This window comes from Paenibacillus sp. TC-CSREp1, assembly GCF_050171015.1.
Classification (GTDB): domain Bacteria; phylum Bacillota; class Bacilli; order Paenibacillales; family Paenibacillaceae; genus Paenibacillus; species Paenibacillus silvae.
This window is the reverse complement of the sequence record NZ_JBNOKM010000029.1, coordinates 1-57,671: the sequence shown is the minus strand read 5'-3', so window position 1 is coordinate 57,671 and position 57,671 is coordinate 1. Positions and strand designations below refer to the sequence as shown.

The 57,671-nt window shown below is 48.2% G+C and carries 46 protein-coding genes, 1 pseudogene and 1 riboswitch (1 of these 48 running past the window's edge); of the genes and pseudogenes, 17 read left to right on the top strand and 30 right to left on the bottom strand.

Features of this window, described 5'->3' with window-relative positions; genetic code table 11:
- Both ACQSGY_RS28485 and ACQSGY_RS28480 read right to left on the bottom strand, forming a co-directional pair.
- Positions 1 to 492, bottom strand: the 5' portion of a protein-coding gene (locus ACQSGY_RS28485) for an NCS2 family permease (protein ID WP_184191018.1). 885 nt of this gene lie to the left of the window's left edge; the window shows 492 of its 1,377 coding nt (coding positions 1-492); the start codon lies at positions 490 to 492; the stop codon falls past the left edge of the window.
- 179 nt (positions 493 to 671) lie between these two features.
- Positions 672 to 772, bottom strand: a riboswitch (purine riboswitch).
- Positions 773 to 1,247: 475 nt separating this feature from the next.
- On the bottom strand, positions 1,248 to 1,481 hold the full coding sequence (locus ACQSGY_RS28480; protein ID WP_427181913.1) for a hypothetical protein: 234 nt from the start codon (positions 1,479 to 1,481) through the stop codon (positions 1,248 to 1,250).
- Positions 1,482 to 1,794: 313 nt separating this feature from the next.
- On the opposite strand from ACQSGY_RS28480, the gene ACQSGY_RS28475 reads away from it, so the two are divergent.
- Positions 1,795 to 3,048 carry a hypothetical protein gene (locus tag ACQSGY_RS28475; protein ID WP_427181911.1) on the top strand — a complete coding sequence of 418 codons (1,254 nt, stop codon included), beginning with the start codon at positions 1,795 to 1,797 and terminating at the stop codon, positions 3,046 to 3,048.
- 201 nt (positions 3,049 to 3,249) lie between these two features.
- Here the strand turns inward: ACQSGY_RS28475 and guaA are convergent, their stop codons facing one another.
- From guaA to ACQSGY_RS28450, 5 genes are all read right to left on the bottom strand, one after another.
- On the bottom strand, positions 3,250 to 4,788 hold the full coding sequence (gene guaA, locus ACQSGY_RS28470) for a glutamine-hydrolyzing GMP synthase (protein ID WP_427181910.1): 1,539 nt from the start codon (positions 4,786 to 4,788) through the stop codon (positions 3,250 to 3,252).
- Between the two features lie 1,341 nt (positions 4,789 to 6,129).
- Complete coding sequence (locus ACQSGY_RS28465) at positions 6,130 to 9,042, bottom strand: transglutaminase TgpA family protein (RefSeq protein WP_427181920.1); 2,913 nt, start codon at positions 9,040 to 9,042, stop codon at positions 6,130 to 6,132.
- Positions 9,029 to 10,522, bottom strand: a complete 1,494-nt coding sequence (locus ACQSGY_RS28460) for a DUF58 domain-containing protein (protein ID WP_427181908.1) — start codon at positions 10,520 to 10,522, stop codon at positions 9,029 to 9,031. Before ACQSGY_RS28460 ends, ACQSGY_RS28465 begins: the two co-directional genes overlap by 14 nt.
- Positions 10,519 to 11,511, bottom strand: a complete 993-nt coding sequence (locus ACQSGY_RS28455) for an AAA family ATPase (RefSeq protein ID WP_427181906.1) — start codon at positions 11,509 to 11,511, stop codon at positions 10,519 to 10,521. Before ACQSGY_RS28455 ends, ACQSGY_RS28460 begins: the two co-directional genes overlap by 4 nt.
- Positions 11,512 to 11,614: 103 nt before the next feature.
- Positions 11,615 to 12,913 (bottom strand): polysaccharide deacetylase family protein, encoded by a 1,299-nt coding sequence (locus ACQSGY_RS28450; RefSeq protein ID WP_427181905.1) that lies wholly within the window; start codon positions 12,911 to 12,913, stop codon positions 11,615 to 11,617.
- A gap of 308 nt (positions 12,914 to 13,221) precedes the next feature.
- Here ACQSGY_RS28450 and ACQSGY_RS28445 point away from each other — a divergent pair, with 308 nt between their 5' ends.
- The 6 genes from ACQSGY_RS28445 (at position 13,222) to ACQSGY_RS28420 (ending at position 19,245) form a co-directional block, all read left to right on the top strand.
- The gene (locus tag ACQSGY_RS28445; RefSeq protein ID WP_253299488.1) at positions 13,222 to 13,824 is read left to right on the top strand and encodes a DedA family protein; all 603 of its coding nucleotides are present in this window, start codon (positions 13,222 to 13,224) and stop codon (positions 13,822 to 13,824) included.
- A 167-nt stretch (positions 13,825 to 13,991) separates the two neighbouring features.
- A complete protein-coding gene (locus ACQSGY_RS28440; protein ID WP_427181903.1) occupies positions 13,992 to 15,506 on the top strand; it encodes a spore germination protein in 1,515 nt (504 codons plus the stop codon).
- A gap of 20 nt (positions 15,507 to 15,526) precedes the next feature.
- Complete coding sequence (locus ACQSGY_RS28435) at positions 15,527 to 16,732, top strand: Ger(x)C family spore germination protein (protein WP_427181901.1); 1,206 nt, start codon at positions 15,527 to 15,529, stop codon at positions 16,730 to 16,732.
- Between the two features lie 4 nt (positions 16,733 to 16,736).
- Entirely contained in the window at positions 16,737 to 16,973 is a 237-nt protein-coding gene (locus tag ACQSGY_RS28430) for a hypothetical protein (protein WP_216519951.1), read from the top strand.
- 17 nt (positions 16,974 to 16,990) lie between these two features.
- Positions 16,991 to 18,094 (top strand): GerAB/ArcD/ProY family transporter, encoded by a 1,104-nt coding sequence (locus ACQSGY_RS28425; RefSeq protein ID WP_427181899.1) that lies wholly within the window; start codon positions 16,991 to 16,993, stop codon positions 18,092 to 18,094.
- A gap of 26 nt (positions 18,095 to 18,120) precedes the next feature.
- Positions 18,121 to 19,245, top strand: a complete 1,125-nt coding sequence (locus tag ACQSGY_RS28420) for a GerAB/ArcD/ProY family transporter (RefSeq protein WP_427181897.1) — start codon at positions 18,121 to 18,123, stop codon at positions 19,243 to 19,245.
- A gap of 64 nt (positions 19,246 to 19,309) precedes the next feature.
- On the opposite strand, the gene bcp is transcribed toward ACQSGY_RS28420, so the two are convergent.
- The 4 genes from bcp to ACQSGY_RS28400 form a co-directional block, all read right to left on the bottom strand.
- On the bottom strand, positions 19,310 to 19,780 hold the full coding sequence (bcp, locus tag ACQSGY_RS28415) for a thioredoxin-dependent thiol peroxidase (RefSeq protein ID WP_427181896.1): 471 nt from the start codon (positions 19,778 to 19,780) through the stop codon (positions 19,310 to 19,312).
- 109 nt (positions 19,781 to 19,889) lie between these two features.
- Positions 19,890 to 20,675, bottom strand: coding sequence for an ABC transporter permease (locus ACQSGY_RS28410; protein WP_427181894.1), 786 nt, complete (start codon positions 20,673 to 20,675; stop codon positions 19,890 to 19,892).
- A gap of 4 nt (positions 20,676 to 20,679) precedes the next feature.
- Positions 20,680 to 21,474 carry an ABC transporter permease gene (locus tag ACQSGY_RS28405; RefSeq protein WP_289375807.1) on the bottom strand — a complete coding sequence of 265 codons (795 nt, stop codon included), beginning with the start codon at positions 21,472 to 21,474 and terminating at the stop codon, positions 20,680 to 20,682.
- A gap of 1 nt (position 21,475) precedes the next feature.
- Positions 21,476 to 22,522, bottom strand: coding sequence for an ABC transporter ATP-binding protein (locus ACQSGY_RS28400; protein ID WP_427181892.1), 1,047 nt, complete (start codon positions 22,520 to 22,522; stop codon positions 21,476 to 21,478).
- Between the two features lie 240 nt (positions 22,523 to 22,762).
- Between ACQSGY_RS28400 and ACQSGY_RS28395 the strand changes: the two genes are divergently transcribed.
- The 3 genes and pseudogenes from ACQSGY_RS28395 to ACQSGY_RS28385 form a co-directional block, all read left to right on the top strand.
- Positions 22,763 to 23,803, top strand: a complete 1,041-nt coding sequence (locus ACQSGY_RS28395) for an LCP family protein (protein WP_427181891.1) — start codon at positions 22,763 to 22,765, stop codon at positions 23,801 to 23,803.
- A gap of 322 nt (positions 23,804 to 24,125) precedes the next feature.
- Complete coding sequence (locus tag ACQSGY_RS28390) at positions 24,126 to 25,442, top strand: glutamate-1-semialdehyde 2,1-aminomutase (protein ID WP_427181890.1); 1,317 nt, start codon at positions 24,126 to 24,128, stop codon at positions 25,440 to 25,442.
- A 54-nt stretch (positions 25,443 to 25,496) separates the two neighbouring features.
- Positions 25,497 to 25,619, top strand: a pseudogene (locus ACQSGY_RS28385) (IS256 family transposase); the annotation flags it as partial.
- Positions 25,620 to 26,164: 545 nt separating this feature from the next.
- Here the strand turns inward: ACQSGY_RS28385 and ACQSGY_RS28380 are convergent.
- The gene (locus tag ACQSGY_RS28380; RefSeq protein ID WP_427181889.1) at positions 26,165 to 26,398 is read right to left on the bottom strand and encodes a helix-turn-helix domain-containing protein; all 234 of its coding nucleotides are present in this window, start codon (positions 26,396 to 26,398) and stop codon (positions 26,165 to 26,167) included.
- The gene (locus ACQSGY_RS28375) at positions 26,350 to 26,682 is read right to left on the bottom strand and encodes a sigma factor-like helix-turn-helix DNA-binding protein (protein ID WP_427181888.1); all 333 of its coding nucleotides are present in this window, start codon (positions 26,680 to 26,682) and stop codon (positions 26,350 to 26,352) included. Before ACQSGY_RS28375 ends, ACQSGY_RS28380 begins: the two co-directional genes overlap by 49 nt.
- A 745-nt stretch (positions 26,683 to 27,427) precedes the next feature.
- Between ACQSGY_RS28375 and ACQSGY_RS28370 the strand changes: the two genes are divergently transcribed.
- The gene (locus tag ACQSGY_RS28370; RefSeq protein WP_427181887.1) at positions 27,428 to 27,904 is read left to right on the top strand and encodes a L,D-transpeptidase; all 477 of its coding nucleotides are present in this window, start codon (positions 27,428 to 27,430) and stop codon (positions 27,902 to 27,904) included.
- Positions 27,905 to 27,954: 50 nt separating this feature from the next.
- On the opposite strand, the gene ACQSGY_RS28365 is transcribed toward ACQSGY_RS28370, so the two are convergent.
- Positions 27,955 to 28,764, bottom strand: coding sequence for a hypothetical protein (locus tag ACQSGY_RS28365; RefSeq protein WP_427181886.1), 810 nt, complete (start codon positions 28,762 to 28,764; stop codon positions 27,955 to 27,957).
- 477 nt (positions 28,765 to 29,241) lie between these two features.
- The gene (locus tag ACQSGY_RS28360) at positions 29,242 to 30,657 is read right to left on the bottom strand and encodes a PLP-dependent aminotransferase family protein (RefSeq protein ID WP_427181885.1); all 1,416 of its coding nucleotides are present in this window, start codon (positions 30,655 to 30,657) and stop codon (positions 29,242 to 29,244) included.
- Between the two features lie 175 nt (positions 30,658 to 30,832).
- Between ACQSGY_RS28360 and ACQSGY_RS28355 the strand changes: the two genes are divergently transcribed.
- The 4 genes from ACQSGY_RS28355 (at position 30,833) to ACQSGY_RS28340 (ending at position 35,634) form a co-directional block, all read left to right on the top strand.
- Positions 30,833 to 31,768, top strand: coding sequence for a DMT family transporter (locus ACQSGY_RS28355; RefSeq protein ID WP_427181884.1), 936 nt, complete (start codon positions 30,833 to 30,835; stop codon positions 31,766 to 31,768).
- A gap of 152 nt (positions 31,769 to 31,920) precedes the next feature.
- Positions 31,921 to 33,030: a GerAB/ArcD/ProY family transporter gene (locus ACQSGY_RS28350; protein WP_427181883.1), complete on the top strand. Its 1,110-nt coding sequence runs from the start codon at positions 31,921 to 31,923 to the stop codon at positions 33,028 to 33,030.
- Positions 33,011 to 34,480, top strand: a complete 1,470-nt coding sequence (locus ACQSGY_RS28345) for a spore germination protein (protein ID WP_426334033.1) — start codon at positions 33,011 to 33,013, stop codon at positions 34,478 to 34,480. Before ACQSGY_RS28350 ends, ACQSGY_RS28345 begins: the two co-directional genes overlap by 20 nt.
- Entirely contained in the window at positions 34,477 to 35,634 is a 1,158-nt protein-coding gene (locus tag ACQSGY_RS28340) for a Ger(x)C family spore germination protein (RefSeq protein ID WP_427181881.1), read from the top strand. The genes ACQSGY_RS28345 and ACQSGY_RS28340 overlap by 4 nt, the downstream gene beginning before the upstream one ends.
- Positions 35,635 to 35,784: 150 nt before the next feature.
- Here ACQSGY_RS28340 and ACQSGY_RS28335 read toward each other — a convergent pair whose 3' ends face one another.
- Entirely contained in the window at positions 35,785 to 36,183 is a 399-nt protein-coding gene (locus ACQSGY_RS28335; protein ID WP_188594670.1) for a sensory rhodopsin transducer, read from the bottom strand.
- 29 nt (positions 36,184 to 36,212) lie between these two features.
- Between ACQSGY_RS28335 and ACQSGY_RS28330 the strand changes: the two genes are divergently transcribed.
- Positions 36,213 to 36,371, top strand: a complete 159-nt coding sequence (locus ACQSGY_RS28330; protein WP_427181880.1) for a hypothetical protein — start codon at positions 36,213 to 36,215, stop codon at positions 36,369 to 36,371.
- A 1,095-nt stretch (positions 36,372 to 37,466) separates the two neighbouring features.
- Here ACQSGY_RS28330 and ACQSGY_RS28325 read toward each other — a convergent pair.
- From ACQSGY_RS28325 to ACQSGY_RS28265, 13 genes are all read right to left on the bottom strand, one after another.
- Positions 37,467 to 38,657 (bottom strand): rhamnogalacturonan acetylesterase, encoded by a 1,191-nt coding sequence (locus tag ACQSGY_RS28325; RefSeq protein WP_427181918.1) that lies wholly within the window; start codon positions 38,655 to 38,657, stop codon positions 37,467 to 37,469.
- Positions 38,658 to 39,010: 353 nt separating this feature from the next.
- On the bottom strand, positions 39,011 to 39,850 hold the full coding sequence (locus ACQSGY_RS28320) for a carbohydrate ABC transporter permease (RefSeq protein ID WP_427181878.1): 840 nt from the start codon (positions 39,848 to 39,850) through the stop codon (positions 39,011 to 39,013).
- Between the two features lie 2 nt (positions 39,851 to 39,852).
- Positions 39,853 to 40,755, bottom strand: coding sequence for a carbohydrate ABC transporter permease (locus ACQSGY_RS28315; protein WP_145406310.1), 903 nt, complete (start codon positions 40,753 to 40,755; stop codon positions 39,853 to 39,855).
- A gap of 164 nt (positions 40,756 to 40,919) precedes the next feature.
- Positions 40,920 to 42,209, bottom strand: a complete 1,290-nt coding sequence (locus ACQSGY_RS28310) for an ABC transporter substrate-binding protein (protein ID WP_111272119.1) — start codon at positions 42,207 to 42,209, stop codon at positions 40,920 to 40,922.
- A 233-nt stretch (positions 42,210 to 42,442) separates the two neighbouring features.
- Positions 42,443 to 43,996: a response regulator transcription factor gene (locus ACQSGY_RS28305; protein ID WP_427181876.1), complete on the bottom strand. Its 1,554-nt coding sequence runs from the start codon at positions 43,994 to 43,996 to the stop codon at positions 42,443 to 42,445.
- Positions 43,971 to 45,758, bottom strand: a complete 1,788-nt coding sequence (locus ACQSGY_RS28300) for a cache domain-containing sensor histidine kinase (RefSeq protein WP_427181874.1) — start codon at positions 45,756 to 45,758, stop codon at positions 43,971 to 43,973. The genes ACQSGY_RS28305 and ACQSGY_RS28300 overlap by 26 nt, the downstream gene beginning before the upstream one ends.
- Before the next feature lie 1,666 nt (positions 45,759 to 47,424).
- Complete coding sequence (locus tag ACQSGY_RS28295) at positions 47,425 to 48,750, bottom strand: stalk domain-containing protein (protein ID WP_427181873.1); 1,326 nt, start codon at positions 48,748 to 48,750, stop codon at positions 47,425 to 47,427.
- A gap of 207 nt (positions 48,751 to 48,957) precedes the next feature.
- Positions 48,958 to 49,224: a hypothetical protein gene (locus ACQSGY_RS28290; protein ID WP_427181872.1), complete on the bottom strand. Its 267-nt coding sequence runs from the start codon at positions 49,222 to 49,224 to the stop codon at positions 48,958 to 48,960.
- Between the two features lie 23 nt (positions 49,225 to 49,247).
- Entirely contained in the window at positions 49,248 to 50,111 is an 864-nt protein-coding gene (locus ACQSGY_RS28285; protein ID WP_427181916.1) for an inositol monophosphatase family protein, read from the bottom strand.
- Positions 50,112 to 50,219: 108 nt separating this feature from the next.
- Positions 50,220 to 51,221: a UV DNA damage repair endonuclease UvsE gene (gene uvsE / locus ACQSGY_RS28280; protein ID WP_216519889.1), complete on the bottom strand. Its 1,002-nt coding sequence runs from the start codon at positions 51,219 to 51,221 to the stop codon at positions 50,220 to 50,222.
- Between the two features lie 163 nt (positions 51,222 to 51,384).
- Entirely contained in the window at positions 51,385 to 51,708 is a 324-nt protein-coding gene (locus ACQSGY_RS28275) for a hypothetical protein (RefSeq protein ID WP_110899160.1), read from the bottom strand.
- A gap of 59 nt (positions 51,709 to 51,767) precedes the next feature.
- Positions 51,768 to 52,868, bottom strand: coding sequence for a D-alanine--D-alanine ligase (locus ACQSGY_RS28270; protein ID WP_427181871.1), 1,101 nt, complete (start codon positions 52,866 to 52,868; stop codon positions 51,768 to 51,770).
- A gap of 138 nt (positions 52,869 to 53,006) precedes the next feature.
- Complete coding sequence (locus ACQSGY_RS28265) at positions 53,007 to 54,026, bottom strand: amidase domain-containing protein (RefSeq protein WP_427181915.1); 1,020 nt, start codon at positions 54,024 to 54,026, stop codon at positions 53,007 to 53,009.
- Between the two features lie 449 nt (positions 54,027 to 54,475).
- Here ACQSGY_RS28265 and acnA point away from each other — a divergent pair, with 449 nt between their 5' ends.
- Positions 54,476 to 57,190, top strand: coding sequence for an aconitate hydratase AcnA (acnA, locus tag ACQSGY_RS28260; protein ID WP_427181869.1), 2,715 nt, complete (start codon positions 54,476 to 54,478; stop codon positions 57,188 to 57,190).
- Here acnA and ACQSGY_RS28255 read toward each other — a convergent pair.
- Positions 57,187 to 57,558, bottom strand: coding sequence for a hypothetical protein (locus tag ACQSGY_RS28255; protein WP_427181868.1), 372 nt, complete (start codon positions 57,556 to 57,558; stop codon positions 57,187 to 57,189). The genes acnA and ACQSGY_RS28255 overlap by 4 nt on opposite strands.
- Between the last annotated feature and the right edge of the window lie 113 nt (positions 57,559 to 57,671).

Here is a 57,671-nt window from a genome sequence, read left to right as displayed (position 1 = left end):
AGGTGCCACATTCACCGTTACCGCCACCAAATTGGCGAGCTTGAAGCCGATGATGGTAATAAACAGACCGATACCTACGGTTATCGCCATTTTAATGGATTGCGGAACTGCAACGAGCAGCATTTGACGAACTCGAGTTACTGTCAGAATAATAAATACGATACCGGAAAGGAATACAGCACCGAGTGCCGCCTGCCAGCTAATCGCACCATTAGAACTCAGAACCACGGTCATAAAGTATGCATTCAATCCCATTCCCGGAGCGAGTGCGATCGGAACGTTTACGAACAACCCCATAATAATAGTCATTAATCCGGCACCAACGGCTGTTGCAAAGAATACGGCATTGTCGGACATACCCGCTCCAGCTGAACCCAGGAACAATGTGTTTACAAAAAGAATGTAAGCCATTGTCATAAAGGTGGTCAGACCCGCAACAATCTCCGTTCTAACATTTGTTCCGTTTTCTTTGAGTTTAAAGAAACGATCCATAATTCACTAACTCCTCCTTAGAGATGTTGAAGCTATATTGAAAAACGACAAATGACCCTGAGAAGTATTTTCCCCAGAGTTCAGCTTGACCAGAAGCAGGCACATTGCCTGTGAACCAAGAACAAAAAAATTCTAATGTGCGCGGGTGATGTTCCACCGCAGTCATGTAGAATTCATTTGCTTAGCCTGCTCCTCTTCGTAGCCAGATCATTAGGGTGATCTCGTAGAGACTCCCGGGCCATATCCCCAGGATTATACGAATTAGTATGCGCTATTTGTTTGTTTCCCATCACCATTTTAGGAGTGGGCTTCTATTTTGTCAACGATAAAAACGAATGTTATATTCCAAACCTCCAAACAACGTTCGTATTATTTAACAAATCAAACCATTTCAGCGATTTACCGCCCAGATAAATATGCAATTGATAACGATTTCAAAATCAGATATGTTCATATTTTCAAAGCAAGTATTACTTGAGAAAAAATAAAAAAGCCACCTGTTCATCATGTTTAAAACACGATGGAGGCAGCCAGTGATTTATTTTTATTTATTAGAAAAATATACTTATCATTAGTTGCCGCAACGAAACACTCTTAGGTATTTCAAATCCCATGCGACATGTTTCACGGCCTGTTCGAGTGTGTTAGGGCCCATTCTAGTTTGCACCTTCATCCAGGAAGGAACACATCGGTCTAACTCGAACAGCTATATGTTTACTTCATGTCCTGAGATCAAAACTGTTCTTGATCTGTTCTCATGCTTGTACTTGTAGTTGTTCCCGATCCATTTCCAAATTCGCATTTGAAGGCAGCGCTTGCGTACTGCTCCGATTGGAAGAAACGTCCGCAGCATCCGCGCTTACTAATGAGACATCCTCTGCTCCTGAAGCCAGGTCCTGCAATCCCGAACCGCATCCAGACAGCATTACGATTAGAAATGCACTTCCAATGCCCATTTTCCATTTGCTCATATAATCGTTTTTCCGCATACGTACAATCTCCCTTCAGTTATAGCAATTTGTTCGAAAGTACTCTCCTTCATGTATTATCATATATCGTTATGTTAGCTGCTTGTTCTGAAAAAAAGATGAAATAAGCATTAATAAACCATAAAATACAATAGAATTGTACAACCTCACTCAGTTTACTAATACGAAAGAGAATATAATCTAAATAAAGTCTGGTAACTTTTTTAATAATAAATCAATGCTTAGACACCGTTCAGTCCTACGCTGCGCTTCATTTTATCTCATCTCATTCCGATATATTAAGGGAGAAATCACTTATACTGGAGGTTATGAAATGTTTTTTTCAAAAAAGATAATCTTGGGGGTTCTTGGATTCATCCTTGCAATGGGAGGCATAGCGAACGTTACATCCGCTGCTGAATCAAAAGGATTATCCGTAACCCTGACAGGCAATACTACCTTAGTTCCTGGTGATGTCGAGTGGGTAGATGTTGCAATCTCTAACAGCCTGGATACTCCTAAAGTTAAATCGGCAACTATCGTTTTGAGCTATGATGAAAACATGTTTACACTAAAGGAAGAAGATGAAGAAGACGGATTACTCCGTTTTGATGAAAAATTGAAAAAATACATATGGAGAGACGATACTTTTTACATTCCAACTCGTCAGTATGACAGCAAAGACTATACCATTCAAAATCCCTATCCCGAGGATCTTGTCCCAAATGATGGAAGAAGGGAGGTTGTACTTTCAATTACAGCCAATGATGGTCATTTTCTGGATTCGGCAACAGGCGATCCATTTGTATCCTTCACGCTTATGACCAAGGAAAGCAGTTTGAATACCCAATCTTCTATTCAAGTTCTTACGGATAGAACGGTATTGACTGATCTTGAGGGGAATGCAGTTACAGATTATAAAACTGTGGCCGCAGATGTGTCGGTTGCTATACCAAAAGAAATCTTTATTGTAGAGGGAATCTCGCGACCAAACTTCTTGCCGTTCATCTTCTCCGTTAATGCGGGACAAGAATTGAATGCTCTGGCTTATTTTGAGAATGGAGATGTAGCCTACATAACAGATCTCGCAGCATGGGAGTCAAGTAATCCCGCTGTGTTAAAACCACATGGAACCGGCAATGTTCAAGCTGTCGGCCTCGGTACAGCGAGCTTAAAAGTCACTTATGGTTCTGTCACTGGTGAACATGAAGTTAAAGTGGTGACCGCCGCCACTGCAGCCAAATTAAACGAGGAACATGGTCCCTATGCTTCAATTATTAGATCAGATGTCAAACCGGAAAAAATCAAAATTATCATTAATGACAAATTAACGCACACCGGCCTTCTCTACAATGGAACAGTATATATTCCAATTCGTTCTGTGAGTGAAGCATTCCATGTTTTTATAGGATATGACCCTGTTAAAAAATTGCCTGTTCTCTTTGGGAGCCCGATTACACAATCCAGAAATTTTGCAGGCACAGCTTATGTTGAAGCCAAAGACCTTCCTTCATTACTAGGTGCAAAAATAGTCAAGTGGGATAATAAGAATAAAACATTATATATCGAGTACAATCCAAAGAAGTAAACTGTAGAATAACAGATTTTAAATAAAAGATATCTATGTAAGCTCCCTTCGATTTGCATCTGTGATGCAGACGAGAGGGAGTTTTTTGGCCCTGCATTTTGTGAAGTATCTACGTGCTGTAAACATAAAAATGCCGAAAATCTTGGATTACCAAGACCTTCGGCATTTAATAATATTAAGTTTTAACGTCTTGTAATAAACCTATTCCCACTCGATCGTTGCTGGTGGTTTGGAGGTTACGTCATAGACGATACGGTTTACGTTGTCTACTTCGTTAACGATACGTACGGAAATTTTCTCCAATACATCCCAAGGGATACGTGCCCAGTCGGCCGTCATACCATCAATGGAAGTCACGGCGCGAATACCTACAGTGTAGGAATACGTACGCGCGTCACCCATTACGCCAACACTCTTCATGTTAGGCAGGGCGGTGAAGTATTGCCAAATTTCGCGGTCCAGACCGGCTTTGGCGATTTCTTCACGCAGGATGTAGTCGGAATCACGAACGATTTTCAGCTTCTCTTCCGTTACTTCGCCAAGTACACGAATCGCGAGACCCGGACCAGGGAAAGGCTGACGGTGTACGATTTCATCCGGCAGGCCGCATTCCGTACCTACTTTACGCACTTCGTCCTTGAACAATGTGTTCAACGGTTCGATCAGCTTGAAGTTCATGTCTTCTGGCAGACCGCCCACGTTATGGTGGGATTTGATCGTCTGTGCTGTAGCTGTACCACTCTCTACGATATCTGTGTACAGCGTACCTTGTGCCAGGAATTCGAAATCATCGAACTGCTTGGACTCTTCATCAAATACGTAAATAAACTCGTTACCGATAATTTTACGTTTTTGCTCTGGATCATCCACGCCAGCAAGTTTGGACATGAAGCGTTCTTTCGCGTCGATTTTAACAACCTTCATATCGAATTTGCCAACAAACGTCTCCATAACACTCTCTGCTTCGCCTTTACGCAGCAGACCGTGGTCGATAAACATACATGTCAGCTGATCCCCGATTGCTTTGTGCAGCAATGCCGCAACAACGGAGGAATCCACACCGCCGCTGAGTGCACACAGCACTTTGCCGTCGCCCACTTTTTCACGGATATCTTTAATCGTATCTTCAATAAATGTTTCCATCGTCCAGTTGCCTTCGCAACCGCAGATTTCAAACAGGAAGTTACGAATCATATCGTTACCACGAACAGAGTGACGTACTTCCGGGTGGAACTGAACTGCATACAATTTGCGCTCGTCATTGCTCATTGCAGCGATTGGCGCACTTTCCGTGCCTGCATCCAGTTTGAAGCCCGGAGGCAATGTAACAACGTGGTCACCATGACTCATCCATACCGTATGTTCGCCTTCAATGCCTTTAGCCAGTGCTGCACCTTCAGCAAACGCCAGATCGGCTTTACCATATTCACGCTTCTCGGAGCGCTCTACTTTACCGTCAAGCTGCTGAGCCATCAGCTGCATTCCATAACAAATGCCGAAGATTGGCAAGCCCAGGTCATAAACACCCGGATCAACGTGTGGTGCATTTTCAGCATATACGCTGGATGGGCCGCCGGAGAATACAATTCCTTTTGGTGCAAGTTCCGCAATTTTCTCCGCTGGTGTGTTATACGGCAAAAGCTCGCTGTATACGCCAAGATCCCGAATTCTTCTGGCGATTAACTGGTTGTATTGGCCCCCGAAGTCAAGGACAACCACAATTTCATTCTGCTTATTCATTACCGTGCCTCCCTCAATTAATGAAACTAATTATACGCAACGACAAAACCTACCGTCAAGGAAAGACGAAACTCCATTTTTCGGGCAAGGAACGAGCAGATGTGACATGGGACGACAAGCCTTGATAATCCCCGAGCCCCGTGTATGAGCTGCAAATATGTTCAATTGACTCTGCACATCTGCTCTGTCTCTTATGTCCTTTGATCCCAATCAATTTGTTCTCTGACTTTCATCTTGATATTCCCTTTGAACATCCGTCTCGATATCCCTGTTACATATCGTCCTTACATCCCTCTTATAATCCGATAAAAGAACCGATCTCATCCGTCGGATGCACAAAAACAAAGTGATACGTACAACCTCCAGGATGGATGTGACAAACAAATCATGCGAAGGAGCTTCGCAAAGTAACAAGGCAAGCTGCTTTTGCTTCCAAGGCAGTTGTGTAACTAGTGGTTCACTTCCCTTGTCATGAAGCCATGCATCATTTGCTGAGAACTGCGCCGGTGTAGCAAACATGCACTGAGTGCTTCCTCTCGCATGCAGTGTAACGAGCTTTAGTTCCAAACCATAAGAAACGGAGAAAGTATTTAAGACGCCAGTCCAGGCTGCCATCTATACCACGCTAACGTTTAACACGCTAACGATCCCAAACAACCTTATTTCGCCCTTTTGACGGGGTTTGAAAATCTAACGAATCGTAGAAACGCTATTTAAACGAAAACTCTCCATTTTTGGCGAAAAACACGGCATTTCAAGTAAATAAGGTTTCTGGGAATCGTTACGTCTGCAGCATGTCCAAAAAGAGCTAAATAGCGTCACCAGGAATCGTTAGCCGTAATGAGGCCCAAACTCTTGAACCTTTCCTTCACAAGCTCTACCCACTCGTTAAAATTCAACATATGTTCCAACTTTGTGTGCCATCCTTCCCCTGCAGGCTGTAAACGTATGAGGCCCCTTCTCTATCAGACATGTTAGAAAGGTGTGGTTTGGGTTTGGGTTTGGGTTTGGGTTTGGGTTTGGGTTTGGGTTTGGGTTTGGGTTTGGGGTCGGGTTTGGGTTTGGGGTCGGGGTCGGGGTCGGGGTCGGGGTCGGGGCAGCCTGTATCGGTGAGATGTTGTAAAAGCCGCGGAGGCTGGAGACATTGGAAAGATTCAACTAACGAGCGCATTCCTTGTATGCCGTTGATCGTATTAGGGCGGGGGTTGAGACTCTATGGCACTTCATGCTTTATATGTTGAAAAGGGTCCCTTCTCACCCTTCGGGCAAGCGGGACCCATTGCTCTGCCAGCGCTGATTTGTACGCTGGCAACGGGTTGTTGCGGGACGCTGGCACAAGGATTAGCGCTGGCGTCCGGGGTTGCGCCGGGTCAGGCGAAGCGCCCGGCGCAGGAAGTCGAGACTGTCCGCGCGAAGCGGACGGTCAGGGCCATACAGCAGCCGCTCCCAGTCGGCTGCAAAGCGCGCGATGTCCGCGCCGTCCGTGCCCGCGGCCACGGCGGGTGACGCTGCGTATTCCCGCAGCGTCATGCCCGGCGGCCGTGGGCCGTATCGGCGCGCAAGCGCGTGCCAGACTGGAGCGGCAGCCTGCAGCAGCCGCTCGCGGTCCGGGAAGCTGCTGCGCGGCCATGCCAGCAGCAGCCTGAGCCGCAGCGCAGGGCGAAGCCGCCTCGCGCTGGCCCATGCAGCGGCGCACAGCATCGCCGCTGCGGCTATTGCCGCGGCAGGCCATGGCGCCGCGGCCAATCCCCGTGCGCGCGCAGCCAGCCACGCGCCCGCACGGTCCATTCCGCTGCCTGCATCTGGCAGCGGGGACCCATCGCCGGGCTGCAGCCCGGCGGAAGCAGCAGCGCTGGCATCACCTGCCTGCGCTGCATCAAACCCCGGCGTAGCCTCAAAAGGCATCCAGCCCACGCCGGGAAAATACACCTCCACCCAGGAATGCGCATCAGCCTGGGTGACAATGACACGCCCGGGGACCTGCGGGTCCGCTTGTCCGGGGGCGTAACCTTTCACCCAGCGTGCCGGAATGCCTTCGGCACGCAGCAGCACAACCATGGCGGTAGAGAAATGGTTACAATATCCCGCCCGGGTTACAAACAGAAAATCATCAACAAAATCCCTGCCTCGCGGCGGCATCCGGGTATCCAGCGAGTAACGGGCATTCGCTTGCAAATAGCTGCGTACAGCTTGTACAGCGTCGTACCGCGTTTCACTCGTACCCATAATCTCGGCAGCCAGGTCCTTAACACGCTGCGGAAGCGTATCCGGCAGCTGCAAATCCTTTCTGCGGATGGAAGCCGGATCGACCAAATTCCCTTTGTTTCCTCCACTTCCCTCCTGTACGCCTAAGCCACCATTCTTCTTATCCGAGCCAGTGCTGCTTGTATCAGCGAGTACAATATCCATCTTCTCGTTCAAACCAGCATGCTGCTGTTCTTCCCCACTACCATCCCATTTCTCTGAACCAACACGTTTTGTATCATCATTCCTATTTTGCTTCTCATTCAAGCCCACGCTGCTTGTATCAGCAAGTTCAATACCCATGTTCTCATTCAAACCAGCATGCTGCTGTTCTTCCCCACTGTCGTTCCATTTCTCTGAACCAACACGTTTGGCCTCATCATAATCAATACGTTGCTCCTGATGCATACTGGCAGTCTGCTGTTCTTTCGCACCAACAGTCTTATTACTGCTTACGCCAACGTGCTTTTCATCCCCGCTAACGTGAAACTCGTTCAATCCAGTACTCTTCGTCCTGTCCGAACCAGCATTCTTCATTCCGTGCATACCTGCGCTCTGCCGAAGCACGTCTGGTGTTACATCCGGCACCATCACATCGACGGTGTAGTGCTGTACACGCGCCTGCCGATCCCCACTGCCCGCAAGCCACAAGGTACCTGTATCTTCACTCGACAGCAGTCGTTTCTCGTTCTTGCCGTTAAGCGCGTTGCCATCTTGAAAAGACAAGCTTACTGGCAAACCTCCCGCAAACAGCGGATTAGGTGCTCGCCATTCCCTTTCCATCGTGATGATCTGACGAACCCGCTTCCAGTAAGGGTGCTCCTCCCATCCATCCGAACGCAGCATTCCCGAGGAGTCTGCATAGTGGAATCGCTGCTCCACATCACTCCATGCACTTCCGTTGTAATACGAGCGAGTTTCCCCGCGCCAATACGTAGGTACAGGGGTGCTTGCGGTAAACACCGGCTCATTCCCCTGTACCAGCGGAGCACCCATCGGTGCATCGACCGTGCTGTAGCCCGTCATACTCAAGGAGGCAGGTATACTTCCCGAAGGTGTATATCCTGCCCATTTAGCCAAACGTTCGACCGTGTCCATGACAGAGATATGCCCCGCAGGCGACACAACATTCATACGTGCCGGAAGCATGGATATCAGGACCATACAAGCAGTGGCTCCTAATGACACAGCAATCCAAGCCATACGTACCCTTCTTCGCATTGGACGAGAATTGTTCTTTTCACTTCTCGCCATCTTCCGATGTGTTCTTCGATGAACAGCCCCATGTATATCCTGCGCTTCCCTTACTGCTGCATCTCGCACCGCCGCTTCATGACCTGTCCCTTCAGAAAGCCGCAACAGATACAGCAGACCTTGAATGAACAAGAGCCAGCATACAGAACGCACCACCGAGCCATACGCATCATATCCGACCAGACTTTCCAGCAGAATAAGATAGACTAATGTGCCTGTACCAAATAATGAAATGCTGCGACGGAGCAAAACAAGGTACTGCACCGAAGCAAGCAGCATACTCCAGCCGCACAGCATAAACAAACCTCTCGTTTCACGGCTCATGACACGAAAGCGGCCTTTGTCAATCCATTCGCCAAGATCGGCATTAAGCATGCCAGGATAGGCTGTGCCCCACTCGATCGGATGACTGGCTCCATACATCAGACACAACGCAGCATAGATGATTGGAAGGCGAATCAACATACTGACAGCCCAGCCGGTTCTGAACAGGCCAACGGACAGCAGAACTGCCGAATAACCCGCCATTACCGCAGCGAATCGCTCACTGCCGGTCTGACCGGAAGAAGTAACGGGATAGATCCATTCCATGCATAAAAGGAGCAGCCCCGCTGTAATCAGCCACAGATACAGTGCAGGAGCAATTCCATGGACGGATGAAGATAATGGCGACATAACCTCCATACGGTGGCTCTTGATCGTCGGCTCGGCAAAAGATGCTGGCTCAGCTTCAATTCTCTTGCTATGCTCCCACATCAACGATCCCCGCCTTCCCGCCGAGCAAAGTGCTGTTTGTCGCAATGGCTTCCTGACAGATCACACGCACACCCTTGGATACAAGACGATCAGTCCATACTTGCTGCTGCGCTCTTGCGGACGAACCTGAAGCAACCGACGATGCATATCCTACCTTTGTACCCGCTTCTGTACGGAGTCGCTCTCTTGTTTTCCCTTGTTCTGCCGGCCGCTTCCCTTCCATTCGATCTGTTTGCAAGGAATAATCCAATCTCCCCGCGTCACGTTCTGAAGATCCGTAATTAATGATAGGATGCTGCGCTGCCTGACTGCCTGTTAGATGTACGCTAACCTGGAAACCGAGCGCGGCAGCATGTTCAAGCCAGCCAACCAGTCTTTCATCCAGCTGTCCAGTGAAAATAACGATGCTTGAGCCGTACGAAAGCTGCTCCAGCCTGCTAACATCCAGCGTAGATACTGCCTCAGGCTGCTCTTTACACAATCGGGCATACGCCAGCCGCCGTAATGCGTCAGCCGCACCTTCATCAGCGCCATCATATCCCCGTCGCGCCTCACCCGCAGCAGAGCTATGATTCGTCCTGACCTGTTTCCTTGGTACCTCTCCCGATTCCACAGTTCGGTCTGCTCTACTGCTTAGCTCATCTCCACTTAACCAGAGCTGGCAAGGCATCTGAGCATTGGCCGCCTCTCTGACCCAACTGGCAGCGCCAAATACTGCCTGTTCAAATGCTTTATGCGCCTGACCCTCCGAGTCGTTCTTCTCGTACCCTGAGCGTTCCTCGTATACGATAATTGCCAGCGAAGTGCGCTGCGACATTTCGGGAATCAGCGTGTGCAGCCTTCCTGTCCGGGCGGTGCTCTTCCAATGAATCCGGTTAAATGCATCTCCCTGCTGATATTCCCGTATTTCTATACCTGGCGGCCCCAGCAGCTGTGGCTGCACCGCCATACCTTCCCCATGGTTCCCCCAACTCTCGGGCCGGATTGATACCTCGCTATATCCCCCATCTGGTACTACTACAAGTGGCTCTTCACCTTCAAGACGGGCCCAGGCCTTGCTCCATCCAAAAACATCTCCCCAATACAATCGTCCTTCCTCCCACACATACACACCTCTAGCAAGCCCCGTGATCTCGTATTGATAAGACCATTGTCTCTTCATGCCGGGAAAAAGCAGCTTGCGATGCACTCCTGCGGGTGTATTGTCACAAACGACAAGCCAAAGCAGCGGAAGGACACAGCGAAATTCCAGATGCACCTGCACCCGCAGGCTCTCACCTGCCACAATATGCCCCGGACGTCTATGCCGTTGTACATGAACATGACGAGGGCCGAAGAGCTGCACAACAATTCCGTATGTTACAACCAGAACCGATATGGTAGCCAGAAATAAAGCGGATTTTCCTCCATGCCACAGATACACGCCGATTAGAAGAACAGCGACCAGCAATTGAACGAAGCTCCCGCGAACCCCGATCATGCCCTGCGTCCCCTTCCGTGTCCGCTCATCTGCACAGGCACGGGCACGGAAGATAATATTTCACGAATGACCTGCTCCTGTACCTCACTGCTGTCGGCTCTGTTCACCGATTTCAGCTGAATCCGGTGAGATAGCACTGGCACAGCGAGGGATTGCACATCATCCGGTACAACGTAGCTGCGCCCTTGTGCATAGGCATATGCCTGCGCTGCTGTCATCCATGCCAGCGTTCCCCTTGGACTGATACCCAGCCGTACCGCATCATGTCCTCGCGTAGCTACAGCTACACCTACAAGATATTGCTTGATCACTGTATCCACGTGCACCTGTTTGACTTCACGCTGCATCGCCACAACTTCCTCGGCCAGCATAATCGGATGCATATTCTCCAGCATCTCCTGGCTCCGCACTCGAGACAGCAGCTCTACTTCCTGCTCAGGCTCAGGATATCCCAGCGTGATCCGCATCATAAACCGGTCCAACTGCGCTTCAGGCAGACGATATGTGCCTTCGAATTGAAGCGGGTTCTGCGTTGCCAGCAGCAAAAACGGTCTGGGCAATGCATGGGTCGTACCATCCACAGTCACACTGCGCTCCTCCATCGCTTCCAATAGAGAAGACTGCGTCCGCGGCGAAGCACGGTTGATCTCATCTGCGAGCACAATATTGTTCATTAGCGGCCCGGGTCTGAATCTGAACTCTCCTGCCTGTACATGATATATGGATACTCCCGTTACATCGGCTGGCATCACATCTGGCGTGCACTGGATGCGGCCCATCGCACAGTTTAACGAAGAAGCCACCGTGCGGATCAGCATTGTTTTGCCAGTGCCCGGCACATCCTCAAGCAGCACATGCCCTTCGCTAAGCATCGCGGCGATTATATATTGAATTTCCTGTTTCTTGCCGATGATGACATCGGCAATGCGATTGCCAAGCCTGTTCAACAGTTCAACAGCATATTCATGCTCTATTCGAATTTTGCTCATTGGACTGAACTCTCCTTCCCTGCTACTGAATCCTGATTATCGTAATCTATGATTCATTGTTGCCCGGAAGTAGAGAGAATAGTCAGAAGATTAATCGTTTCTTTCAAAGAAATGAAAAGGAATGCCTGTAATCCATAGACGTCCAGGGCGGGTCCACGGTGATTACCCACTCGCTGTCTCCGGACTGCACCATATACTGCTTCGCTCCAAGCTGCTCCATCAATTCGCCCGCAGCTATCCAGATCGTGCCTTCATTACTCTCCATTACGGCATGTACCGAGTGCCCGCTCTGCTCATGCAATCGCTTGGACGTCATTGTGCCCATGGCTGGATTGATCTGCACAATTCGATCCTTCCACCAGGTGGTAGCGGTACCTGCAGCCTGATCCCAACTAATGCTTCCTCCCAGCTTGTTCATATAACTGCGTAGAGGAACTAGTACGTTCTGGTCTTTAACGCGATATTCATCCGGCTGAAGTTTAACGGTCATGTATCCCAGCTCAATCTTCAGCGGTTTGGCTGAAGCCCACTGCGATGCGTTTGCGTCCACATGTTTGGCAATCCAGGCAGCACCTGGAGAAGGTCTGCTTTTAAATTTCGCCGCAGGTTTGACCTGGAATTGCACAGGCTCATCCGAAGGCTGCATTACTTCAAAGTGATACCCCTGCTGCTTGTAATAATGAATAATATCAGGCAGCGCCTTCACCGTTTCGGCATGTGCTCCTCCGTCATGCATCAGAACCAGTGCATTGGACGTTCCTGCCAGGACCGCTGTAGCATGAGCGATAATTTCGGCAGCAGGCACATTGCGCCGCTTGGAGTCGCCGCTGTCCACGTTCCAGTCCATGACAGTGTATCCTCCCCTTTTTAACAGGTCAAAATAAGTATGGTCAAAGTGGCCATAGGTTCCTCCAGGTGCTCTGACCAGTGCAGGCCGAATGCCAATAATGCTGTGAATGATATCCTCCGTGCGTTTGATCTGCTGCCAGAACGATGGAAAATTCCGATACAGCTCGCTATATTCATGGTTATATGTATGATTGCCGATAGCATGTCCGTCCCGGTGAATTCGTTTTATCATCTCAGGCTTCCGCTCCGCATGCTGTCCCAACACAAAAAAGGTAGCCTTCACCCCGGCATCACGTAAAATATCCAGCACCTCCGGCGTATGTTTTCCGGGTCCATCGTCAAAGCTCAGGTAGACTACCTTGTCTTTCTTATCGCTTTCTGCCGCCGCTGCGGTAGATGATGCACCAGCTCCAAGCATGCCTGTCAACAGTATTACAGTGAGTAAACAGCCTATGGACAGACGCTGCCACATACGCACTTTTTCACAGACATATGAAGCATGTTGATTGAGCTGCCCGTTCCGTTCCATCCACAATTGCGATCCGTACGCCATGTATGAACCAACCTCCAGCACTCTAGTGATTTTGCTGATAGACTTCAGCAGATTTGTTAGAATTATATGGAGGCGGAGCGCAAAAAAGACTCAATTGAACGATAATTTTGCAATATTTGTTGCTGCTTGCTGCATACAGGAATTGATTCTTGTTCAACATTTCGGTAGCATTAGAAAATAACGAGCATATACGGGCGCGAAGCAATGAATTGTGCCTGTCTGATGTATTTGAGGACGCCAGGAGTGTGAACCTAGTGGAACTACTTGAAAAGATCCAGCAGTTGTTCGGGTCTTACGGATATAGCGTAATGTTTTTTGGTCTGCTGCTGGAGTTTATCGCCCTCCCCTTCCCGGGAGAAACGACGATGGCATATGCAGGATATTTATCGTACAGAGGACAGCTGGACTTCGGCACACTGGTTATACTCGCCTTTCTTGGAACGACCATAGGTATGACGATTACGTATTTCATCGGAGCCCGAGCGGGGCTTCCCTTTATTATGCGATATGGCAAATGGTTTTTCTTCAAGCCGGACAAGCTGGACAAAACACAGAAATGGTTTGCCAAATACGGCAACGGATTGATTTTTATCGGATACTTCATCCCCGGGGTTCGCCACTTCACGGGATACTTCTCTGGCATTGCTGCAATTCCGTTTCGCAAGTTTGCTCTCTATGCCTATTCTGGCGCCTTGTTCTGGGTGGTGCTGTTTCTTGGCATCGGCAAACTGTTCGGCCCTGGCTGGAGTGCAATATTCCAGCTCGCTCACCAGTATACTGCTGTCATTCTTGCAGCCATTGGTGTAGTGCTGATCATCGCCGTGATCTATCGTTATCGTCGAAGCCTGACTAGAAGCAGCACTCGCAAAGCGGTGCCCGTTCGCCAAAGACAAAAGCAAAACGCAGACTGAATGTCGTCTGTGCCTCTTTTACCAGAGTCGTGTGCCTGCACGGCTTTTTTTGCGTTTGCTTCTAAAACATTTTGAAATAAAAAGCAAATGATCTTTTTTTCATAAATTAAAAAACTCCCGGTCATACTACTTTCAAATAAAGGGATTGTTGACAGAGGGAGGATAACATGGCCTCAGAAGAGCATAAGCAGCAAGAAACAATGCCTATTCATCCCAACCTGCATGAGAATATCGCGTATTGCAAAAATAAGATGGGCAACAGCAACGACCTGATGATTCGTCCGCTGCAGACCTTGCATAAGTGGGCTTCGGTTCTGCTGTATGTCGACGGACTTGTCGATGTCCAGGTGCTGAACACCGCAATCCTGCAGACCTTGATGCAAGAGCGGGGCTTGCCTGACTTCTCGGCGGATGATGAACATCTGTCCTATCTGCAGAACGACGTTCTTACTGCTGGTGAAGTCCTTTACGTCGAAGATATGGATGACGCTATACATTCCATGCTGGCCGGTGATGTGATCCTTCTGCTGGAGGGATCAACCCGCGGGCTGAAAATCGGGGCTTCCGGCTGGGAGGATCGGCCCGTTGGTGAGCCCGTCTCCCAAACTGTCGTGCGGGGACCGATGGAAGGCTTCACGGAAAATATACGAACCAACACTGCCTTGATACGCAAACGTATACGAGACCCCCAACTGTGGATTGAGGAGCGCGTGATTGGGCATGTTACCAAAACTCGCGTTGCTGTGGTGTACCTGGAGCACATCGTGAACGAAGACGTCGTCAAGGAGCTGCGCAGCAGACTGGATGGGATCGATATTGATAGCATTCTTGAGAGTGGCTACATTGAGGAACTTGTGCAGGATAAGACAAAAACCATCTTTCCAACCATGTATAACAGTGAACGTCCGGATGCGGTATCGGCTGCCCTGTTGGAAGGACGCGTTGCTATTATTGTGGATGGGACCCCGTTTGTTCTGCTTGTCCCTGCACTGTTCGTGCAATTTTTCCAGTCCCCCGAGGATTATTATCAACGGGCAGATATCAGTACACTGATTCGCATGATCCGTTATTTGTCCTTCTTCATTGCTATGCTTGCGCCGTCCTTCTATATCGCAATTTCAACCTTCCATCAGGAGATGCTGCCAACCAACCTGCTGATCAGTCTTGCTGCTCAGAGGGAAGGAGTCCCTTTTCCTGCATTTATCGAAGCCCTGCTGATGGAATTAACATATGAAATTTTGCGTGAAGCAGGTATTCGTATTCCTAAAACGGTTGGTCAGGCTGTATCCATCGTGGGTACGCTGGTTATTGGTCAAGCAGCCGTGGATGCCGGTGTTGTATCTGCTGCCATGGTTATTATCGTCTCCATTACTGCGATATCCAGTTACGTTATTCCAGAGAACGGCCTCTCGATTTCAGTACGGATTCTCCGCTTTGTGTTGATGATTTTGGCCGCAGCCTTCGGATTTTACGGTATTCTGATCGTACTTTTAATCACGGTAACCCATCTGTGCAATCTTCGCTCATTTGGAGTTGCGTATATGACTCCGTTCGCGCCTTACATTCAGAAAGATCTGAAAGATACCATCTTCCGCGTACCTTGGACCCGGATGAAAACACGCCCATTGTCGACCGGAACGCCCAATGTGACCAGACAAAAGTCCAGAAAAATCAAGCGCTAATTCAGTCAGGAGATCGACATATGAAGAGAAGTTTATGTTTATTGCTGTCTTTTGTCGTGCTGCTTCCTTTACTCACAGGATGCTGGGACCGCCATGAACTGAATGAACTTGGCATCATGCTTGGCCTTGGGGTGGATAAAGAGGGGGATCAGATCCGGGTCAGCGCCCAGGTTGTAGTACCCAATGAAATATCATCCAAATCTGCTGGCGGCAAAGGCACGCCTGTGACCCAATATCAGGCGACCGGAAAATCACTGTTTGAAGCGATACAGAGTCTTACCGAAACCAGCCCGCGGAGAATATTTATGGCTCATGTACGGGTTCTTATATTCGGGGAAGAGTACGCTCGCAAAGAGGGAATCTACGACGTGATAGAGGCACTAATGAGAGAACCCTCTGCTCGGCCAGACTATTATGTCATGGTGGCACGAGACACCAAGGCATCCGAAGTGCTTGATCTGCTTACGCCTCTGGATAATATTCCCGCTGAAAAATTATTCAGCTCTCTCGATGTATCAGCCAAAACCTGGGCACCTACAACAACAGTAACAGGGGACCAGCTTATGGACTACATGCTGACACCTGGTATTCATCCGGTAATCACTGGTGTCGAAATTATCGGAGATCACAGCAAAAAAGGCAGTATAGAGAACATATCGACTATACGTGCGGCTGCAAAACTGAATACAACCGGCTTAAGTGTATTCAAAAGAGATAAGCTGATTGGCTGGCTCAATGAAGACGAATCCAAGGGATACAATTACATTCGGGATAATGTGAAATCAACCACGGGTATTGTGGACTGTCCAAACGGCGAGGGCACCGTTACGTTAAAGACCCTGCGAGCTTCAACGAAACGCAAGGCCAGAATTATAAACGGAGAACCGCAAGTTAAAATAAAAGTGAATGTTGTATCTTCTGTCGCATCCGTAGACTGCAAGATGCAGATTGGCTCCATGACAGCCATCCGTGAATTGGAGAAAGCCACCCAGGATCGGCTGAAGGAGCTTATGGAAAAATCGGTTAATTCCGTTCGCCGCAAGTACCATGTAGACATCTTCGGTTTTGGAAAAGAAATCTACCAGACAGACCCCAAATTCTTCAAAAAACATGAACAGGATTGGGACAAGTATTTTGAAGATCTTGACGTGGTATACGAGGCCAATGCCCAGATCAGACGTGTGGGCACACTGGATAACTCTTTCAAAAAAGATATAAAGGAATGAGCGCATGTTACTCACCATTACAGCTATCCTGGCAGGCTGTCTGATTGGAATATTGGACCTCCCCAAACTTGTTCGAGCCAAACAATGGAAGGAAACTGCAGTATACAGCGGTATGCTGCTCACAGCTACCGTATTCAGCGTCATTGCGGTGAACCTCTGGGAATTCCCCAGTCCGCTTTATATCATCATCTGGATCTATGAACCCGTGAATCAATTGCTGGCTTATCTTACCGGGACCTAGCTAAAGGAGGGAAATTGATGCTTGAGAAGGGACGACTGGGGATCCGCTCACTGGCAACCCTGACCTTTATGATGGTTGTTGGCGATATGATGCTGATCTATCCTTCGGTGATTACATCATATGCCAAGCAGAACGCCTGGATCTGTGCCTTGATCGGCATTCCCATCAGTATGCTGCTGATGGCTATGTTCCTCCGATTGGGCAAAGCGTACCCGGATCAGAATCTGGTCGCCATGGCTCGAAGCATCCTCGGGTTCTGGCCAGGCACGCTGGTTGCTGTCTTTTACTTGTATTTCTTTCTCATTGGTGCTTCTACCCATGCCCGGGAGGTAGGCGATTTTCTGGTTACACAAATATTTCCATATACTCCGATCCGCGTGCTCTTGTTATTATTTCTAGCTGCTGTCTGCTGGAGTCTATATAACGGAATTGAAACTATAGGACGAACCAGTGAACTTCTACTGCCAATTGTCGTAGTGTTCATTCTGATCCTAGCCTTCTGTCTGCTGCCCAAGGTGGATACCAGCAATTTGAAACCGTTTCAAGACACGAGTGTTGTTTCTCTGACCCAGGGCATCCTTGTAAGCATCCTCTATCCAGTTGGCGAAACTATTCCGATCCTGATGCTGCTTCCCTATACATCCAGGGAGGCTCATCGGAATCGAGACGTAATCATTGCGGCTGGTCTTGGCAATCTGATGCTTGCGATGCTGGTGACCATCTCTATACTGGTGCTGGGAGCATTCCTGACGCAGCATAACATTTATGCGTCCTTTACCCTCAGTCAGAAGATCAACATCGCCGATTTTTTCCAAAGAATTGAAGCCTTCATGGCATCAGCCTGGCTGATTTCCACTTATTTCAAAGCTACCATTTATCTTTACGCTTTCACGATGGGCATAGCGGAATTATTTAAGCTGAACCATTTTCGTTTTCTCATTTTGCCTTCATCGATGCTTGCCTTCGGCCTATCCAACGTTATGGCTTCAAGTGTAACCTTTATCATAATTACCGTTGTCCCCTACTGGGTCGACTGGGATACCACCATTGGCATTCTGTTACCCGGTCTGCTGCTCATCGTGCATGGAATGAGATCCAAATTCAATCAGAGCAAGCAATAATTCGACCTTAAAGGAGTACATTCGATATGCTGATTCAGGAGAAGCTAACCATTCGACAATTTGCAGTCCTAGCACTCTTGTCTATGATTGGGGACATGATTCTGATCTATCCCACGATGATCACATACTCAAGCCATCAGGATGCCTGGATCTGTTCCATCTTGTCTCAGCCTATTGGATTATGCATATTATGGTTGATCTATAAGCTTCATCAAACCTATCCAAACCTGTCGTTAATTGAAATCTGTCCAAAAATACTTGGTGTATGGATGGGGTCCATCCTGTCTGTAGCCTATTTGTTTTATTTTCTAATGGGTACTTCGATCTGTATTCGTGAAGTCGGGGATTTCATGACAACTCAAATTTATCTATCCACCCCTATTCGTGCCATTCTTCTGCTTTTTGTTGCAGCACTCACTTGGGGAATGCTCAAAGGACTTGAGTCTATCGGGAAAAGCGCGGAAATCTGGATTCCTTTTGTTATAGTCGGACTGCTCATTCTCTTTATTTTTTTACTGCCCCAAGCCGAGCTGTCCCGGTTGAAGCCCTTCTTAAATACTCCCTTTTTCTCGATGGTCTCCAGCAGCTTCCGCGGTGCTACAATTTCTTATGGAGAACTCATCATTTTGTCCATGATTCTTCCTTATGTCAAGCATGACTCCCATGTACGCCGGGATATGATGCTATCTGTACTGCTGGGAGGCGCTCTGTTAACATCGCTTCTGCTCATAGCCTTGCTTGTGGTAGGTCCCCTGCTCACACAGCACAATATTTATATTTCATATATTCTTGCCCAGAAAATCAACGTAGGGAACTTTTTTCAACGTATCGAAGCTCTAACAGCTATTACGTGGCTGATATCCACGTACTTCAAAACAATTATATATGCATTCGGATTTGTAATAGGTACCGCTCAATTATTTCGATTAAAAAGCTACAAACCGCTCATTTTGCCATCCATGATGCTGCTCTTTGCCATGTCTGTTGTCCTTGCTCCCAACATTATTTTCTACACCATAACCATTACTATTGCCTGGTTTGATTGGGATTTCACGGCATGCATCATTATCCCATCGTTGCTTATACTGATCCATCGAGTTAAAAACAGCTTCAAGAAGCGGCGGACCAGACCATCCGCTGATGCAAAATAAACAGGCTGCATCCGGATCCTTTCTATCCGAGATACAGCCTGTTTAGCATGAGAACGAGACGACCCTATAAAGCCTTTACTGTCTCCAGCGCCTCTTCAATATGTCCCTTCACACGTACCTTCGGCCACTGCTTGATCAATTTGCCCTCTTCATCCAGCAGGAAGGTTGAACGCACAATGCCCATATATTCCTTGCCATACATCTTCTTCAGCTGCCACGCTCCAAACTGCTCGGCAACCACATGCTCCTCATCCGACAACAGGATGAAAGGCAAGCCATACTTGGCAATAAACTTGTCATGCTGTTTCATCGGATCGGTGCTGATGCCCAGAATGACCGTGTTCAGTCCTTGAAATTCCTCATGCCGGTCACGGAAATCACAGGCCTGCTGTGTGCACGCCGTGGTCATATCTTTGGGATAAAAGTAGACCAGTACCCGTTTGCCGCGAAAATCAGACAGCTTCACTCGTTCACCCGAGCTCGATGGCAGTTCAAAATCCGGAACTTGTACTCCTTCAGTTAAAGTCATTTTCATGTCCTCCTTCACATTTCTCGATATGAAATCTTCGGAATTAACGTTTTGGAAGCCTTCAAGTTCATTCTCTGAAAACCCCTGATATTCACGTAACGTTACCTGTTGGTGGTTACGAGCCTGCTCCCCGATATCGTTTCACACCGAAGTTCCATAAGGTAAGCCCAATCGTTGCAAACACCAGCCCCATGACTGGAGTCAGCAGTGCCATGCGATGCATCTCGGTTCGATCCAGGAACAGAGCCGCCGGATAGATGCCGACAAAGGCAAACGGGATAATCCAGGTGAGGAGCACCTGGATCGCCCGGTTATAAATCGTTACAGGGTAACGTCCGTATCCTTGAATATTGTACATCAGCGGTAAAATGCCTGTCGGCGCATCCGAATAAAAGGAGAGCGATGTCAATGTGGTGTAGATACCTGCATAGATCAAAACTGAACTGATCGCCAGAATGATTAATGCTGGAATATGCCACCATTCAAGCACCAGCCCCATCTCCGCACCGCTGATGATCATAATGATCAGCCCGATGAACGAGCCCACGAGGGAGGGCGGGTCCACATTTTCCAGCAAAATCTGAAACAGATTGTGTGCCGGACGAGTCAGAATGCGATCCATCTCCCCTTTGACAATATACCGCTCACTGAACCCCCACAGATTGATAAAACAGCTGAAGATGCCGTATGGCACCATAAAGTAGCCGTAAACAAACAACACTTCTGCCTCACTCCACCCGCCAAGGTTGTCCGTATGACGGAAAACGACAAAGATAAAGATCAGATTGGTCGCCTGAAACAGCAGATCCGAAATGATCTCTACCCAGAAGTCGGCGCGGTAGGTAAGACGTGTCTTCATGTAATTTTTCAAATATTCCCAGATCAGACCTATATAGTACATTCCGTTAACCCCCTTGCACGAACAGACGCTTGCGCGCCTGCCGCCAGATCAGCACCATCGGCAGCAGCAAAAGGACAAACCAGAGCACCTGAATGCCGAGTACATTCCAGATGCCCGTACCCTCCACTCTGCCAGTGAAAACCGAGCCGGGCAGATACGTGATCGCCTGAAACGGCAGCACCTTCATAATGGTTGCAAGCCAGCCCGGATACAGACTGATTGGAATAATGAGACCCGAGAACAGATCGACTACCACACGTTTCATGCGCATCATGCCTTCGTTATTTTCTACGAAAAACGCGGCCAGTCCTGTAATGACATTAATCTGGGAATTAATAAGGAAACTGAAAAACAGCATGACCAGGAAACCAATCCACGCCGAAGGCGCTGTTGGAAGCTGCACCGGAAAAAGCAGAATCGCAATGAGCATGCCTGGAATCATCAGCAGCAGGAATCGGAAGATGCCTTCCCCAAGCCCCTGCATCATTTTGACCATCACATAGTTAATCGGCCTTATAAACTGAATGGCTATGGAGCCATCCCGAATGTCAGCTGCAATTTCCCGGTCCAGGTTGTTAAAATAAAACGCACGCGCCATCCACGAGACAGCAACATACGTTGTCATCTGTGCTGCGGTAAAACCGCCAATCTCCCCGCTGCTTCCATAAATAGCTTGCCACGTGAAGTAATACACGCCAATATTCAGCGTATATATCAAAATGCCGGAATAATAATTGACCCGATACGCAAGCATCGTCAGAAAACGAATGCGCATAAAATCGATAAATGCACTGTTCATCTTAGGTAGCACCTACCGCTTCTTTATCTGTCGACACAATCTCCGGGCGCTCTGCCGAACCTGACTGGTAGATGCTGCGCACAATCTCATCCGTATTCGTCTCAATAATCTGAATGTCCGTAATATCGGCCTGACCTACCACACGACCCAGCACATCCGAAACGTTCAGTTCCAGCGGAATCCACACGGAAGCTGACAACTCATTCTCCACGGTCCAGCGAACAGGCATTGCAGCCGTCCATTCCTGCATCTGCGTGATGCTGTGGCCTGTGCCAAATTTGAAGCGAACCTCCCGCTCTGTGCCCCACTGGGATTTGAGATGATCCAGACCCCCATCATAGATGATGCTGCCTGCATCCAGCATGATGACCCTGGAGCATAGCGCTTCAATGTCCTGCAGATCATGTGTAGTGAGCAAGATCGTTGTGCCATGCTGCTCATTCATATCTTTTAGGAATTCACGAATCTCGGACTTGACCACGATATCCAGACCAATGGTCGGCTCGTCCAGGAACACGATGCCTGGGTTGTGCAGTAAGGCCGCCACCAGTTCACAGCGCATGCGCTGTCCAAGACTGAGCTTCCGCACCGGACGATTCAGCAGCTCCTGCAATTGCAGACGCTCGACGAGCTCGTCCAGACGTTTGCGAAAATCCTGCTCTCCGACACGGTACACTTTGCGCAGCAGATGAAAGGATTCAATCACACCGATATCCCACCATAGCTGGCTGCGCTGCCCAAACACCACACCAATATTTTTGACAAACTTCTCACGTTCCTGATACGGAACATATCCGCCTACTGATATATGCCCGGATGTAGGCACCAAAATGCCGGTCAACATCTTGATCGTTGTTGATTTGCCGGCACCGTTCTCTCCAATATATCCGCATATTTCGCCTTGCGGTATCTGAAATGAAATATCATTCACAGCCAATACTTCCTGGTATTGACGTTTGAACAGATCCTGAAACGCGCCCTTTAGCCCGCCACGGCTTTTCTGGACGTTAAACGACTTACGCAAGTCTTTGACATCAATCGCCAGCATGATTATACCTCACTTGGATTTTGTTGAAATTGCTTGTAGCCCAAAAAGAAATTATAATAGTAACAGTCAAAATTCAGCAAGCTATAAAAAAAGTTCGAAGCGGCCTCCTCTGCCTTGTGTCCGGAGGGGAAGCGAACGGAAAGCTTCGACTGAACCGCAGCTTCATATGTTCTGATGATCCGCAACTTTACATGTACTGAATTCGTTTATTTTTTATCTCAAATACAAAGGAGCGCTAGCATGACCAGAAAGACGAAGAGGACCATATGGATCTCTCTCGCCGCCTTCGTGTTAATTGTCGGTGGTGTTGTGTCCTACTATTTCGGTTCTATTCTTAATCAGTTGGATGGTTTGCAGAAAAAAGGCGAAGACTCGCCATTTGCCAATATTGAAAATGTGGAGAAAGTGAACACACCTGATCCGCCAAAATGGGAAGGCACCGAAACTGTTAATATACTGGTGATGGGTGTCGATGCACGCGGTCTGAAAAAGGGTGAAGTGCCCCGTTCCGACAGCATGATGGTGGTATCTCTTGATCCGTTGACCAAAAAAATCAATCTTTTCTCCATTCTGCGTGACACTTACGTGAATATCGACGGATACGGTAAAGACCGGATTAACACAGCGATTACGCATGGCCCGAACGTTGCAATGGAGGCGGCGAGCGACCTGCTCGGTATCCCTGTCCAATATTATGTGTATACCGATTTCCAAGGATTCATCAAATTGGTCGATGCCGTTGGCGGTGTAGACTTTGATGTCGAGAAGGACATGCATTATACAAGTAAAGCGGACAACAACGAGTATGATATTGATCTGAAAAAAGGATACCAGCATCTCGACGGCAAAACCGCCTTGATGTACGTTCGTTTCCGTCATGATGCGATGTCTGACTTCGCTCGTTCTGAACGTCAGCGTGAGCTGTTGAAAGCTGTAACGGCCAAGATGCAGTCTACCACAACGATCGCCAAGCTGCCTTCCATTCTGGAACAAGTAAGCCCGTATGTAGACACCAACCTTACGCTTTCCGACATGTGGAAGCTGGGTGGACTCGGGTACCAAAGCAGCATGAATGGCAGTGAACAGGTTCCGCCAATGAATTTGTTAAAAGAAGAGCGTACACCTGGCGGTGCTCAAGTCTTGACCATATCCAATGAAGAAAAACTGAAACAGCATGTGCAGGATATCATCCATCCGCCAGCCAAGTCAGAAGAGCCGCAAAGCAAGGAAGACAAGACGGCCAGCGGGGATGAAAAAAATTCACAGCAGCCGGCGCAGTAGACACTTCTTGTGAACCATCATTTTTGATGAGGAGTCCATGTCCGAGCTAACTTGGTAATTGTAATTATTGTTTCATCTATTTCAGTAAGTCATGCTGCAGACATTTATGAAGGCAGCACTAAACGTAATAATGAACAGGCAGATATCGTCTGTAACGATATCGTTCATAACACAGCCATGAACGGATTCATTCTCGAAAGGGCAGCCTAGATGCTGCCCTTTCGCTATGCCTGAACGCAAAAGTATGCGAAAATAATCATATCCTTCCAATGTTATGATCATATAAACTTTGGAACTACAAAAGGAAAGGAAGTTATCTTTTATGAATCCACGTACGAACTCTGAGTTGTTATATACAGAAGCCCTGCAGCATATTGTAGGCGGCGTAAACAGCCCGTCCCGCTCGTTCAAGGCAGTAGGCGGCGGTGCACCCGTTTTTATGAAAAAAGCACAAGGTGCTCACTTCTGGGATGTTGACGACAACAAGTACATTGATTATCTCGCGGCATATGGCCCAATTGTGACTGGACATGCTCACCCTCATATTACTCAGGCTATTGCTGAGGCTGCTGCGAATGGTGTACTGTACGGTACACCAACCGAGCTTGAGATCAAACTTGCTAAAATGCTCAAAGAAGCCATTCCCTCTATGGACAAGGTTCGTTTTGTTAACTCGGGTACAGAAGCGGTTATGACAACGATTCGAGTAGCGCGCGCTTATACGAAGCGTAATAAAATTGTGAAGTTTGCCGGATGTTATCACGGTCACTCTGACCTTGTTCTCGTAGCGGCCGGTTCCGGTCCTTCTACGCTTGGCATTCCCGACAGCGCGGGTATCCCGACCAGCATCGCGCATGAGGTCATTACCGTTCCGTATAACGATCTCGAAGGTTTGAAGGAAGCGCTCGAACGATGGGGTGACGATGTGGCTGCCGTTATGGTGGAGCCGATTGTGGGCAATTTCGGCATGGTTATGCCGGAGCCTGGCTTCCTTGAAGGTCTCTGTGCAATGACACGTGCGAACGGCTCTCTCGTCATCTATGACGAGGTCATTACCGCGTTCCGCTTCCATTACGGTTCCACGCAGACGTATGCCGGACTGGCTAATCATGCGGAGATTGAACCCGACCTTACGGCACTTGGCAAAATCATTGGCGGCGGCTTGCCGATCGGCGCGTATGGCGGCCGTAAACATGTGATGGAGCAGGTTGCCCCGCTCGGCCCGGCATATCAAGCTGGAACGATGGCAGGTAACCCGGCGTCCATCTCGGCAGGTATTGCCTGCCTTGAAGTGCTGCAAGGCGCTGGGGTATACGAAGAGATGGAACGTCTCGCCATTGATCTGACAGCTGGCCTTCAGGCTTCGGCCGACCGCCATGGCATCGATCTCACGATCAACCGCATTCGCGGTGCGTTCTCCACGCATTTCTGCAATCATCCCGTGACGAACTATGATCACGCTCAAGACACGGATGGCGAACGCTTCGCGTCCTTCTTCCGCCACATGCTGAACCGTGGCATCAACCTCGCACCATCGAAGTATGAAGCCTGGTTCCTGACCACGGCTCATACCGATGAAGATATTGCTGCTACGCTGGAAGCCGCAGAAGCTTCCTTTAAAGCTATGGCACAGGAATAACATGGAGCCATTTTGTAGTTCGTATGAATAGAATTAACATGTGACACATTACTGGTGGAGCAGTTTAATAAATTGTGCGAAATATTAAGGGTTAAAGAGAACAATCTAGTAACCGCACAGGATGCACAAAAACGGTTAAAGAATCTATTTGCTGAGACGTTTCAGGAGGTGCTGGACGAAATTAGTATCCACTGAGGAAGCACATTCTCGTTATCATCTTGGTAAACCTGACTGTTTGCTAATTCTTGGCGAAACGACGTGGAATGAGCTCACTACCGTTTTAGCTCCCCTCCTGAGTTCACTAAACTCATCTATATCACTAATATGATCAAGAGTTACCACCAACAGTTTCATAAGGTAACGGAGGGGAAAAGCATCTTTCCTAAAAATAAAGCCTTAATTAAAATGCTCTGACTGGTCCTGGATATAACATCCGAGCTTTATCTCCACTAATTGTTTCACACTTTAAACTTTAACTAGCCATACTGTAGGCCGCACGTCTAAGTATTAATAACATAAAATTGTAGAAATGTCCCTCTACCTCTTTCTTTCTGCAAGATGGAGAAAAAGATGTACACCAGTATCTTCTCACCGATTATGTACTTATTGAAATTACTTAATATCGTTCTTTATAATTCTCTCTTGATCAATATTTTTCAAGTAAAAAAGCGGAAAGCCATACACCAAAGATGTACAGCTCTAAAGAAACTGAAGTTCCTTCATTATTCTATTCTTTTTTCTGCATGTTTATTTATTATTAGTTCTAACAAACCAAGCCTGAGTGATTGCATAACATCTTCTTTGGGCATTTTAATGTACTTTGCAAGCTGTTCCATTTCGCATTCAAATATATCTACTATTTCCATAAAGGCTTCTTCATCACCTGCTCTAGCCTTTTTGACTAATTCTAAGAACTTAGCTTCATTGACAACTTCTTTAAGGTCTTCCTTTTCCATTTGTTCACCGCCTGTTGTGATATTTGAAGCTCAAATGCAACCTCTTTTTCGGATTTTCCTTCTAAGTAAATGGCACGGATTATTCTTTTACCAATTTCGTTATCGATTAGGTTAAGCACATCTTGGACAAATAACTTTGAAACCGAAGAATTTTCAAATGATTCAATAGATTTGATATCGTATACCATACCGAACTCTTTGTTAGCAGACACTTTACAGCGGTATTGCAGTCTCCATGCTATTTTCTTCAGTTCAGAACTATACATTTCTTTCGTCATTTCCATATAAATCACCCCTTTATATTAAAGGCAATATACGGAAGGATTTTACAACTTTCAAGAGTATAATTTATTAATATTTTCACTTTTTCATTTATATTTCAGCCAGCTAAAAGTTGTAAAACATCCGTCCCCCTAGATATGGGAATGAGGAAGAATGATATGGACATTGAAGGCCTAGTTCAATTGATTCCAAAATTTAGGTTTCCAATTGTATTAATTAAAAGAGTACTTTCCTTTTCCCCTCTTCCTCCCTCTTAGTTGTAGTCCCTACGTGAAACATAAACTTAGAACTGCTTGAATTATAATTTTCTGGAATAACTGGTGTTTCTGTATTTATAGCGTTTACGATGAATTTATGTAAGTAGTTTCATTACAATATTGTTAGCAATCTATGTCATATCTTTAAACTCTCATAATGAACCTATATAAGAAGTATTACAGAGATGTTAGTCCAATGTCGGTGTAGCTCGTAGATCAGTAAAGTCTAAATTAGACTTCAAATGGTTGGGACTGATTGTCAAACCCATTTCTACACTTCCTTTGAAAAGGATTTGTGTGCTGTTGGACAATACTACGATAATAGGTAGTCTCTTTTTTTAAAACTAATTATGAATTACGGTTGTTATTTGATGTTACAAATTACCTTATAAGCGAGAGAGATGATACATACACCGTTCGAATGTGGAGCCATTCAAGTGTTTGTAAACTCCATCATTTCAGCTCAATATACTAATGGAGGCGTTTAACAATGGGTTATCACATTATTGCAAATTTTCCAACCAATCGTGACTACAAAGGTACTTTGAAAGTATATTCCGACAATGGGGATTTGGTTTTCGGCCCTGTTGAGGCTCTAGGCCGTGGTTCAAATGACTCAAAGAACGGGAACGACCACACCAATTGGAAACTTCAGAATGCTGACATTCCAACAGGTGTAGCCAAGACAGTCGTATACGACAAGGGGAGTTCTCAATCCTCCTATGGCCCACATAAGCGGGTTTGGCTACATCAAGCTGTTAGTGGCAACTTCCTGATTGCAGAAAAAAATGGTCGTAGTGAAATCATGATACATGGTGGAGATCCTGCGACAAGCACATCCCTTTCATGGTATCCACTTCGTCCAACTTATGGCTGCATTAGGCTTTCGAACGATAATCAGAAAAAGCTGATTGATGTTCTGGTCAAAAACGGAAGCTCTGGGAAGATTACAGTGAACGAAATTTAAGAAAACAGGGCGGGATATTCCCGCCCTGTTTTTAAATACGCTGCAGAGTATTATTTGTCTAATTTCAATAATTGCTGAAACTCCTTCTGACTGATTTTTTTTACAGGTTTCACTTTTTTATTGGCAGAGTTGTATCTGTAAAGAATCATCTGGTTTGAAGGGTACTCGCTAATGTAATCGAGGGTATTTCCGTTTTTGTGCCAAAGAATAAGTCCCGTACTTATATAGTTCGTTTCGCGTGGCAAATATTCAACGGTATCTTTTACGGGATCATGAATTGCGAGAGAACTCTTTTCTGTGTCACCATAGGAAAAAGCAATTTTGTTTTCTTTAGGAGACCAATTATATGATGCAATGGTTTCTATGCCTTTCTTACCTGCTTTAAGAAGACGGTCATTTATTAACGTAGATTCACCCGTTTTAAGGTTCACAAGAATAAGTACATTTCCCGCGCTTTTAGAAGCTTGAATAGCTACCCATTCTCCAGAATATGAGTCAATAACACTCGTAACATCAAGCAATTTTTCATCAAAATCTCCTGTGTTTATAGTTCGATTAATTTTTCCTTTTGATACAACAATAGACTTAATTACTTTGGATTCAAACGTAGCAGCTTTTTCTTGTTCTACAGTATTTGCAGTAACTTTAATGGTTTTGCCAGTCCAAATAATTTTATTGCTATTCAATGTCTTTTTAAATTTTGGAATGCTTTGATACAGCGAAGAAGCCACGGATGCAGATTTTATAGTTATTGGTGAAACTGATGTGTTGGTGTTAAAAGCAGAAGCTTGAATTGATGATAGGGTGGCCATGCTACTTAACACTAATACGCTGGATAAAAGAATTTTGGTAACCTTCATTGTGTATCTCTCCTTTTAATATTGGAGGCTGTATCATGGTGCATATCCTCCATAATCGCTGACTGTATAATATAAACGAAAATAACTGTAAAATGTTCCTTTTTTTATTTCTTTTTTATAAAAACTATCCCAAACTAACTTAACATTGGAATTAAAGGATACCAAAGATGTTTAAACTTCTTGGAATTCATAGAGAGTTCTAAGCAATAAATTAACGGTTAATCTAAAACGTACATACGATTGGCCATTCGTAAAGGAGAAGGTCTATCGTATCTGCCCAAAGTATGATTTGTCACGCCCACACCGTAAAATTAAGACATAGCATCCCAGAAAAACTGGCATATAACCGAACCATTATAGAGTCGAATCACCTGTTTACTTTATACTCCAATCTTCACACATACCATAAGTTATTCCATCCCAGTTTAAACTTCTGTTCACTACATATTTCCAAGCCTTTACCCTCAGCTTACCTGTTCACTCCATTCCTTCGCGCTGCGATTTGAGCTGCAGTCTCGAAATTTCCTCGCGAATCTTCTGCATCCCCTCTTCTATACGCTGCTTTGGCACGTTGGAGATATTCAGGCGCAGCATCGTTTCAATTCCCGGCTCTCGCCCACGTTCGACCATACCCGAAGGGTAATATCGTTCCGTTGTATCGGCCAGAATTCCCCGGCTCTCCAATCGGGAAATCAACGTATTCACCGGCATTCCCGATGGCAGGGGAAGAACGGTATGCTCACCACCTGTACGCGGTGCATCCCGGAACGGGGCAAAGTCTGGATGAGCCGCCAATTGCTCGTGTACAACCTGCATGCGCGAAGCATAGCGACTGCGGATTATTTTACGATGATGGGCAAACATTCCGCTGTGAATGTACACCTCCAGCGCAGCTTGAGACAGAACGGAGGTGTCGATATCAAGCATTCTTTTGTACAAGCCAAAGCCGGATACCAAGGCAGACGGCAGCACGGTAACCCCAATGCGAAGTCCGGGAAACAGAATTTTGGAATAACTTTTAAGATAGATGACCCGCTCATTCGTATCATAGGACCACAACGGATCTTGTCTCGCGCTGTCCTCCAAATCTGCCAAATAATCATCCTCCACCAGATAAACGTCATATCGCTGGGCAAGCCGAAGAAGTCTTTTTTTCTCCACTGCCGTCATGGATGTCCCAATCGGGTTCTGAAACCGTGGCATCACATAAAAAAACTTGATATCCCCTTCCGCAAACTGGCGTTCCAGTGAATCCCAGTCCAGCCCTTCCTTTAAGGTTCTTCGCACACCTGCAACGGGCACCTTCAGACTCTCCAGCAGCGTCGGCATATTGTGGTACGTTGGCAATTCCACCATCACTTTGGTTTTACCACCCGGAAAAGTCATCAAAGCCAGCGCAGCAAGGGCCTGCTGCACACCCGATGTGATGAAAAACTGCTCCACTCCCGCAAACACCTGATAATCGGCAAACTGCTTCTGTAAAAGTGCAAGCAACGAAGGCAACCCTTGCTGGGTGCCGTATAAAAACAGCTCGTCCTGCTTCTGTCTCATCGCCAGATCCATACAATGCCGAAAATCCGCATACGGAAATACCCTCGGATCGGGAGCCGCCGAAGCAAAATCCAGTGGTTCCTGCCAGTCCATATCCTGTGCTCCCGTACCATTCTGCACTGCGTAATAGCCGGATTGAGGAATGGCGTACACCAGATGTCTGTGCTCCAGCCATTCGTAGGCCCGAATAACTGTGCTGATACTGCATTGATACTGCTTCGCGACGGTCCGGACTGCGGGCAGCCTGATCCCTTTTTCATCCCAATTACGACGGTCCTGTCGTATCATCTGCTCTTGTATCCACTCTTGCAAAGCGTGAGCGATCTTCTCATATTTTTTCAACGTAACGACTCCTTTCCCGAAATTGTACCGGTACAATCAATCATTTTCTCTATTGTAGCATGTGGCTCGCAGAAGTATATTAAAAAAGGCTCATATGTTCCACCACTTGACAGTTATTAGCATAATGGATGCCCACACATTCCAAGACTATATTGCATCACTGGAGGGAAAAAGAATGAATACTTCACGCAACCGAACCTACGCTTACATCGCATCTGTCGCTTATGCTGCGATTATCGGGTTATCCTTTTTATTTGTAAAAATGACCGTCACCATTGCACATCCCATTGATGTGCTTGCCCATCGCTTTGCTTTGTCTCTTATCGTGGTCAGCATTCCTGTGTTATTCGGCTGGATCAAGATTAATCTGCGCATGGCTGATCTGTGGAGAATCATCCCGCTCGGACTGCTCTCGCCTGTACTCTTCTTTGCCTTTCAAGCTTTTGGACTGGTTACCTCCAATTCATCAGAAGCAGGCATTATTCAGGCCATGGTTCCTGTGTTCACACTCGTCCTGGCATCCGTCTTCCTTAGAGAACGCACATCCATTGTACAGAAGTTGTCTCTGCTGCTCTCTGTCGCTGGTGTTATCTTTATCTTTGCGATGAAAGGCGGCGGGATGTCGATGAGCAACATGCAGGGTATTGTATTGCTGCTGTTCTCGGCCATCAGTTTTGCTGGATACGGGGTTCTGGCCAGACCGCTCACTCGAAAATATAAACCGCTGGAACTGACCTGGGTTACCTTGATGGTAGGCTGCATTGTATTCAATGCGGCTGCGCTGATACGCCATGCTTACATCGGGTCCATGGCAGATTATATCCAGCCGCTCGGAGATCCGTCCTACCTTGGTGCCCTTGCTTATCTGGCAATCCTGTCCACCATGGTGTCCACCCTGCTATCCAGCTATGCGCTCACACATCTGGAGGCTTCACGTGTCAGTGTATTCAGCAATCTGTCCACGCTTATATCCATTGCCGGCGGCGCACTGATTCTGCACGAGCCTGTGCAGGGTTATCACTACATCGGGGCAGTTCTGATTATTGCCGGAGTGCTTGGTACTAATCTAAGTAATCATAAACAACGGCTGGTCAGTCATTCCAAAGCATGATGAAATGTTAAAGATCCTATAGATTCCATGAAATACAGCATAATCGAAGCTAGAAGAATTCTGTCCAACTCTCTTTCCTGTATGAAGCTGCGCAAACACGTTAACACTGCTGAGGACACTTTTACTTTTACTTGGAAAGGGAGTTCCTCCGCATGAAACGTTCACAACCTTCATTTTTGCAAGCCATGATGTTAATCATGTTATCGGTGGGTCTGATCAGCCACGTGTTAATTATCCCTGCCCTTCTGAGCGCAGCGAAAAGGGATTCGTGGATTTCCGTGCTGCTTTCTACCGGGCCGTTGATCATCTTTGCAAGCATGCTCGCCTACGTCTCTAGATTTCTACAGCATCAAACGTTACATGATTGGCTGTCTTCCCATCTCGGAAAGCCTATAGGCTTGATTCTGCGGGTGGGAAACAGTCTCTTTTTTCTATGCGCAATCTACTTCACATTACGTGACACAACCACCTGGGCCAAAACCAACTATCTCACCGAAACGCCTGTCATCGCAACGACAATCGCACTTATGGTGTTATGTGGATATGCAGCATACAAAGGCATGCGTTCACTTGCCTTCACGGCTGGACTGATTCTGCCACTCGTTGTGCTGCTGGGCTTCTACGTTGCCATTGTCAATTCCCAGTACAAAGATTACAGCCGGATGCTGCCCGTACTGGAGCAGGGATGGTCACCTGTCTTTCATGGGATGGTGTACAGCCTCGCCGGCATGTTTGAACTACTTTTCCTATGGTACATTCAGCCTCATCTCACCAAACGTATAAAGCTATGGCAGTATCTGATGCTTGCATTTATCATGATTGGTTTAACGGCAGGCCCTCTGATTGGAGCTATTGTAGAATTCAATCCTTATGAAGCCTCCAATATGAGATATCCCGCTTTTGAAGAATGGCGTATCGCTTCCTTGGGCAAATATATTGCTCAGACCGATTTCTTCTCGATCTATCAATGGCTGGCAGGTGCATTTACCCGAATCAGTCTGGCCATGTATATTGTGGTAGAAATTTGGAATATTAAACATGCCTCCAGAAGGATGATTACCTGTGCCTCATTATCTGTAGTCTTTATTCTTTCCATGCTGTATCCTCTGGATGATATGACCTTCACAAAGATTCTGGTCCATTACATCTTTCCATTCAATCTCGTGTATCTGAGCGGATTTGCCGTTCTGGCAACCTTGGTTGCCTTCATTCATTCACGGCGTCAGAGGAGGAAACATCACCATGGAGAAACAACCGATTGACACCACTTCCTATGAAACCCTGCTTGCATCCTTGAGAAAAAACTTTGAAGCCTGTGCAGATGTGGTAATCCAGACGTTTCCTGCCAAAGATGAGACCGTTCGTTCCGTCATTCTGCTCTACTGTGACGTCCTGGTGGACAGCAAGCAGATCAATCAATTCATCATCCCCCGGCTGGAACAGCATACATTAATTATGGAAGAAGCTCTCCCCCGTGAACTCGGCCTAACCCTGAAGCCCATCGACAACCTTTCTGATCTGCAAAACATAAATATGCTTCTGTTTAGCGGGCAACTGCTGCTTATTTTCGATAATGGTGTACAAGCCTGCAGCCTGGATATTGCCGATATCCCTGGACGCTCACCGGAAGAATCCGCTATCGAGACATCTGTGAAGGGGCCGCGTGACGGTTTCACTGAAGAGTTGTCCACGAACATCGCTTTGGTGCGCAAACGTTTGAAAACTTCATCCATGTGTTATGAGAAAATTGTTAAAGGGGCGCGGACACAGACAACCATTGGCCTGTTATACATCAAAGATGTGATCAACCCCGAAATTCTGAATACAGCTCGCAGCAACCTGGATCAGATTAACGTGGACGGCGTCATGGGTACCTCCATCATGGAACGAGCAGTCATGGGGGGTGTACGTAGTATTTTCCCGCTCACAGATAACTCCGAACGGCCCGATTATGTGGCGGATTCCTTGCTTAATGGACGTTTCGCTGTACTCACAGAGGGCTCACCTGTAGCTGTCATTGCACCGACCACATTGTTTAATCAATTGAAGTCGCCGGAGGACGAGAGCACTCCTTTTTTCATCGTGACTTTTGAGCGTATATTACGGATTGCCGGGCTGCTCATCGCCTGTTTTTTTCCGGCCTTCTACATCGGCTTGACCAGCTTTAATCTGGAACAGATTCCACTGCCACTGCTCGCAACTATTGCAGGAACGCGAATGGGACTGCCCATGCCAGTTACGCTGGAAGCGTTTCTGATGATTTTTATGTTTGAATTGTTCAATGAGGCGGGACGAAGGCTGCCGCGTGCGTTGGGACAGACCGTCAGTGTGGTTGGCGGCTTGATTATCGGGGATGCAGCTATTCGTGCCGGAATTACATCTCCCACCATTATTGTGACCGTAGCGATCTCCGTAATCTCCAGCTATATTCTGGTGAACACCGTTCTTGGGGGAGCCACATCTCAAGTACGCATCGGCATGTTAGTTGCTTCCTCTATTCTGGGATTATTTGGATTTATGGTTGCTCTGTTTGCATTGCTGGTTCATCTCGTATCACTGGAATGTTACGGTGTATCCTATCTGTCCCCTGTGTCACCATACATTCCGGGAGACTTCACACAGGCTGTGTCGATGCCGCCTTCCATGACCCGCACCAAACGCCCAGCCGTATTACGTACGCAGGACTCTACCCGTCATAAGGAGAAACCATGATGAAATGGGCTTACGTAAGTAGTATGCTTGCGGGTTGTGTCATACTTCTGACGGGATGCTGGGATTCCAAAGAAGTTCAGAGCATTAACTTTATTACTGCCATTGGCATAGATTACGCGGATAATCAATATATAACGTACGCCCAATTAATTGATTTCTCCAGCATTGCCAAACAGGAAGGGCCCACACCAAGAGAAGGGGGTCAAATCTGGATTGGCAAGGGGACTGGCACAACCTTGAATATGGCCATTAACGATCTGTATGAGACGTCGCAGCAGCAGACACTGTGGACCCATGTCAAAGCGATTGTGCTTTCCGAAAACGCGTTGAAAGGGCGACTGGAAGATATTTTCAATACGCTACTGCATTCCGGTCAACTGAGGTATACACCATGGATCTATGGGACGGAACAGGATATGTCCACACTGCTCGCACCCTCCACCATCCTGAACCAGTCTGCACAAACCATTGAGTTGTTCGAACCGATGAGACTCTACAGGCAGTACTCCGGTTATGAGCCCATTCGACTGCATCAGATGTTAGATAGCTTGAGAGAACCTGAATCCGTAGTGCTGCTGCCTTCAGTATCGAGCAAAAATCAGACGTGGCATAATGGCGAGAAGACCCCCCCGCTGATTCGAATGGATGGCCTATACGTTGTGAGCAATGGCAAAAGTCAAGGAAAGATCACTGGAGCCGAAGCGGATGGCACACGTTATGTGAACTACGATCATGTGTATCAATATCCACTATATGTGTACGGGAAGAACCGTCAGACCCCTGACCTTTCGTTAACGCTCCATCATCCCAAGACACGAATAACTGCCAGAAAAACCAAGGAAGGCATTACGTTTGATCTGCATACCTCGGTTAAAGCAGCCATCACCGAGAACCATGGCGCACCCCGGTCTCCTCGTACGATGGAACAGGAGGCTGAGAAGCAGATTGAAGCCCAAATTCGTGATACGTTCACCAAAAATAAATCACGCCACATTGATTCCTATGGCCTTGTGGAACATCTATACCGCCACAATATGGACTGGTGGAAAGAAGTGGTTCCCCGGCATAATGATCCGCTTGAACACTTTCAACTTGGTAAGGTTGAAGTCCGGGTGGACATTTTGAACTCCAGTACGTATAAATATGGTGAATAAAGCTTTTGAAGCGGAAGACCTGTAAACTGCATCTGATCTGATGCGGAATACAGGTCTTTTAAGCATTGAGCCGCTATTGTTGCTGATGATAAAAAGGTGGTGGTATTCGGGTTGGGTAGGGCGGGGGAGTATATAGCATGGTACTGTATATTAAGCCAAAGGGTATGCCATCACACTCATCAATGCAAGCTCTGGCTGCGTTGTATCCAAGCGGCTGTATTGTATGATGACCGGCACATTACTTGCTACGGTAATCGCATAAGGCACTCCGGGCGGGATTGCTTCTTCTCCGGATCGAAGTGATGCCGTACGTATATGTTTTGTCCTTCTGGCAGGGACAACGGCTTGCATGTTCTCCAAGGGTTCACGATCTTCAAAATAAATCGTAATCTCCAATGCAGCATCTGTGCCGCCGGTGTTCAAAACACAGATGCTTTCGTGACTCTCCAGCGTGCCGCAGCTATCTGGCGGAATATAGCCATCCGGGATAACCCAGTAGGTATGCCCGTTCGCTGACGGACCGCTTTGAATACGGTTATCGTTTGTCATAAATACCCTCCTTTATTTCGCGATGCGCCATGCAGCTTAAACCCCTGCTGGAATGCGGGCTGACGCTTGGCGGGTGGATCGGCTTTGGGGCCGCTGTTGGTCCGGGATTTCTTCGATTCCCCTCTATGGGGGAAATCCCGGACCAAACGCGGACGCTTCGCTGCTTCGCGATGCGCCATGTAGCTTAAACCCCTGCTGGAGTGCGGGCGGACGCTCGGCGGGCGGATCGGCTTTCGGGCCGCTGTTGGTCCGGGATTTCTTCTATCCCCCTTCTATGGAGGAAATCCCGTGCCAAACGCGGACGCTTCGCTCCCTTTTTCCGATTCCTCCCTCCTCGTTGCCTCACTATTCCTCTGGTGCTTTAAAAACAAGGCCCCTCGCTTCGCTGGGTAATTTTGTTCGCTCGTTGGCTTGGCTCGACTCGCGTTTTAGTAAAAACCCTGCTGGTACGCGGGCAAACGCTCGGTGGGCGGATCGGTTTTCGGGCCGCTGTTGGTCCGGGATTTCTTCTATTCCCCTCTATGGGGGAAATCCCGTGCCAAACGCGGACGCTTCGCTCCCTTTTTCCGATTCCTCCCTCCTCGTTGCCTCACTATTCCTCTGCTGAGCGCCGTTTTGGGGTGACGATATGCGCTAACGATTCAGAGAAGCCTTATTTGGGCGATTTGGATCATGCTACTTTTCTAACGATTCACAGAGACGCTATTTAGCTCATTTTGCTGATATTGAGTGCATTTTAGGGTGTTTTGGATGGAATAAGGTTCCTACGATTCGTTAGAATTCTACATCAGCAAATTTGGGGCAAATAAGGTTTGTGGGGATCGTTAGAGTGCTCGCCAACAGTTTAGTTGTAGGAATTGGTAGAGCTCCCACCATAAGTTTGATATATGGCGACCGTTAGAGCTCCCATCACCAGTTTGATCTATGGCAATAGTTAGAGACCCGCCGACAGTTTGGTTTGTAGGATTTGGTAGAATCACCAATTTGCTCCGTGGGGATCGTTAGAGCTCCCACCGCCAGTTTAATCTGTGGAGTTCGTTGAGCAACCCCACCAGTCTGGTTTGTAGTAATCTTCAAATTTCCTGCTGCCAGCTGGTATTGCAGGATCGTTAAAATCCCCAGACCATCTCGAGCTAGTTCTCCAAAAATACCATCTGCCTGCTCTATATCTGCATCCTCATCTACATCTACCCTATATCTGCATCTACATCCTTTTGTACCTGTGTCCTACCTTACCCCAGCCTCTGCCACAACCTCTAACCTTTCACCTTGTGCCCACTCTTTTACCGCAGATACATCTGTAACGGCTGCAGACGCAGCTCGCGGACCGCTTCAGCCACCTGCTGTGCCAAGCGGCGCGCACCTCGCTCCTGAAAATGTGTGTTATCCTCCACACCCGTCGGAAAGTTGATATACTCGCCAGGCAGCACCCACATAAAATCCTCTTTGCTGCCTTCTTCACCCGCCTGTTCGAACAATTTGCGGCTGCGCTCAGCCAGATCGATCAGCGGTACATGCTCGGCTTCCGCCAGCTCCCGCATGGCGATGATATAATCGCCGTGTGTATCCGTTAATGTACCGTCATCCGCAAAGTAACGCCGATGCACGGGTGTGATCAGCACCGGGCGAGCGTTGGCTTCGCGTGCGGCATCGATATATTTTTTCAAATATTGCTTGTATGTGGTGAAAGGCTCTGTTCCCCGTTCGGGGTCCGGCTTCTCGTCGTTATGTCCGAATTGAATAAACAGAAAGTCATCAGGCTTGATTCGCTGCATAATCGCATCCAAGCGGCCTTCATGAATGAAGCTGCGTGAGCTGCGGCCTGACATCGCATGATTATCCACAGCTACGTCATGTTTGAACTGTGCAGGCAGTAGCTGCCCCCAGCCGCAATACGGGTATCCGCTCTCGGGCTGATCCGTTACCGTGGAGTCCCCAGCGAGAAATACGGTCATCGTCTGATTCGCAAGAGTAATCTCCAGTGCATTAATCCGCGGTGCAGGACCAGAGAAGCTCAGTCGAAGCCGCCCTCCACGTACAACAACGGCAAACCGCATCTCTGCACATTGTCCCGCCACCGTACGTATGACAGGCAGCATCATCCGACCTTCTCCGGCTTTGACACGAGTTACCGTATCCGCAAGCGGATCACCGGCAATGAGCAGCACCTGATACGTCCCATCCGGTACATCCACAATAAACGATGCCTTGAGCGGGATGCAGAAGCTGGAACGCAAGCGGACAGACATAGCTGTCTGCCCTTGCGAGGGTTGAACTCCTTTTGCCAAGATTGAATTGGAAGCTTCAGCTGCCCCATCCTCCTGCTCTCCATACCGCTGTTTCTCATATACCAATGAGCCGGGTTCAAAGCCATATCCTTTGCGCACATCATATATCGTTGTGGACGAAACAGACGTGTAGCCTTCAACATGTTCAACTGCATTCTCTGCTGTATGTTCCGCTGCTTTCTCCACTATATGTTCAACTGCAAGTTCTCCTCTATGCTCTGCTACATGTCTTGCAAATGTAATCCCTTCATTGCTCTCTCGTTTCACGTTCTGCTCTGACATCCCGTTCCCTGAGTCCAGAGTTGATGTCATGTTTGCGTATGGACCAAAATTAAACTTCCAGGAGTTCACCTTCGGCCCTGCTTGTTCTGTTTGTTGTGCTTGTTCTGATTCCTCTAATTGCTCTAATTCCTCTACCTTTTCAGCACTGTCTGCACTCCATACACTACCTGCACTTCCTGCTCGTTCTGCCTTATTCAAGTCCGCTGAGTCCACTGGTTAAATTCCTCCATATACTATTGGTTTAACCCCTCTGCCTGTTACCCCTTCAAACCACTCGTACTCATGCCCTGCACAATTTGCTTCTGGAAAATAAAGAATACGGTAACTACCGGAATCAGGCTGACGATCGACATGGCAAACATGGCACCCCAGTTGGAGGCCGATTCACTGTCCAGGAACATTTTGAGCGCCATCGAAACGGTGTACTTGTCAGGCGAGTTCAGATACAGCACCGGTCCGAGCAAGTCCTCCCATCTCCAGTAAAAGGAGAAGATTGCCGCTGTCGCCAGCGAAGATTTGATCAGTGGCATAATGATCTGGATATACAGCCTGAATTTGTTACAGCCGTCAATCGTTGCTGCCTCGTCCAGCTCTTTCGGAATCGTACGAATGAACTGCACCATCAGGAAGATAAAAAACGGCATCCCGAAAAATGTAGGTACAACAATCGGCAGAATGGTGTTCAGCCACCCGAGCTTGGTAAAGATAATATACTGAGGAACCAGCACCACGTCATGCGGCAGCATCAGCGTTAACATCATCAACGAAAACCAGAAGGTGCGTCCTTTGAAATTCAGTCTGGCAAAACCAAACGCGATCAGTGACGATGACAGCACAGCTCCTATGGTCGAGATCACTACGATCACCAGTGAATTGGTGATGTAATCCATAAAGGGCCTTCCGGCTGTTCCTTTCCAGCCATCCACATAGTTGGACCAGATCCACTCGGTTGGAAACAGGCTCTCTGCCGTGACAAAGATCGTGCGGCTTTCCTTAAATGAGCTGAACAGCATCCACAGCACCGGGTAAAGCATCAGGAAAGCAAGTGCGGCAACAAACAGATGATAGACAGGCCATTTGACATTTCTCCACACCATAATCATTTCCCTCCTTCAGATTCGTAAAATACCCAGAACTTGGATGTCAGGAACACTGCGGCGGTGAGTACACCGATCATAATCAGCATCACCCAGGCCATAGCCGAGGCATAACCCATGTTGTTAAACATAAACGCCTGACGGAACAGATACAGCGAGTAGAGCATCGTGCCGTCCATCGGACCGCCTTCGCCTTTGGAGATGATATATGCCGGGACAAAGGTCATAAATGCACCGATCGTCTGCATGATCAGATTGAACAGCACAATTGGACTGAGCAGCGGCAGCGTAATGCTGAAAAATTTGCGAACCGGATTTGCGCCGTCTACCCCGGCAGCTTCATACATCTCGGGAGAGATATTTTTGAGTCCTGCCAGGAAAATCAGCATGGATGATCCAAACTGCCATACCGACAGCGATATCAGCATAACCAGAGCCGCATCCGGGTCGCCGAACCAGCTGACTGGACCAATACCGATCGCGGTCATTGCACTGTTAATCACACCTTCATTGCTGAAGAGGTTACGCCACATGATGGATACAGCGACACTACCTCCAATGATAGAAGGCAGATAGTACAAGGTACGATACGTTCCGACCATACGAGAGCCCGTATTCAGAATCATCGCTACAAACAGGGCAAAGATCAGCCTTAACGGCACCCCGATGAATACATATAAAAAGGTAACCTTGACCGAATTCCAATACTTCGGGTCATCAAAAAACATTTTGGTATAGTTGTCGAGTCCAATCCACCTTGGAGAAGTGAACAGGTTATAACTCGTAAACGACATATATAAGGAAACAAACATCGGAATAAGTGTAAATCCAAGAAATCCAATAATGAACGGGCTGATAAACGCATATCCGGTCAAGTTTCTGCGCAATGATGAATACTGCCTCATGGGGAACGTACCTCCTTCATCGATCAGCCTGCTGCGAGCCTTCATATTGCAAAAGGAACGGGCAACGGGAAAACAAACGGGACGGGCAAAGGCCCCCGCCATCAGCGAGCAGCCCCGGTCCCGACCATCCCTGCAAGCGGGACGAGCAAGCGATCATTCAACTGTTATTTATTGTTCGCCAGTACAGCCTCGGCATTTTTGCGGAAGGTCTGTGCTGCTTGTTCAGGTGTAATTTTGCCAAAATTCAATTCCTCCACCACATCGGCCAGTGCGGAGATCACCTCTGGTGAGCCTACTGGCGGCGGAGGGCTCATTGGTGAAGCCTTGGGCTCCATGGAAGCTACAAATTCAAATACCTGTTTCGTTGCATCACTCAGCTCAGGGGCAATAGCCTCTTTGATTTTTCCGGAAATCGGCACACCGCGCTCCCCTTTGATCAGTTTGTTGGCTTCTTCATCGTTCACCCAGAAATCAATGAACTTCGCTGCTTCTTCCTTCACTTTGGAGTTGGACGTTACACCCCAGTACATACTTGGCTGCATATAAAGTCCTTTTTCCATATCCGGACCAGGCATTGGCGCAATGGCAAGTGGACGGTTAGCTACCTGCTGCAAGGCAACGAACTGGTTGGACCATTGCCATACACCGATCCCTTTTTCCTTCACCAGATCCGACTCTTCAATGATGCCTTTGGTTTGGTTCGCTACATCCGGGGAAGGTGCAGCCTTCTGCTCGATCATACGCTGCATGAGTCCGAAAAATTGGACAAACAATGCATCGTCATCATAACCAAGCCCGGTGCCTTCCGGGTTATAGAGCGATTTGCCTTTGGTACGCAGGAAGTAGTGGAAGAAAATATCCGGCGCTACGCCGCCATCCAGATACAGTCCCTTCTCTGCGACCTGTTTCCCAAGCGCTTCGTAGGATTCCCATGTCAGATTTTCCGGCATGGCATCAACGCCAGCTTTCTTCAGCAGCGCCGGATCATATTGAAAACCGAGCACGTTAACCCCGGCAGGAACACCGTACTGTTTACCGTTAATGACACCTGTGCTGATGACATTTTCGGCCACATCATCCACCTTGATCTGGTTGCCCAGATAAGGGGCGAGATCCTCAAGCTGACCGTTCTGTGCATACTGGCTGATGTAGGAAATATCCATCTGGATAATGTCAGGCAGCTGGTTCGCTGCGGCTTGCGGGGCGAGCTTTTTCCAGTAATCGTCAAAGGAAGCATATTCCACGTCAATTTTGACGTTTGGATTTTTCGTTTTATACAGGTCGATGACCTTCTGTGTGTATTCATGCCGTGTATCGGAGCCCCACCAGGCGATACGCAGATTCACCGATTCATCCTTGCTGCCAGCCCCTTGCTCACTGCCTCCACCTGAGCTGCACGCTGCTGTAAAAACAAGTAGCGCAGCCATCATCAGGAATATTGCCTTTTTCACCATGCCAATCTCCCCTTTTATGTTGATATGGTTGTGTGATCGGGTTATCTCCATCCTGTTGATGTAATACTGATAACGCTTTCACAAACTTGATATTGTCATTTTCGCAAAAGTCCGGTTCAAGTTGAATACACAAAACCGTCTTGTTGGTTCAAAAAACAGAGGAGGACATCTCTGACGCTCCAGGCATCAGTTGTCCTCCTCCATAAACAGGCAAGCTCCTTGCCAGTTCTTTGTTATATGCCGAATTTTCGAAATTCGGTTGGTGTCATTCCGGTCCATTTTTTGAACACCTGACTGAAATACTGCGAGTTGCCTCCAAACCCGAACAGCTCTGCCAGCTCAAACACCTTTACATCCCCGCCTCTGCGGATATGTTCACATGCCCGTTCAATGCGAAGACGATTGACGTAATTCGAGAAGTTTTCACCTGTCACCTTCTTGAAAATTTTACCGAGGTAGTCCGGGTTCATGTATAACATCTGATGGGCTACACCACTCAGAGACAGGTCTGCTTCTCCATAATGGCGGTCTACAATATCCATCATTTTCTCCACGGCTGATGACTGGCGGCTGATATAATTTTTGTAATAACCTGCCGTTAACTTTGCAGCGCTGTCGGCTACAAATGTTTTCAAGGCAGGCAATGTGTCCATATGTGTCAGCTCCGCCATCCGCTGCGTAAAATCGGTAGCCTCCTCGGGCGGGCACACCTGAATCATGGCCGAGTATAACTGCACCACGTAAGCACGTGTCACCTCGGTATCCAGCTTCTGTTCTTTCAGCTGCTCGAACAAACGCTCCACCTCCGCAGCAGCTTCCTCCGTGTTGCCGGATTTAATCAACTGGCACAGCTGCTCTGCATCCTGCTCCACATGTACACCGCTGCACTCCCCTGCCAATACAACGTCATTTTTCGTAATCAGCTTGCCCTCACCGATGAAAAAACGATGATTCAAGTACTGCAGCGCCTCGCGGTACAGCCGGCGGGACTGGATCATATGATCCGCTTCACTCAGCGCAGCGGTAACTTCTAATTTGTACAGACGGATGAACGCCTGCCGAACCGCTTCAATGCGCTCCTGTAGCTCATCCAGATCTGCCGCATCTGCCAGCACAATAAGGAGTTTACCTTCAATCGTTGTGCTTAACAGTACACCCGGAAGCAGGTCAGCCGCTATATTTTTGATCGCAAACAAGTGACTGTAATCATGCTCTTCCACAATGCGAAGCAACAGTAACCGTACGCTTTTCTGCTGCAGCTCCAGATTGAACAGCTCCTGATAGTATTCCAGATCCATCGGACCGTAGGTACGGTTGGTCATAAACTCCAGCAAAAACTGCTCCTTCACATGAGGCAGCACCCGCTGTAAACGCTGCTTGATCTCTCCTGCCGCATGCTCCCTCACCTGTGCATCCTGACGCTCCTGCAAGAGCTCGATCAAGGCGTCATGAATCTGGTTTTCGTTGCAGGGCTTGAGCAGATAATGCTTGACGCCATACTGCATTGCCTTGCGAGCATACTCAAATTCCTTGTAGCCGGACAGCATGATAAATCGTACCGCCGGATAGGCCTCGGACGCTTTCTCAATCAGTCCCAATCCATCCAGACCAGGCATCGAAATATCCGTAATGATGATATCCGGCTTGGCGCTTTCGATTTTCCCGAGAGCCTCCACACCGTTTCTTGCTGTATCCACCAGTTCTGTGCCCGCGGCCGCCCAGTCGACCACCTGGGAAATCCCCTCCAGTATGACACGTTCATCATCTACGAGCATTACTTTGTACATCGTCATCGTCCTCTCTGATCCAAGGTATGCTGATCGATACTACAGTTCCTGATCCGGGTGTGCTGCGTATGCTCATGATGCCTTTGTCGCCAAAGGTCAGCCTGAGACGCTCCTGAATATTGGCAAGTCCTATGCCCTGTCCTCTGGTCTGAATCTGCCCTTCCTGCAAACGCTCCATGAATTCGGAGGTCATGCCCGGCCCGTTATCCTCAACCTCAATGCAGACGTGATGCCCCTCTGCTCTGGCACGAATTCGAATCTGGCAGGGCTCGATGCTGGGCTCGAGTGCATAATGAATGGCATTTTCCACAAGCGGCTGCAGGGTTAATTTGGGAATGCGGGCCGTCCCGACCTCCGGGGCAATATGCATATCAAAATCAAGCCTCTCCTCAAACCGGGTACGCTGAATGGTCACATAGCTGCGCACAATCTCCAGCTCCCTCTCCAGCGTAATCCACTTCTCGGACATATTGACCGAGCTGCGCAGCAGGAACCCAAGAGCCTCGACCATCTCCGAGATTTGATGCTGCTTCTGCACTTTGGCAAGCCAGTTAATCGACTCAAGGGTATTGTATAAAAAGTGCGGATTAATTTGCGCCTGAAGCGCTTTCAATTCAGTTTCTCTTATGACGAGCTGCTTCGCATAATTCTCATCAATCAGCTCTCGTATCCGCTGCAGCATCATCTTGAAGGTGCGATGCAGCAGTCCGACTTCATTTTGCGGAGAGACGGGAATGTTGCCAAGGGCCGCCTCCTCCAGTTTATCGAGGTCTCCCTTTTCAATATTACGCATCTTCTTGATTAGTTGGGCAATCGGATGGGTGATACTGCGAGAAAATTTGGCTCCGAACACCAGGGCCGCCAAAAAGATCATAATAAAAATAACGATCACGAGCTGTTTCACAAACTGAATCTGCTTAAACATCTGATCGAACGGCGTGGTATATAAATAATTCCAGCTCGTGTAGGAGGAATGTGCTCTTGCCACAAAATACTTCCCCTGCTCTAACGTCGCAATTCCGTAAGGCTGCGTCCGCTTCAGCTCCGATGCGATTTCGGCCTTGCTCACGTTGGATTCGGTGGGATAGATCACCTCCGTGCCGTCAACGATCAGCAGCTGGGAATCCTCGGCTGGCTCCTGCATCTGATCCTGAACGATTCGGTCCAGCCGCACACGGATAATCAGCGTGCCCAGCTTCTCCAGTGTAAACGCCCCGCCAGTGAAGGATTTCACCTGCCTGACGGACAGCAGCCTCGCCTGCTGATCGCCACTGGCCTGCCATACGTTGGAGCCGGCATACTGCTCGCCCAGCGAGATCAGTTCCTTTTGCTTCGCAGCTGAAATACCTTCCCGGTTGCCTGCCGCCATCACATTGTTATCGTTGTCGATAAATATCATGGAGTACACGTATTTCTCGGAACCGGCGTAAGCGACGAGGCGATTTGTTATCTTTTTGCGCAAACCATTTCGCTCGTATCCACTTTCGGCCTTCTCCAGTTGCAGCAAATACTGCTGCAGCGGCTCATCCGACATCACCTTGAAGGACAGATTGGATAACTCACGCAGCTTGTTTTCGATGCCGACGGATGACATATTCAGCACCTGTGACGACTTTTCATAAATCTGACGGTCATAAATATTCAGTACGTACTGCATGACAGAGAGGTAAAAAGCAAGGCTGATCAGCATCAAAAAACCGATGAGCAGCATCGTTTTGTGATGAATGGGCAGTGTTGTGAAAGCGTTTTTAATTTTGTTCACTCAGGAGCGCTCCTTTGCTTGGCGAAGGGTGCGGTTATAGCATGGGTGGGATGTGCTGGGCGATGGCTACAGATATTAGATTGTTTATGATTCTGCCGTGTCTCTGCGTTCGTGCCTCCAAAAATTCAACTGCAACTGCAATGGCAATTTTGATTCAAGTTCATTTGAGAATGCAACTGTGAATTGACCTCAGTCTGGATGCGACTGTGCCATAATTTAATGGACTCCGATCATACTTTATACTTTGATTGTTGCTGCGACTGTGATTAGATTATGATTTGTGGCTGCGACTGTGATTGAATTGTGAATGTAGCTGTGACTATAGCTAACTATAACTGCAGTGCCTTGAGTCTGTCTGCCACTGTAACTACGATTACAATGCTGATCCTGAATACTATTGTTCTGTGACCATAACAAAGTCCACGATGCTGACCGCACATTCATATTCCCTGCACATTCATATTCCCTGTAAGTTATTTTCATATTTACACAACCATGGGCAGATGACAAGTCATAATTATGCAACATAATAAGTCATTGTAGGAGGTAGACTGCTTGGAGACAGGATGCCAGAGAGTTTCCCGCAGGTGTGTAGGGGCACGTCAAGGAAAAGTGACGCAGCAGGAGGCGAAAAGGCGGTAAAAGAGGCACTTCAGTGGGTTTCAAGACATGCCCTGATATGCAGCGCTCTTCTATCAGAAGAGTACGAAGCTATTGTAGTGTGGCCTGGTGCTGGATAGTTACCTGCTTGGGACAACGCTGTATGCAGGTTACTGGTGAAACAATTCGTCTCGAAATGAAGCTGGTGTATACTTCCTTTCTTGATTATACATCAAGTACATGAGGCTTATAGGAATTCAGGAGGAACATCAACGACCAAGCAGTATCCCAGCAACGCTAACGATCCCCACAGACCTTATTCTGCTGTTTAATCGAGGTTACACATTCTAACGATTCCCAGCGACGCTATTTTACCTAAATACAGCTTAAAACAGGAAAAATCGAGAGATTTTACACCAATAGCGTTACTACGAATCGTTAGAATTCTAAAAGGCCCATTTAGAGCGAAATAAGGCTTCTGGGATTCGTTAGCGACACCCACCGCATTGAACTCCTATTTGGATGCTATTTGGATGCTATTGGGATGCTATTGAGCTCCTATCTAGCTTTTATTGAGCTCCTTTCTAGCCCATCTAGCTTCTATCGAGCTTTTTAAAACTTTTGAGGTTTTCCACCTGGCTTTCACTTAGCCCTCACTTAGTCTCTACTAGCCTTCACTTTTCTTATATCTAGCTTTTACCTAGTTTTCACTCATCTACTCTTCATCTACTCTTATATCGAGCTCTTATAACGAGCTTCTATCGAGCTTCTATGGAGCTTTCACCGCACAATCACCGTTCGTTTATGATGCCTGCCGATGACCACATTACGGCTGCAACAAAAAAGTGACGAGGCATAAGTACTTCCTGCTTCGTCACTTGCATAACACTTTCGGTGAAAGAGTCCCGGGTTTCGCGGCTTCGTTCTATACCTCTCCGCTCACAAGGTCACCCTGTACATTTACAGTACATTCTCACCTTACATTTACTATAATCAACGGTCCATTTTCCTGCTCTTAGTTATACATTTCAAGCAATGCTCTCGGGGCACTGCTTAAAATAACTTGTTACGGATTCACAAATACCGTTTTGAGCTTTGCTACATACTGCACGTCAAAGCCCAGGCCCTCGGCGACCATCGCTACGGGCACATAGGTTTTGGATTCCTTGCCAACTTTGTTCAGGAAGGCAGGTGTATCCACAGCAACAGATGCTCCGTTCACGATCACGGACTTGGCTCCCATCTTCACAGCTACCTTGCGGTCACCGTAGGTAATGGTTGCTGTGGACGTTTTGTTATCCCATACCGTTTTCGCACCTACCGCGTTTACAATGTCTTGAATAGCTACGAAGTTTTTGCCGTTACGGATAATCGGCTTGTATGGAGTGTTCAGCATTTTACCGCTCACAATAATGTTCATCGGTTGACCCGCTTCCGGAGCAGTCAGTTTGGTGTAGTCGCCCCAGATCGTTTTGGCAAAGACTTCAGCGATAGCAGCATATCCAAATTGATTCGGATGAAAATCACGGTCTTTGATCATATGTGTCATCGTACCTTCGCCGCCAACAAATTCTTTGGCGACATGAGCCACTTTCACATCTGCGCCCTGAGCTGTGAACTGAGCGGCGATGCCGTCAATCGTTTGTGTGAAGCCCTGGGAAGCCTGCATCAGCTTGGCGTACAGCTCTTTACCTGCTACCGCCGGCATCGGCTGATATTGGTCGGCAATAACAATCCGGGCAGATGGATTAATGGCATGAATATCATTAATGATAGCAGTCACATTCGTTGTATACGTTGACAACAATTCTTTCACTTTTTCCTGCAGCTCCTGATCGCTCATGGTGTTCGCTGTACCAAGCAGCTCGGATACGTCATTGCCACCAATCGTCATCGCAACGAGATTGGCCTGTGCAATGCTTTCACGGATGGCAGTCGTGTTTGTACCAATCTGTCCGGCTCTCGGATCGGGCAGGTTAGGCTGAATTTCATCAGCAGTAAGCGTTCTGCCTGCATTAATAGCATCCGTAAAATTCTTCAAACCACTGGTTTTAAGTCCGGCGATGCCGAAGTTATCGACCTGTGTCCGTCCATGAAGCAAGCCCTGCTCCTGCAGTCGCTCTACATAACCGTACGGTAGGGTTGTCATTTTCGGCTCGTAGCCTACAGTAATGGAGTCACCCAATGTGACAATGCGGAACTCTTTCGTCGCAGCCACCACATCTTTCTTTGGTGCTGTCTTCGATGTTTCGTTTGATGCCACAGGTAATACAGCCGTTTCAGCATCAGCAGCATGTGCAGGCAATGCGGACGATGTGAACAGCAGCATCCCCGCCAGCATACTGGCAGACAGACCTGCAGCTGTGTTTTTCCAAATCCGTTTACGCTTCATTCTTGTGAACACTCCCTTAAATTAAATCTATCATTTACACGATAATATAGTACATCCATCACTCCGATGACATATGCCTGTGTCCCTCTATTCTATCACCTTGATTACGGCCCTGTCTTCTTTCCACTATGCATGCACCAAAAAACAGACTCCCCTTTGCCGGGAAGCCTGCCTTTGATCAAAAATACTTCATGTAAGAGAGCATATTTACTGCGATTGGTCGTCTGCCTCTGCCTCTGCTTTCTGCTTGGCAGCACGGTCCAGATACCGATCATAACGGTTATCCAGTTCACGAGCCATCGTACGGAACTTTAACGTTTCTTCAACAATCGGGTCCCGTTCTGTCTGAATGCGGACCTCGTATTTCGGAGGAATCAGCTGACGTTCCCGCTCTTCAGCATCGCCGGAAGCTTCCATGTCTCCTTCTGTCAGCATATCGCTAAGCCGCCGTTCCAGTTCTTTGGATTCATCCATCGTTATTCGCTCCTTCAATCATTTTACTCTAGGCCTGTAGCCTTGGCTTCCTTCAGCACACCCGTCAACGCATCATGAACCCTGCCATTGCTGGCAACGATATGGTTCACCGCCAGTGTATACGGTGTTCCAACGGTATCCGTAACCTTACCGCCGGATTCCGCTACCAGCAGTGCTCCTGCGGCAATATCCCACGGCTTGAGGCCAACTTCCGTATAGGCACTCAGACGTCCTGCAGCAACATAAGCCAGATGAATTGCAGCTGAGCCACCTGCACGCAAATTGCGAACCTGCGGTGCCAGAGCCTGTACAGCAGCCATATTAAGCGGCAGCGCAAAGGTGGCATCTGCCGGGAAGCCTACCGCCACGAGGCTCTGTTCCAGTGTTTCTTCGCCCGATACCGTCATCCGGTTTCCGTGCACGTAAGCTCCTTTTCCTTTTTCCGCAACAAATAATTCATCACGGGAAGGGTCATAGATGACACCAACAATGACTTCGCCCTTATGAGCGAGCGCAATGGATACCGAATAGAATGGGAATCCGTGCACAAAGTTAGTCGTGCCATCTACCGGATCAACAATCCAGAGGTACTCTGCCTCTGCTGCTTCTTTCAGTGCTCTTGCTGAAGCTTCAGGCCCTGGTTCAACGCCCTCTTCCCCCAGAATCGTGTGGTCTGGAAAGTGGGTCAGAATCAGGCGGCGGATCATCTGCTCTGCCCCTTTATCCACTTCGGTCACCAGATCCTGCGGAGAATACTTGGTTCCCAGCTCACTTACCGTGCCCAGACGGCTCTTGATCCATTCGCCTGCCTTGGACGCGGCATTAATAGCAACGGCAGTATAGCTTTTGCTTGTCACGACATAAGGTACCTTTTCCTTTTCATTCAAAGCGTTCACTCTACTTTCTATATCAATCTACGAAAAAGTTAAAATACTTGTTAAAAGTATACGCCTGAGCCATCGTAAAGTTTCTTGCTGCCCAGGCCCCTTTTGGCTTCATGGCTGGATGCGAACGGTAGACTCGTCCACCCATTCCACACCTTCATTCTGATAGAATGCCAGCTTCTGCATCAGCTGCACGAGAGCTTCATCCTTGCGTTTCGCCTCAATCATCACATCAAGGGCTGGAGTATATGCTGCGATATGACGGAGAAAATCAAGCACTGGCTCCACCTCGACTCCATCCGCATGACCCCGCAGGTCCTTCTCGCTCTTCGGGCTGGAGACATGAATTTTCGGGGCTAACGGCTGGTCAGCAGATGCGTCGGCTTGTGCGAGCGGTGATTGCCAGGTATGCAAAATATCAGGCCACAGCTCCCATGGCTGCTCGCCTTCGTTATTTACCCACTGGTGGTGAATATCCAGCACCATCGGCAAGCCGAGGTTCTGGCATACGGCCAGCGTCTCGGGTGCATTAAACGTCTTATCATCGTTCTCCAGTGTCATCCGTTCCTGAATATCCCGGTCCAGCTTCATAAAGTTTTCTTCAAAACGCTGCGCTGCCGAAGGCTTGTCTCCGTATGCACCCCCAATATGGATGTTGTTCTTCGCAGTTGCATTCAGGCCCATGGCATTCAGCATGCGAACGTGATGACGCAGATCCTTCATGGAGTTGCGCAGCACCTCTTCGCGAGGGGTACTCAGTACGGTAAAATGATCCGGGTGAAAGGACACGCGCATTTGATTTTCCTTCACAAAGTCACCAATCGCTTCAAAATCCGGCTTCAGTGCCGGGAACGGGTCCCAATCACTCAGGTCCTCATGGGTTGCGAGTGGAATTAATTTGGACGAGAAACGATATACATGAATATGACTGCCTTTATTGTGCCTGAGCAAGCGTAACGTATTGTGCAGGTTCTCGGCCGCAATGCGCTCCAGCTTGCGAATCGCTGCTTCCCTGTCTCCGATCTTGTTAAAGCTGGCCATCGTCATCGTCCGGGAAGGCGAAGCATTCTCCACCAGCACCGACATTGCCACGTAACCGAAACGTACAAGCATGGATTTCTTCCTCTCTGTTTAGAGCGGACAGACCTCACGGCTATAGACAGCCGCAGAGATAAGCCGACACGGTATATAACCAAGTTTTACCCTAAACAAGAGACCATAATCGTATTGTTGCAAATCCATCCAGTCGTTCTGTTCGGTGCGTCCTGTGATCAGACTACTCCTGAGCTTGCTCCCCGAAAAACATTTCGTCCGCAAGTGCGGTCTGGATACGCGATTCTTCCTCGGTCAGCTTGCGAATGAGCTGCATCTCCACTTCCGTCACTTCCTGGTTCTGAAAATTGATCTCCGCAATGGAAGCCACAATCTTCACAATCGCCACCGCTACGTTATCCGGGGTGTATGCAATGACTTTCTGCCCGGTTGGAAACACCCGGAAGCCTTGTTTGACCATTTTGCCGCGGCCGTATTCCAGCAGTTCGAAGAGCTCTTGCTCGCTTTTGAATTTGCATACTGAATTAAACTCTGTCTGAAATCCCATGCCCATTCCTCCTGATATGCTGATATTGGACTCTTGCCTGGATAGTCGGATCGTGCAGGCTATGCCTGAACGCCGTTCTCGTAATTCAGCGCCTGCTTGCGGTTATACCGCTCCAGACCCAGCTCGATCATGCGATCCAGCAGTTCTGCATACGACACACCTGTCTCGCGCCACAAGAGCGGGTACATACTGTACGGTGTAAAGCCCGGCATTGTGTTCACTTCATTGATTAGCAGTGCTCCATCCGATTTGCGAATGAAGAAATCCGCACGGGAAATGCCGTTACCCTCGATGGCACGGAACGCCTGCAAGGCCGCTTCACGAATACGATCTGCTGCTTCAGGGTCCAGCGGTGCAGGAATCAGCATCTGTGACTGTCCATCAATATACTTGGCTGCATAGTCGTAATACTCACCCGAGGATACAATCTCACCCGGAACCGATGCCATCGGTTCATCATTTCCGAGAACGCTGACCTCCACCTCGCGTGCTTCCACAAATTCCTCAATGACAACTTTGGTATCATACCGGAGTGCAAACTCGATCGCTGTTTTCAGTTCATCGCGGTTACGCGCTTTGGAAATGCCCACACTGGAGCCAAGGTTGGCCGGTTTGATGAAACATGGATAACCCAGCTGATCCTCGACCTGTACGATCATTTCATGTTCAGTCTGCTTCCATTGTGTGACGTTAAAATACGTGAAGGCACACTGGTCAATACCAGCCTGGGCGAACAGCTTTTTCATGACCACTTTGTCCATGCCGCCTGCCGAAGCCAGCACGCCTGCACCCACATACGGCATATCCGCCATCTCAAACATGCCCTGGATCGTGCCGTCTTCACCAAACGTGCCGTGCAACAGCGGGAACATGATGTCCAGCGCTTCCGCTCCACCGTATAAACGTGCGAATAATGCATTCAGCGCGTCCTGTGTGCCCCCTGCCGAGCTTTCCAGCTTCAGATCTTCAATGCGTGCAAAGGGTGCATGCATTACCGCTCCTTTTTTCCACGTCCCCTGCTTGGAGATATAAAAAGGAACCAGTTCATACTTGTCATAATCAAATGCATTTGTTACAGCAAACGCCGTTTGCAGCGACACCTCATGTTCGCCCGATTTTCCGCCGTATACGACGCCTACTTTTAATTTATCCATACTCATGCGTAACCTCCGATTATATCTGTACCTGATGCTGTCTGCGCAACCAATACGGGCAATTGCCCTGCTGCTTCCGGTCTCTATTCTTATTTTACACGGAACGGGCTGTCTGCGTCACCGCATCCCGCAAATCTTTCCCTCTCAGAACTCGTCTGCAATATGAAAAAGCCGATACACCGTGCGTTCTGTCCAGGCATACGAATCCCGGTAATCCCAAAAACGGTGGCGACTGCTCACGGTATGTGCGTTCACCAGCGGCATGCCTCCCGCATCAAAAGCGGTAACCACCGTGCTGTGCTGAAATCTCCCGTCGCCATCCCAGTCATAGAAAATGACATCACCGAGCATCAGCTGCTCGGGTCGATTCACTTCGGTCGCTGTCAGCCCCCAGCTGCTGCCGGACAAATATCTGGCCAGACTGTTGGACACAGCCCAGCTGTAACTCCACATTTCCGAGCCGCCCACATACCCTTTATACCACCAGCCCGCTTCTCTTCTACCAGTATAGTGGATGGGTGCTTCCCCTGCAAAGAGACACTGGGACACATAATTCGTGCAGTCCACGTCGAATTCTTCAAAGGCCGGATTGCCCGCATTCCACCACCGATCCGCATAAGCTACAGCCAGATCCCGGCGATAGATCTGTCGTCTCGCACTTCGGCCCTGGCCCAGCACCTCGCGGTTCAAGAGCGGACGGTTCACCGCCTGTACAAAATCGGCCTGCTGGTACGGCCGCCCTTCGCCCGCAGGTCTGCGTTCAGGAACCTCACGCTCCACACGGGCAATGCTCCATTGTCCATTTTCACGCAAAAAGGTTAACCGCTCCCGCTCGATTCGATCCTCCCGGTGAGTGATGCCGCTCTTCTCATAGAACAGTCTGCTGTACAGCTGCACCTCCGCTACCGCTTCGTCAGGCCCGTCAATCAGTGTGCGCACAAGCTTGGCGCTGGTCTCGCTGCGAAGTGGCACGGCGCGCCGTTTGCGATACCATTCATCCAGCCTTGCCATGCGTTCCCCCCGTTCAACCACAAATTCGGGATCGGTCACGATTCGTTCACTCGTCTGTGGACGGTAATCGATCTCACAGCGGTTGTACTGGTTGACGTACGTATACAAGGCACTCTTCCATTCGCGTTCCAAGCTTGTGTCCCCCTTTGACATGAGTTCGGATCTGGATCGTCCATAGCCTAAGCCGTTTTGAATCGTCGTGCGCATGTAATGTTCGAATCGCTTATCGCATGTAATGTTTTGAACTGTTTAAAGCATAATGGTATAAGCTTATCTCCTGCTATTTATATGAAGGGAATGTTGGTTGTATGTGCACGTCTCGAATGAAGCATCTGAATAAGCTGTCAGGAATGATCGAAATCAGGCTTGTTCATACCTGTCTGGAGAAAACGCCTTCATGTGTTGAAACGCTTGCTTGATCAGGCAAAAAGCCCTTTACGTACGGATGTGAAAACGGTATACTTAGAACTAAAGTTATGATTTTGAAATTATGTTTCATCTGATGAAACCATTAAACAAGAACACGGAACGGTGAAGCCTGTTCTTCATTATGAAATGAACGCTTTCTTCATCTCACCGACACATTTTAAGGAGGTACATGTATGTCAGCCAAGAACCATTTCTCCGCTGCTCGTTCGCTTGAGGTCGGAGGCAAGTCTTACCGCTACTACAGTCTCGATGCTCTTCAGGAAGGCGGCCACGGCGACCTTTCCAAGCTTCCCTTCTCCATTAAAGTGCTGCTTGAAGCAGCTATTCGTCAATTCGACGGACGCGCCATTACCGAAGAACATGTTAAACAACTGACCGGCTGGGCAGAAGGCCGTGACAATAATAAGGAAATTCCGTTCATCCCTGCGCGGATCGTACTGCAGGATTTCACGGGTGTACCTGTCGTTGTTGACCTTGCAGCAATGCGTGACACCGTCAAAAAAGCTGGCGGCGATCCGAAACAGATCAATCCGCTCGTACCGGTTGATCTCGTTATTGACCACTCCGTTATGGTTGATGCTTTCGGAACCAGTGATGCACTGGATTACAACATCAAAGTTGAGTTCGAGCGTAACGAAGAGCGTTACCGCTTCCTGCGCTGGGCACAAACGGCATTCAACAACTTCCGTGCGGTTCCGCCATCCACAGGGATCGTTCACCAGGTTAACCTGGAGTATCTCGCTTCCGTAGCTGCAACCAAAACGGTTGATGGTGAAACGGTAGTATTCCCGGATTCCCTCGTAGGTACGGACTCCCACACTACCATGATCAACGGTCTTGGCGTTGTCGGCTGGGGTGTAGGTGGTATCGAGGCCGAAGCAGGTATGCTGGGCCAACCGCTTTATTTTGTAACACCGGACGTTATCGGTTTCAAATTGACAGGCAGCCTGAGCGAAGGCGCTACAGCAACAGACCTCGCGCTGACTGTTACACAAATGCTTCGTAAAAAAGGTGTTGTCGGCAAATTCGTCGAGTTCTACGGACCGGGCCTTGCCAACATCGGCCTTGCTGACCGTGCAACGGTTGCCAACATGGCACCTGAATACGGCGCAACCATCGGTTTCTTCCCGGTAGACAGTGAAACGTTGAATTACCTGCGCAGCACTGGCCGTTCCGACGAGCAAGTGGACCTGGTTGAAGCATATTACAAAGCTCAAGGCATGTTCCGTACAGCGGACACGGTTGATCCGGAATTCACGGATGTTATCGAGCTTGATCTCGGCTCCGTTGTACCAAGCCTTGCAGGACCTAAACGTCCACAAGACCGCATCGAGCTGACTCAGATGAAAGAAAGCTTCAACAGCATCATCCGTACACCTGTCGACAAAGGCGGATATGGACTGAGCGATGAGAAGATTGAACAAAAAGTGCCAGTGACACACCCTGACGGTTCCACAAGTGAACTGAAAGCGGGCGCTGTTGTAATCGCGGCGATCACAAGCTGCACGAATACATCCAACCCGAGCGTTATGGTCGGTGCAGGTTTGCTGGCGAAAAAAGCGGTTGAATTCGGCCTGACCAAACCAGGATATGTGAAAAGCAGCTTGACTCCAGGTTCCCTTGTAGTTACCGAGTATCTGGAAAAAGCTGGCCTGATTCCGTATCTCGACCAACTCGGATTCAACGTTGCCGGTTACGGCTGTGCGACTTGTATCGGTAACTCCGGCCCGCTGCCGGATGAAGTCAGCGAGGCGATTGCTGCCAACGATATGACGGTAGCGGCAGTGTTGTCCGGTAACCGTAACTTCGAAGGCCGTGTACACGCTCAGGTTAAAGCCAACTACCTGGCATCTCCGCCACTCGTTGTTGCTTACGCACTTGCAGGTACAGTTGATATCGACTTCGAAACCGATCCAATCGGTCACGACCAAAATAATAAACCTGTATTCCTGAAAGACATCTGGCCGAGCTCCGAAGAGATCAAGGATGCCATCGCAAGCTCCCTGAATGCTCAGATGTTCCGTAATAAATATGAGAATGTATTTACAGCCAACGAGCGTTGGAACAAAATTGCCGTACCGGAAGGCGAGCTGTATGAGTGGGACCCGAACTCCACATACATCCAGAACCCGCCATTCTTCCAGGAGCTTGGCGACAAGCTGAACGATATCTCCGATATCCGCGCTGCACGTGTAATGGCATTGCTGGGTGACTCCGTAACAACGGACCACATCTCACCAGCAGGTAACATTGCTCCGTCCAGTCCGGCTGGAGTATACCTGAAAGAGCATGGCGTTGAGCGCAAAGACTTCAACTCCTACGGTTCACGCCGTGGTAACCATGAAGTGATGATGCGTGGTACGTTCGCCAACATCCGTATTCGTAACCAGGTAGCTCCAGGTACCGAAGGCGGTATTACGAAATACTTGCCAACGGACGAAGAGATGTCCATCTACGATGCTTCCATGAAGTATCAGGCTGAAGGACAGAACCTGATCGTTATCGCAGGTAAAGAATATGGTACAGGAAGCTCCCGTGACTGGGCGGCAAAAGGAACGTTCCTGCTTGGCGTCAAAGCCGTTATCGCAGAAAGCTTCGAGCGGATTCACCGCAGTAACCTGGTGGGCATGGGCGTTATGCCATTGCAATTCCAGGAAGGTCATGGCTGGTCCAGCCTCGGTCTGAACGGACGCGAGACGTTTGACATCACAGGTCTGAGCAATGATGTGAAACCAGGTCAAGAGCTGAAAGTCACTGTAACCCGTGAAGACGGTACACAGTTTGACTTCCCTGTAATCGCTCGTCTGGACAGCATGGTAGACGTAGATTACTATCACAACGGTGGTATCCTGCAAACCGTATTGCGTCAAATGATGAAAAAAGCTTAATACACTTTATCTTTCATGAGATAAAATGATATAGCAAAGCCCCGCTTCATGTGCAGCATGCACGAGGAAGCGGGGCTTTTAATTTTGAGTTTGTGGATTACCAATAATTCATCACGCGTGAAGCTGCGAATCATCGCAGATCTTTTGTTTTCCAACTCCAGTACAACCTGTTCATCATTATGCTTATGTTTTACGTCTACGATCTTACTTTCAATAGCGATGAGTGCTCTCATTCTTCCGGCAAGCTGGTTAGCCAACAAAACCAATATGAAAATCCTCCCTTTCTCTTCTAATGAATAAACGGATAACTCGTATTCATTAGTTGATGGTGCAGGCGATATTCTAACGATTCCCAGAACACTAGCCATGCAAATAACCTAACATTATAAATTAATATTTTTAGAAATTCTCTTTAACAGTGAAATAAAGAATATATTTACAGTTGAATTTAGCCACTATAGAAAATAAGGGAAGACTCCCG

Excerpts from the sequence above, each read along its gene's own strand:
- ACQSGY_RS28290 (WP_427181872.1), bottom strand. The coding sequence starts at position 49,224 with ATGGATGAATCCAAAGAACTGGAACGGCGGCTTAGCGATATGCTGACA.
- ACQSGY_RS28345 (WP_426334033.1), top strand. The coding sequence starts at position 33,011 with ATGGAGAAACAACCGATTGACACCACTTCCTATGAAACCCTGCTTGCA.
- ACQSGY_RS28420 (WP_427181897.1), top strand. The coding sequence starts at position 18,121 with ATGCTGATTCAGGAGAAGCTAACCATTCGACAATTTGCAGTCCTAGCA.
- ACQSGY_RS28450 (WP_427181905.1), bottom strand. The coding sequence starts at position 12,913 with ATGGCGTACGGATCGCAATTGTGGATGGAACGGAACGGGCAGCTCAAT.
- ACQSGY_RS28270 (WP_427181871.1), bottom strand. The coding sequence starts at position 52,868 with ATGAGTATGGATAAATTAAAAGTAGGCGTCGTATACGGCGGAAAATCG.
- ACQSGY_RS28375 (WP_427181888.1), bottom strand. The coding sequence starts at position 26,682 with ATGGAAATGACGAAAGAAATGTATAGTTCTGAACTGAAGAAAATAGCA.
- ACQSGY_RS28460 (WP_427181908.1), bottom strand. The coding sequence starts at position 10,522 with ATGATCGGGGTTCGCGGGAGCTTCGTTCAATTGCTGGTCGCTGTTCTT.
- ACQSGY_RS28480 (WP_427181913.1), bottom strand. The coding sequence starts at position 1,481 with ATGCGGAAAAACGATTATATGAGCAAATGGAAAATGGGCATTGGAAGT.
- ACQSGY_RS28380 (WP_427181889.1), bottom strand. The coding sequence starts at position 26,398 with ATGGAAAAGGAAGACCTTAAAGAAGTTGTCAATGAAGCTAAGTTCTTA.
- ACQSGY_RS28335 (WP_188594670.1), bottom strand. The coding sequence starts at position 36,183 with ATGACAAACGATAACCGTATTCAAAGCGGTCCGTCAGCGAACGGGCAT.
- ACQSGY_RS28310 (WP_111272119.1), bottom strand. The coding sequence starts at position 42,209 with ATGGTGAAAAAGGCAATATTCCTGATGATGGCTGCGCTACTTGTTTTT.
- ACQSGY_RS28455 (WP_427181906.1), bottom strand. The coding sequence starts at position 11,511 with ATGAGCAAAATTCGAATAGAGCATGAATATGCTGTTGAACTGTTGAAC.
- ACQSGY_RS28395 (WP_427181891.1), top strand. The coding sequence starts at position 22,763 with ATGACCAGAAAGACGAAGAGGACCATATGGATCTCTCTCGCCGCCTTC.
- ACQSGY_RS28275 (WP_110899160.1), bottom strand. The coding sequence starts at position 51,708 with ATGGGATTTCAGACAGAGTTTAATTCAGTATGCAAATTCAAAAGCGAG.
- ACQSGY_RS28425 (WP_427181899.1), top strand. The coding sequence starts at position 16,991 with ATGCTTGAGAAGGGACGACTGGGGATCCGCTCACTGGCAACCCTGACC.
- ACQSGY_RS28330 (WP_427181880.1), top strand. The coding sequence starts at position 36,213 with ATGCAGCTTAAACCCCTGCTGGAATGCGGGCTGACGCTTGGCGGGTGG.
- ACQSGY_RS28430 (WP_216519951.1), top strand. The coding sequence starts at position 16,737 with ATGTTACTCACCATTACAGCTATCCTGGCAGGCTGTCTGATTGGAATA.
- ACQSGY_RS28475 (WP_427181911.1), top strand. The coding sequence starts at position 1,795 with ATGTTTTTTTCAAAAAAGATAATCTTGGGGGTTCTTGGATTCATCCTT.
- ACQSGY_RS28400 (WP_427181892.1), bottom strand. The coding sequence starts at position 22,522 with ATGCTGGCGATTGATGTCAAAGACTTGCGTAAGTCGTTTAACGTCCAG.
- ACQSGY_RS28440 (WP_427181903.1), top strand. The coding sequence starts at position 13,992 with ATGGCCTCAGAAGAGCATAAGCAGCAAGAAACAATGCCTATTCATCCC.
- ACQSGY_RS28295 (WP_427181873.1), bottom strand. The coding sequence starts at position 48,750 with ATGAAGCGTAAACGGATTTGGAAAAACACAGCTGCAGGTCTGTCTGCC.
- ACQSGY_RS28405 (WP_289375807.1), bottom strand. The coding sequence starts at position 21,474 with ATGAACAGTGCATTTATCGATTTTATGCGCATTCGTTTTCTGACGATG.
- ACQSGY_RS28315 (WP_145406310.1), bottom strand. The coding sequence starts at position 40,755 with ATGAGGCAGTATTCATCATTGCGCAGAAACTTGACCGGATATGCGTTT.
- ACQSGY_RS28390 (WP_427181890.1), top strand. The coding sequence starts at position 24,126 with ATGAATCCACGTACGAACTCTGAGTTGTTATATACAGAAGCCCTGCAG.
- ACQSGY_RS28305 (WP_427181876.1), bottom strand. The coding sequence starts at position 43,996 with ATGTACAAAGTAATGCTCGTAGATGATGAACGTGTCATACTGGAGGGG.
- ACQSGY_RS28255 (WP_427181868.1), bottom strand. The coding sequence starts at position 57,558 with ATGGCTAGTGTTCTGGGAATCGTTAGAATATCGCCTGCACCATCAACT.
- guaA (WP_427181910.1), bottom strand. The coding sequence starts at position 4,788 with ATGAATAAGCAGAATGAAATTGTGGTTGTCCTTGACTTCGGGGGCCAA.
- acnA (WP_427181869.1), top strand. The coding sequence starts at position 54,476 with ATGTCAGCCAAGAACCATTTCTCCGCTGCTCGTTCGCTTGAGGTCGGA.
- bcp (WP_427181896.1), bottom strand. The coding sequence starts at position 19,780 with ATGAAAATGACTTTAACTGAAGGAGTACAAGTTCCGGATTTTGAACTG.
- ACQSGY_RS28340 (WP_427181881.1), top strand. The coding sequence starts at position 34,477 with ATGATGAAATGGGCTTACGTAAGTAGTATGCTTGCGGGTTGTGTCATA.
- ACQSGY_RS28465 (WP_427181920.1), bottom strand. The coding sequence starts at position 9,042 with ATGTGGGAGCATAGCAAGAGAATTGAAGCTGAGCCAGCATCTTTTGCC.
- ACQSGY_RS28445 (WP_253299488.1), top strand. The coding sequence starts at position 13,222 with ATGTTTTTTGGTCTGCTGCTGGAGTTTATCGCCCTCCCCTTCCCGGGA.
- ACQSGY_RS28265 (WP_427181915.1), bottom strand. The coding sequence starts at position 54,026 with ATGTCAAAGGGGGACACAAGCTTGGAACGCGAATGGAAGAGTGCCTTG.
- ACQSGY_RS28320 (WP_427181878.1), bottom strand. The coding sequence starts at position 39,850 with ATGGTGTGGAGAAATGTCAAATGGCCTGTCTATCATCTGTTTGTTGCC.
- ACQSGY_RS28355 (WP_427181884.1), top strand. The coding sequence starts at position 30,833 with ATGAATACTTCACGCAACCGAACCTACGCTTACATCGCATCTGTCGCT.
- ACQSGY_RS28370 (WP_427181887.1), top strand. The coding sequence starts at position 27,428 with ATGGGTTATCACATTATTGCAAATTTTCCAACCAATCGTGACTACAAA.
- uvsE (WP_216519889.1), bottom strand. The coding sequence starts at position 51,221 with ATGCTTGTACGTTTCGGTTACGTGGCAATGTCGGTGCTGGTGGAGAAT.
- ACQSGY_RS28365 (WP_427181886.1), bottom strand. The coding sequence starts at position 28,764 with ATGAAGGTTACCAAAATTCTTTTATCCAGCGTATTAGTGTTAAGTAGC.
- ACQSGY_RS28435 (WP_427181901.1), top strand. The coding sequence starts at position 15,527 with ATGAAGAGAAGTTTATGTTTATTGCTGTCTTTTGTCGTGCTGCTTCCT.
- ACQSGY_RS28410 (WP_427181894.1), bottom strand. The coding sequence starts at position 20,675 with ATGTACTATATAGGTCTGATCTGGGAATATTTGAAAAATTACATGAAG.
- ACQSGY_RS28350 (WP_427181883.1), top strand. The coding sequence starts at position 31,921 with ATGAAACGTTCACAACCTTCATTTTTGCAAGCCATGATGTTAATCATG.